The organism is Microbacterium testaceum (genome assembly GCF_001476655.1).
Classification (GTDB): Bacteria; Actinomycetota; Actinomycetes; order Actinomycetales; family Microbacteriaceae; genus Microbacterium; species Microbacterium testaceum_C.
Window position 1 is genome coordinate 1 of record NZ_LDRT01000048.1, and the last position, 49,586, is coordinate 49,586.

38 protein-coding genes are annotated in these 49,586 nt (G+C 71.3%); 15 read left to right on the forward strand and 23 right to left on the reverse strand.

The features are described from left to right. Window positions 1-3: 3 nt before the first annotated feature. From NS220_RS07950 to NS220_RS07990, 9 genes are read right to left on the reverse strand one after another with little or no spacing between them, the layout of a single operon-like run. Window positions 4-1,110, reverse strand: coding sequence for a glycerate kinase (locus tag NS220_RS07950; protein WP_058623541.1), 1,107 nt, complete (start codon window positions 1,108-1,110; stop codon window positions 4-6). Beyond that, the gene (locus NS220_RS07955; RefSeq protein WP_058623542.1) at window positions 1,107-1,991 is read right to left on the reverse strand and encodes a sugar phosphate isomerase/epimerase family protein; all 885 of its coding nucleotides are present in this window, start codon (window positions 1,989-1,991) and stop codon (window positions 1,107-1,109) included. The genes NS220_RS07950 and NS220_RS07955 overlap by 4 nt, the downstream gene beginning before the upstream one ends. Next, entirely contained in the window at window positions 1,988-3,166 is a 1,179-nt protein-coding gene (locus NS220_RS07960; protein ID WP_058623543.1) for a DUF993 family protein, read from the reverse strand. Before NS220_RS07960 ends, NS220_RS07955 begins: the two co-directional genes overlap by 4 nt. After that, window positions 3,163-4,359: a Gfo/Idh/MocA family protein gene (locus NS220_RS07965; protein ID WP_058623544.1), complete on the reverse strand. Its 1,197-nt coding sequence runs from the start codon at window positions 4,357-4,359 to the stop codon at window positions 3,163-3,165. The genes NS220_RS07960 and NS220_RS07965 overlap by 4 nt, the downstream gene beginning before the upstream one ends. Then, window positions 4,356-7,403 carry an alpha-mannosidase gene (locus NS220_RS07970; protein ID WP_058623545.1) on the reverse strand — a complete coding sequence of 1,016 codons (3,048 nt, stop codon included), beginning with the start codon at window positions 7,401-7,403 and terminating at the stop codon, window positions 4,356-4,358. Before NS220_RS07970 ends, NS220_RS07965 begins: the two co-directional genes overlap by 4 nt. Continuing rightward, a complete protein-coding gene (locus NS220_RS07975) occupies window positions 7,400-9,175 on the reverse strand; it encodes a glycoside hydrolase family 3 protein (protein WP_058623546.1) in 1,776 nt (591 codons plus the stop codon). The genes NS220_RS07970 and NS220_RS07975 overlap by 4 nt, the downstream gene beginning before the upstream one ends. 2 nt (window positions 9,176-9,177) lie before the next feature. Next, window positions 9,178-10,098: a carbohydrate ABC transporter permease gene (locus NS220_RS07980; protein ID WP_058623547.1), complete on the reverse strand. Its 921-nt coding sequence runs from the start codon at window positions 10,096-10,098 to the stop codon at window positions 9,178-9,180. After that, entirely contained in the window at window positions 10,095-11,054 is a 960-nt protein-coding gene (locus NS220_RS07985; RefSeq protein ID WP_058623548.1) for a carbohydrate ABC transporter permease, read from the reverse strand. The genes NS220_RS07980 and NS220_RS07985 overlap by 4 nt, the downstream gene beginning before the upstream one ends. Then, the gene (locus tag NS220_RS07990) at window positions 11,054-12,433 is read right to left on the reverse strand and encodes an ABC transporter substrate-binding protein (protein WP_058623549.1); all 1,380 of its coding nucleotides are present in this window, start codon (window positions 12,431-12,433) and stop codon (window positions 11,054-11,056) included. Before NS220_RS07990 ends, NS220_RS07985 begins: the two co-directional genes overlap by 1 nt. A gap of 193 nt (window positions 12,434-12,626) precedes the next feature. Between NS220_RS07990 and NS220_RS07995 the strand changes: the two genes are divergently transcribed. After that, window positions 12,627-13,664, forward strand: coding sequence for a hydroxyacid dehydrogenase (locus NS220_RS07995; RefSeq protein ID WP_058623550.1), 1,038 nt, complete (start codon window positions 12,627-12,629; stop codon window positions 13,662-13,664). Between the two features lie 46 nt (window positions 13,665-13,710). On the opposite strand, the gene NS220_RS08000 is transcribed toward NS220_RS07995, so the two are convergent. Further along, window positions 13,711-16,554, reverse strand: a complete 2,844-nt coding sequence (locus NS220_RS08000; RefSeq protein WP_058623551.1) for a glycoside hydrolase family 9 protein — start codon at window positions 16,552-16,554, stop codon at window positions 13,711-13,713. A gap of 178 nt (window positions 16,555-16,732) precedes the next feature. Here NS220_RS08000 and NS220_RS08005 point away from each other — a divergent pair, with 178 nt between their 5' ends. Continuing rightward, window positions 16,733-17,794, forward strand: a complete 1,062-nt coding sequence (locus NS220_RS08005) for a substrate-binding domain-containing protein (RefSeq protein WP_058623552.1) — start codon at window positions 16,733-16,735, stop codon at window positions 17,792-17,794. After that, entirely contained in the window at window positions 17,791-18,432 is a 642-nt protein-coding gene (locus NS220_RS08010) for a ThuA domain-containing protein (RefSeq protein WP_058623553.1), read from the forward strand. Before NS220_RS08005 ends, NS220_RS08010 begins: the two co-directional genes overlap by 4 nt. A gap of 63 nt (window positions 18,433-18,495) precedes the next feature. Here the strand turns inward: NS220_RS08010 and NS220_RS08015 are convergent, their stop codons facing one another. Both NS220_RS08015 and NS220_RS08020 read right to left on the reverse strand, forming a co-directional pair. After that, complete coding sequence (locus NS220_RS08015) at window positions 18,496-19,425, reverse strand: nucleoside hydrolase (protein ID WP_058623554.1); 930 nt, start codon at window positions 19,423-19,425, stop codon at window positions 18,496-18,498. Then, complete coding sequence (locus NS220_RS08020) at window positions 19,422-20,267, reverse strand: ribokinase (RefSeq protein WP_058623574.1); 846 nt, start codon at window positions 20,265-20,267, stop codon at window positions 19,422-19,424. The genes NS220_RS08015 and NS220_RS08020 overlap by 4 nt, the downstream gene beginning before the upstream one ends. A gap of 84 nt (window positions 20,268-20,351) precedes the next feature. Between NS220_RS08020 and NS220_RS08025 the strand changes: the two genes are divergently transcribed. Further along, window positions 20,352-20,744 (forward strand): YybH family protein, encoded by a 393-nt coding sequence (locus tag NS220_RS08025; protein WP_058623555.1) that lies wholly within the window; start codon window positions 20,352-20,354, stop codon window positions 20,742-20,744. A gap of 21 nt (window positions 20,745-20,765) precedes the next feature. Here NS220_RS08025 and NS220_RS08030 read toward each other — a convergent pair whose 3' ends face one another. Both NS220_RS08030 and NS220_RS08035 read right to left on the reverse strand, forming a co-directional pair. Continuing rightward, window positions 20,766-21,251, reverse strand: a complete 486-nt coding sequence (locus NS220_RS08030; RefSeq protein ID WP_058623556.1) for a hypothetical protein — start codon at window positions 21,249-21,251, stop codon at window positions 20,766-20,768. 4 nt (window positions 21,252-21,255) lie between these two features. Next, a complete protein-coding gene (locus tag NS220_RS08035; RefSeq protein ID WP_058623557.1) occupies window positions 21,256-22,281 on the reverse strand; it encodes an FUSC family protein in 1,026 nt (341 codons plus the stop codon). A 491-nt stretch (window positions 22,282-22,772) separates the two neighbouring features. On the opposite strand from NS220_RS08035, the gene NS220_RS08040 reads away from it, so the two are divergent. After that, window positions 22,773-23,237 carry a DUF3817 domain-containing protein gene (locus tag NS220_RS08040; protein ID WP_058623558.1) on the forward strand — a complete coding sequence of 155 codons (465 nt, stop codon included), beginning with the start codon at window positions 22,773-22,775 and terminating at the stop codon, window positions 23,235-23,237. Between the two features lie 43 nt (window positions 23,238-23,280). Here the strand turns inward: NS220_RS08040 and NS220_RS08045 are convergent, their stop codons facing one another. The 4 genes from NS220_RS08045 to NS220_RS08055 form a co-directional block, all read right to left on the reverse strand. Next, a complete protein-coding gene (locus tag NS220_RS08045) occupies window positions 23,281-24,384 on the reverse strand; it encodes a class I SAM-dependent methyltransferase (protein ID WP_058623559.1) in 1,104 nt (367 codons plus the stop codon). Window positions 24,385-24,575: 191 nt separating this feature from the next. After that, window positions 24,576-26,240, reverse strand: a complete 1,665-nt coding sequence (locus tag NS220_RS08050; RefSeq protein ID WP_058623560.1) for an alpha-keto acid decarboxylase family protein — start codon at window positions 26,238-26,240, stop codon at window positions 24,576-24,578. A gap of 15 nt (window positions 26,241-26,255) precedes the next feature. Continuing rightward, complete coding sequence (locus NS220_RS20085) at window positions 26,256-26,405, reverse strand: hypothetical protein (protein ID WP_013585971.1); 150 nt, start codon at window positions 26,403-26,405, stop codon at window positions 26,256-26,258. Window positions 26,406-26,429: 24 nt separating this feature from the next. Further along, entirely contained in the window at window positions 26,430-27,209 is a 780-nt protein-coding gene (locus NS220_RS08055) for an EI24 domain-containing protein (protein WP_058623561.1), read from the reverse strand. Window positions 27,210-27,671: 462 nt separating this feature from the next. Between NS220_RS08055 and NS220_RS08060 the strand changes: the two genes are divergently transcribed. From NS220_RS08060 to NS220_RS08090, 7 genes are all read left to right on the forward strand, one after another. Then, window positions 27,672-28,307: a hypothetical protein gene (locus NS220_RS08060; protein WP_058623562.1), complete on the forward strand. Its 636-nt coding sequence runs from the start codon at window positions 27,672-27,674 to the stop codon at window positions 28,305-28,307. Between the two features lie 66 nt (window positions 28,308-28,373). Further along, complete coding sequence (locus NS220_RS08065; protein ID WP_153004210.1) at window positions 28,374-34,346, forward strand: TIGR03773 family transporter-associated surface protein; 5,973 nt, start codon at window positions 28,374-28,376, stop codon at window positions 34,344-34,346. Between the two features lie 74 nt (window positions 34,347-34,420). Next, window positions 34,421-35,989 (forward strand): anchored repeat ABC transporter, substrate-binding protein, encoded by a 1,569-nt coding sequence (locus tag NS220_RS08070; protein WP_058623575.1) that lies wholly within the window; start codon window positions 34,421-34,423, stop codon window positions 35,987-35,989. Continuing rightward, window positions 35,986-37,020, forward strand: a complete 1,035-nt coding sequence (locus NS220_RS08075) for a choice-of-anchor M domain-containing protein (RefSeq protein WP_081323042.1) — start codon at window positions 35,986-35,988, stop codon at window positions 37,018-37,020. Before NS220_RS08070 ends, NS220_RS08075 begins: the two co-directional genes overlap by 4 nt. Continuing rightward, window positions 37,017-37,775 carry an anchored repeat-type ABC transporter ATP-binding subunit gene (locus NS220_RS08080; protein WP_058623564.1) on the forward strand — a complete coding sequence of 253 codons (759 nt, stop codon included), beginning with the start codon at window positions 37,017-37,019 and terminating at the stop codon, window positions 37,773-37,775. Before NS220_RS08075 ends, NS220_RS08080 begins: the two co-directional genes overlap by 4 nt. Beyond that, the gene (locus NS220_RS08085) at window positions 37,772-38,725 is read left to right on the forward strand and encodes an anchored repeat-type ABC transporter permease subunit (RefSeq protein ID WP_058623565.1); all 954 of its coding nucleotides are present in this window, start codon (window positions 37,772-37,774) and stop codon (window positions 38,723-38,725) included. The genes NS220_RS08080 and NS220_RS08085 overlap by 4 nt, the downstream gene beginning before the upstream one ends. Beyond that, window positions 38,722-39,507: a lytic transglycosylase domain-containing protein gene (locus NS220_RS08090; protein WP_058623566.1), complete on the forward strand. Its 786-nt coding sequence runs from the start codon at window positions 38,722-38,724 to the stop codon at window positions 39,505-39,507. Before NS220_RS08085 ends, NS220_RS08090 begins: the two co-directional genes overlap by 4 nt. A gap of 114 nt (window positions 39,508-39,621) precedes the next feature. Here the strand turns inward: NS220_RS08090 and NS220_RS08095 are convergent, their stop codons facing one another. From NS220_RS08095 to NS220_RS08105, 3 genes are read right to left on the reverse strand one after another with little or no spacing between them, the layout of a single operon-like run. After that, a complete protein-coding gene (locus NS220_RS08095; RefSeq protein ID WP_058623567.1) occupies window positions 39,622-40,968 on the reverse strand; it encodes an ABC transporter substrate-binding protein in 1,347 nt (448 codons plus the stop codon). 26 nt (window positions 40,969-40,994) lie between these two features. Next, complete coding sequence (locus tag NS220_RS08100) at window positions 40,995-41,852, reverse strand: carbohydrate ABC transporter permease (protein WP_058623568.1); 858 nt, start codon at window positions 41,850-41,852, stop codon at window positions 40,995-40,997. Beyond that, window positions 41,852-42,796: a carbohydrate ABC transporter permease gene (locus NS220_RS08105; RefSeq protein WP_058623577.1), complete on the reverse strand. Its 945-nt coding sequence runs from the start codon at window positions 42,794-42,796 to the stop codon at window positions 41,852-41,854. The genes NS220_RS08100 and NS220_RS08105 overlap by 1 nt, the downstream gene beginning before the upstream one ends. Window positions 42,797-42,957: 161 nt before the next feature. Here NS220_RS08105 and NS220_RS08110 point away from each other — a divergent pair, with 161 nt between their 5' ends. Next, window positions 42,958-43,794: an inositol monophosphatase family protein gene (locus tag NS220_RS08110; protein WP_058623569.1), complete on the forward strand. Its 837-nt coding sequence runs from the start codon at window positions 42,958-42,960 to the stop codon at window positions 43,792-43,794. Between the two features lie 47 nt (window positions 43,795-43,841). Here NS220_RS08110 and NS220_RS08115 read toward each other — a convergent pair whose 3' ends face one another. Both NS220_RS08115 and NS220_RS08120 read right to left on the reverse strand, forming a co-directional pair. Beyond that, window positions 43,842-44,498 carry a 2'-5' RNA ligase family protein gene (locus NS220_RS08115; RefSeq protein WP_058623570.1) on the reverse strand — a complete coding sequence of 219 codons (657 nt, stop codon included), beginning with the start codon at window positions 44,496-44,498 and terminating at the stop codon, window positions 43,842-43,844. A gap of 107 nt (window positions 44,499-44,605) precedes the next feature. Further along, window positions 44,606-45,673, reverse strand: a complete 1,068-nt coding sequence (locus tag NS220_RS08120) for a LacI family DNA-binding transcriptional regulator (RefSeq protein WP_058623571.1) — start codon at window positions 45,671-45,673, stop codon at window positions 44,606-44,608. Between the two features lie 73 nt (window positions 45,674-45,746). On the opposite strand from NS220_RS08120, the gene NS220_RS08125 reads away from it, so the two are divergent. Both NS220_RS08125 and NS220_RS08130 read left to right on the forward strand, forming a co-directional pair. Next, on the forward strand, window positions 45,747-46,580 hold the full coding sequence (locus tag NS220_RS08125; protein WP_058623572.1) for a hypothetical protein: 834 nt from the start codon (window positions 45,747-45,749) through the stop codon (window positions 46,578-46,580). A 170-nt stretch (window positions 46,581-46,750) separates the two neighbouring features. Further along, window positions 46,751-49,270, forward strand: coding sequence for an ATP-dependent Clp protease ATP-binding subunit (locus NS220_RS08130; RefSeq protein WP_058623573.1), 2,520 nt, complete (start codon window positions 46,751-46,753; stop codon window positions 49,268-49,270). Window positions 49,271-49,586 lie beyond the last annotated feature (316 nt).

A 49,586-nucleotide genomic window follows, 5' to 3' on the forward strand; every position in this document is an offset into this window, starting at 1 on the left:
GGGTCAGCGGCGCAGGCGCTCGACCAACACCCCTCCGGCCCGGCGGAGCCAACGCGACGGGTCGCGTCGGGCGTCGACGCTGGAGCCGGCGAGGTCGGTGAGCGACACGACCTCCGCGAAGCCGGACGTATCGGCGTCCGTCGACACCTGACCGGCGACCAGAGCCACGGGGACTCCGGCCTCGGCGGCGGCGTCCCGCACGAACTGCGCGACCTTCCCGCGCGCGGACTGCCCGTCGAAACGCCCCTCGCCGGTGACGACGAGGTCCGCCCCGGCGATCGCCGGGCCGAGTCCCACGCGTTCGGCCACGGCGCCTGCTCCCGACCGCATCACGCCGCCCCACCCCGAGAGAGCGAAGCCCGCCCCTCCGGCGGCACCGGCCCCCGGCGCGTCCGGTCGGGCGGCGGGCAGCGCACGCGAGAGGAGCGCCGCGAAGGCGTGGAGGTCGCCGTCGACGCGCCGACACTCGGCGTCGGTGAACCCCTTCTGCGGCCCGAACACCCGCGCAGCGCCGGTCTCTCCCGTGAGAGGACTGCGCACGTCGCAGAGCACGCTCACCCCGCCCGCCGGAAGCGCCCGCAGGCGGGACACGTCCACCGTGGCGACGGAGCGGAGCCCGCGTGCCCCCGGGGCGACCGGCCGACCCACCGCGTCGAGGAAGCGCGCCCCGAGCGCTGTCAGCAGTCCCGTTCCGGCATCCGTGCTCGCCGACGACCCGATGCCGACGAGGAGCCGCTCGACCCCGTGGTCGAGGGCGTCCGCGATGGCCTGCCCCACGCCGATCGTGTGGGCGTCCCACGGGCGGAGCGTCCCGGCGAGAAGCTCGATTCCGCTCACCGCGGCCAGCTCGACGACGCCGGTGCGATCGGGGAGCTCGACCCACGATGCGTGCGTGGGGCCGGCGGGTCCCTCGACGACCAGCGGGTGGCGCACGGCGCCGGCCGTGGCGCTGAGGAAGGCTGCGAGCGTGCCCTCGCCGCCGTCCGCCATCGGGCGCGCCACGGTCTCGATCGAGGGGTCCGCGCGTCGCAGTCCCTCGGCGAGCGCGCGGACCACCTCCTCCGCTGTCGCGGAACCCTTGAAGCTATCGGGGGCGAGGACCACCCTCACGCGGTGGTCCCGCGACGACCGGCTGAAACCGGAGCGCGGCGCAGGTGCGGGGCGACGACGTCCTGGAAGGCACGCGCGGTCTCGGCCAGGACGACCTTCGGGTCCCGCGCCCAGATGTCGGCGTGGAAGATCTCGACCTCGATGTCGCGGTCGTACCCCGTCGCCTCGACGGCGCGCGTGAGAACGGCGAAGTCGATCACGCCGTCGCCGGGGTAGTGGCGGCTGAGGAGCACGTCCGCGGCGAGGGGGGTCTTCCAGTCGCACACCTGGTACGTGGCGATGCGCCCCTCGCGTCCCGCCCGCTCGATCGCTGAGATCGCCCCCGGATCCCAGAACACGTGGAACGTGTCGACCGTGACACCCACCTCGTTCGCCGCGAAGGGCTCCGCGAGATCGAGGGCCTGGGAGAGGGTCGACACGACGCAGCGGTCGGTCGCGTACAGGGGGTGAAGCGGCTCGATCGCGAGGGTGACGCCGGCACCCCGGGCGTGCGGGACCAGGTCGCCGATCGCGTCGCGCACCCGCTCACGGGTCCCCGCGAGGTCGCGAGATCCCGGGGGGAGTCCACCGGCCACGATCACGAGCGTCGGCGTCGAGCCGGGCGCTCCCGCCGCGGCCAGCTCCGCCGTCTCGTCGATCGCGCGGCGGTTGTCGTCGAGCGATCCCGTTCCGGTGAAGAAGCCCGCGCGACACGACGTGGTGACGCGCAGTCCCGAGTCTTCCAACATCGCGCACGCGGTCGCGAGGCCGACCTCGGCCACGGGCTCGCGCCACAGGCCGATCGCCTCGTACCCCGCCGCGACCGTCAGGTCCAGCGCGGTGCGGAGGTCGGTGTGCTTGATGGTCGCCTGGTTGATCGACAGGCGCGGGTGCGCCCTCACGCGTCCACCCCGTTCACGCGCAGAAGGGCGTGCCAGCGCGATGCCGCCCGCTCGGGGTCCTCAAGGACGTTCGCCGTGTTCGCCAGCTCGACGATCCGCGACAGGTGGGGGAGGCTCCGGGCGGAGTGAAGGCCACCGACCATCTGGAACGCCGGTTGGTGTCCGTTGAGCCACGACAGGAACGCCACTCCCGTCTTGTAGAAGTGCGTCGGGGTCGCGAACAGGTGCCGGCTCAACGGTGTGGTGGGATCCAGCGCGGCACGGTACGACGCGTGGTCGCCGGCGTCGAGGGCTCGGATCGCCGCGGAGGCGGCGGGGGCGACGGCGGCGAACGCGCCGAGGAGGGCATCGGAATGGGTGCGGGTGCTCCCCGGCGTCGGCTCGGTGTCGTCGAGCAGGTCGACGTAGTGGAAGTCGTCGCCCGTGAACATCCGGACGCCCTCCGGCAACCGCGCGCGGACCCACCGCTCGGCCTCGGCGTCGAGCAGGCTCATCTTGACCCCGGCGACGCGGTCGACGTTCTCCGCGATGATGTCGAGCAGCGTGGTCGCCGCGTCCTCTCCGCGCGTCGAACCGAAGTACCCCGCCAGCTCCTGATCGAACGCCTCCCCGAGCCAGTGCAGCACGACCGGACGCGACGCGCGGCTCAACACCTCGCGGTACACCAGGCGGTAGTCGTCCGCCGAGGTGGCGGTGCGCGCGAGATGACGGGATGCCATGAGCACGGCATCCGCTCCCTGTTCCTCCGCGAACTCGAGCTGCCAGACGTAGGCGTCGACGATCTGCGAGAGGGACGCGCTCGGGGCCTCGAGGTGATCGGTGTTGACCCCCACGACCAGCGAGCCGCCTTCCTCGCGGGCGACCTCCGCGGACCGAGCGATCAGCTCGCGGGTCGCGGGGGTGTCGAGCCCCATGTTGCGTTGTGCGGTGTCCATCGCATCAGCGACACCGAGGCCCCACGAGAAGAGGAAGCGACGAAAGTCCAGCGTCGCGTCCCAGTCGATGCGGGCGGGCACGCCGGGGGTGTTGTCCGCCCACGCGAGAGGGACGACGTGCGCGGCCGCGTACACGACCCGGCTGCGGAGGGGAGAGGTGGGCCGCCGCCAGGACGGCGCGGGGCGCAGCTCGGTCGCGGTCAGTCGGCCATCCGGACCGAGCAGGCGAAGGCCGGTCATCGGGCGACACCACCGGGCACCGCGGTCAGCGTCTCCAGCGCGATCTTCCGCCCCTCGCGGCTCGAGCGAAGGCCCGCCTCGGCCAGCTGCACACCGCGCGCGCCGGCGAGGAGGTCGAACGCGTAGGGCGTCTCCTGGACGTACGACACGAGGAAGTCCTGCCACTGCTGACGGAAGCCGTTGAGGAACACGTCGTTGTCGGGCACGCGCTGCCAATCGGCGGCGTAGTCGTGCGCGTCCTCGAGGTCGGGGTTCCACACGGGCTTGGGCGTGGCGCCCCGCGGCTGGATCTCGGCACCGAACAGACCGACGACGGCGGAGCCGTGGGTTCCGTCCACGTGGAACTCGACCAGTTCGTCGCGGTGGACGCGGACGGTCCAGGAGGAGTTGATCTGCGCGATGACCCCGCCCTCGAGCTCGAAGATGCCGTAGGCCGCGTCCTCGGCGGTGGCCGTGTAGTGGTCCCCCGACTCGTCCCAGCGGTCGGGGATGTGCGTGGCGGCTTCCGCGTACACGCTGCGCACGGGGCCGAACAGGTTCTCCAGCACGTAGTTCCAGTGCGGGAACATGTCGACGATGATGCCGCCGCCGTCCTCGGCGCGGTAGTTCCAGCTCGGGCGCTGGGCGCGCTGCCAGTCGCCCTCGAAGACCCAGTAGCCGAACTCGCCGCGGACGGAGAGGATGCGTCCGAAGAACCCGGAGTCGACCAGGCGCTTCAGCTTCTGCAGCCCCGGCAGGTACAGCTTGTCGTGCACGACGCCGGTCTTCACCCCCGCTTCCGCGGCGAGGCGCGCGAGCTCGAGGGCTTCGTCCAGGCTCTCCGCGGTGGGCTTCTCGGTGTAGATGGTCTTGCCCGCCGCGATCGCCTTCCGCAGCGCCGCGGCGCGCGCTTTCGTCACGAGGAAGTCGGCGTAGATCTCCCAGCGCGGGTCCGCGAGAGCGGCATCCAGGTCGGTGGTGAAGTCCTCGATGTCGTGCCGGGCCGCGAGCTCGGCGAGGGTGGCGCGGTTGCGGCCGACGAGCAGCGGTTTCACGGTCACGCGGGAGCCGTCGGGGAGGTCGATGCCTCCGGCGTCGCGGATCGCGAGGATCGAGCGCACGAGGTGCTGGCGGTAGCCCATGCGTCCCGTGGCACCGTTCAGGATGACGCCGATCTCGCGGGTGCGCACGGCGGTGTCGGTCGGAAGGGTCATGTCTGCCTCTCTGTCGGCCGTCGGGGGCCGGGGTCGGTGGTGCGCGCCGGTCGGCAGCGCAGCGTGAGGATCTGGAAAGCGCGCAGGGTGAGGTCCACGGCGTCCGTGTCGGCGCGGTGGAGCGCGGCGTCGAGAGGGCGTTCGAGCAGGTCGACCTCGTCGATCGTCGCGAAGGGGATGCCGAACGTCAGTCGTCCGTCCTGCCGCCCGCCCGTCGCCTCGTGCAGGCGCACGATGAGATCGCCGGAGCGGTCCTCGGCGAGCTTGACGGTGAGGACGCGGATGCCGACGGTCGAGCAGGCGACCAGGGGACGGACCTCCTGCCCGCCGACGACCACGCGCTCCGCGCGGTCGAGCCGGTGCCCTTCCTCCGCGGCATCCGTCAGCGTCGCCTCCGGACGGATGCGGAAGCGCATCTCGTGCCGCCCCTGGTCGGCGTGCGGATCGGGGAAGGTCGGGGCGCGGAGGATCGACAGCCCCACCGTCGTCACGACGGCACCGCTGTCGGAGAGGCTCCGCTCCACGGAGTGGCCGTAGGTGGAGTCGTTGGCGATCGCGACGCCGTACGTGGATTCGGCGACGTGGATCCACCTCTGCGCCACGACTTCGAACCGCGCTTGGTCCCAGGAGGTGTTGGTGTGGGTGGGGCGTGTGACGTGTCCGAACTGGATCTCGGCGCGCGTCTGTTCCGCGTGGATCTCCAGGGGCACGACCATCCGGAGGAGGCGGTGCTTCTCACGCCAGTCGACGTGGACCTCGATGTCGATACCCGCCGCCTCGGGGGCGAGACGCAGGGTCTGGGTGAGTGTGCTCCGCCCGACGGAGCGCGTGGCCGAGACCACTCCGGCTCCGTCGTCGCCCACGAACGCCACGATGGTCTCCGCGTGGTCGAGGTCGATCGCGCGAGCGCGGTCGTGCGCGTCGACGTCCCACGCGTCCCATTTGTCCGGGAAGTCGGGGTGCAGGCGCAGGAGAGCGGCGCGAGCGCCCTCGGGCAGGGCGTTGCGCCCCGAGGGGCCGGAGAGCTCGACGAGCAGGCCGTCGGCGTCCACGACGGCGCGGACGACGCCGTTGGACAGCGCCCAGCCTCCCTCAGCGGTCGCCGTGAGACGCGTCGCGGCTCGGGGCGGGGGAGTGAGGGCGACAGCACCGGCGGCGACACCGCCGAGGGGGAGAGGCGCGGAGTTCGCCGTCAGTGTGCGTGTGCCCGGACCGGTCAGCGCGGCGAGGCTGGCACCGATCGCCTCTTCGAGCTCGATCGCGAGAGCGGCGTACGCCTCCTCGGCCTCGCGGTGCACCCACCCGATCGAGCTCCCCGGCAGGATGTCGTGGAACTGCAGGAGAAGGGTCTGTCGCCACGCGCGGCGCAGCAGCTCATCCGGGTAGGGCGCATCGCCGTAGAGGGCGGCCGTCGCGGCCCACAGCTCGGTCTCGTGCAGGAGCCGCTCGGTCCGGCGGTTGCCCTGCTTGGTCTTGACCTGGCTGGTGAGGGTGCCGCGGTGAAGCTCCAGGTACATCTCGCCCGTCCACACCGGAAGCACCGGATTCTCGTCGCGAGCGCGCTCGTAGAAGTCGCGCGGTGCGCCGAGGGCGACGCGGGGCGACCCCTCCAGATCGGCCTGGCGGTACGCCCGCTCCACCATCTCGCGCGTCGGACCGCCGCCCCCGTCGCCCCAGCCGAACGGCGCCAGAGACACCGTGCCGGTCGCGTGATCGGTGTAGGTGCGTTCGGCGTGAGCCAGTTCGGCGGGGGAGAGCTCGGCGTTGTAGGTCTCGATGGGCGGGAAGTGGGTGAAGACCCTCGTGCCGTCGATGCCCTCCCACCAGAAGGTGTGGTGCGGCATCCGGTTCGTCTGGTTCCACGAGATCTTCTGCGTCATGAACCACTCGGCACCGGCGAGGCGGATGAGCTGGGGAAGAGATGCCGAGTACCCGAACGTGTCGGGAAGCCAGACCTCCGAGGTGTCGACGCCGAACTTCTCCAGGAACCATCTCTTGCCCACCACGAGCTGTCGCGCCGTCGCCTCGGAACCGGGCAGGTTGGTGTCGGGCTCCACCCACTGCCCGCCCACGGGGACGAATCGCCCGGCGCGCACCTGCTCCTCGATGCGGGCGAAGACCGCCGGATAGTGCTCCTCCATCCACGCCAGCTGCTGGGCGGAGGAGCAGGCGAAGCGCAGGTCCGGATGCCGCTCGAGCAGATCGAGCACGTTCGAGAAGGTGCGCGCGCACTTGCGGATCGTCTCGCGGAGGGGCCAGAGCCACGCGGAGTCGATGTGCGCATGCCCCGTGGCCAGCACCGTGTGCGCGCTGGCTGCGGCGGGGGAGGAGAGGACCGGAGCGAGGATCGCGCGGGCACGGTCGACCGAGCCGCGGACGTCGTCCGGGTCGATGGCGTCGAGCATCGTCGACAGGCTCGAGCCGATGCGGGCGGCGCGCGGCGAACCGGGCGGGAGCTGCTCCGCGAGACCCGTGAGCACCTCGATGTCGAGCAGCAGATGCTCGATCCTCGTGTCGATGCGGCCGATCTCGAGCCGACGCAGCGTGTAGAGGGGAGAGGACTCCGGCAGGGGACGGTCTCCGAGGTGCGTCGGACGCCAGTGGGACTCGGGCGGGATCGTGGGATTCGCGGCGAGCTCGAGATACAGGTCGACCTCGCCCTCCACCGGGACCCAGGCGTTGCGGGGCGACACGGCTTTCACGATCGAGCCGTCCGGGCGGAAGGCGAGAGCCTCGGCCTGGAAGCCGGGCGACTGGTCGTTGAAACCGAGGTCGACGAGCAGCTCGGTGCGGTGGTTCTCCGAGGCATCCCAGCCGCGGGGGACGACGCCGGTGACGTGCAGCCAGAGCGTGCTCCACGGCGTTCCCCACGGCGCGCCGACACGGAGGGGACGGAACGCGCGCCCGCGGACCTCGGAGAACGGCACGGGTTCGCCGGGTACGGGCCACGCGGCGATGTCGACAGGGGCGGACGCCTCCACCGTGAGGGGGCGCAGCCTCTCGCGGACGAAACGGTCGAGACGGTCGGTGACGGGAAGACTCATCGGGCGGACACCGCGAGTCGGTGGCCGGCCGGGAACAGCGGATCCGCCGTGCCGTTGGGCACGTCCTCCGGGGAGTTCTCGACGGCGGCCATGGACCGGGGGATCTCGAAGGGAAGGCGACCACGCGGGGCGACGCGGCCGGAGAGTGCGGCGACCAGGGCCTCGTCACTCACCCCGCAGGTGCCGACGACGGTGTCGGCGATCTCGACGAGCGGCGTCAGGATGGCCGGTCGTTCCAGGTTCGCGTCGACGATGAGACGGGTCGCCTTCGCGAGGGAGCCGAGGCGTGCGAGCAGACCCGGACGGTAGTTCAACGACCCCTGGTGGAAGAGCGACTCGAAGAGGAGGTCGTCTCGCGGATCGTAGGGTGCGGGCAGGCGCACGACCGCGACGTCGGCGTCTTCGGGACGGGCGACGACGGTCCCCCAGGGGCGGGCGGCCTCGGCGGACATGCCCTCGACGTAGACGCGCCGGTCGGGCGACGCCGCGAGGGGCAGGAGCCCGTCGTCCGTCAGGACGGTGACCGAGGACGCTTGAGCGCGGAACCCCGCGTCCCGATGAGCGGCGCACCCGACGATCTCGGCCGCGGCGTCCTCGTCGACGAAAGGGTCGTCGAACAGGCCGAGCCGGAACTTGAGGGCGAGCAGGCGGAACGCCGACCGGTCGATGCGCTCTTCGGCCACGTGCCCGGTGCGGACGAGGTCGAGCAGCAGATCGGTGCATTCCTCGCCGCCGAACTGATCGCACCCGGCGTCGAGGACTTTGACGATGCGTTCCGCGGGAGACAGGTGCTCGACCCCCCACGCCTTGGCCGGAAGGACCTGCCCCTGAGCCACGTTGTCGTGGATCAACTCCCAGTCGGTCACGACGATCCCGTCGAAGCCGAGGGACTCGCGCAAAAGCCGGGTCACGATGCGGCGGTTGAACGCGAAACCGACCTCCTCGACCGGCTCTCCGTCGAGCTCGAGCCCCACCGGCATGCCGTAGTACGGCATGAGCCCGGCCGTGCCGGCGGCGATCGCGGCGGCGAACGGCGCGAGATGCTCGGCGAAGCGACCGCCGGGGTAGACCTGTTCGCGGCCGTAGGGGAAGTGCGCGTCCTCCCCGCCCTGCTGGGGGCCGGCGCCCGGGAAGTGCTTCGTCACGCAGGCCACGGACGTCGGGCCGAGCTCGTCTCCCTGGAACCCGCGAAGGTAGGTGAGCATCGCACGCGTGGTGCGCTCGGCATCCGCTCCGAAGGTCTGGAACTGCCGTCCCCAGCGGGCGTCGCTGGCCAGGTCGACCTGGGGGTGCAGGGCCATCCGGATGCCGACGGCGAGATACTCCGCGCGGGCGATCCGCGCGTGTTCGAGGATGTCGGCGTCGTCGAGCGCGGCGAGGCCGAGGGGCTCCGGCCACTGCGAGAACCCGCGAGCCGCGAACGACGCACCGGCGTTCTCGGTGAACGCGTGCCGCGGGTCGGTGCTGATGGTGACCGGGATGCCGTGCTCGGTCTGCGCCGCGAGAGCCTGCAGCGCGTTGGCCCAGCGCGCGGCTTCGCGAGGCGTTCCCAGACCGTGCACGTTGAAGTGGTTCATCCGCTTGTCGAGCACGACGGTGCTCGTCGGCGACTTGCTGAGCGCGCCGGTGGTCTCGACGAGCGAGCCGTTCGCGCCGGACTCGATGACCGTGTGGAACATCAAGCCGACCTTCTCCTCGAGGGAGAGGCGCGGCAGCAGATCGGCTGTGCGTTCTTCCGCGGAGAGGCGGGGGGTGCGGTAGTCGGGTGTCACGGTCAGCCTTTCAGGCCGGTGAAGCCGATCCCCTTGACGATGGAACGCTGGAAGATCAGGAAGATGAGGATGGGAGGGATGCTGGCGATCACCAGACCCGCGATGAGATACGCCGGGTCGGTCGCTTGCGCGAGGCGGGGGAGGGCGACGGCCAGCGGCTGGGTCTCGGGGTCGGTCAGCACGATGAGCGGCCAGAGGAACTCTTTCCAGGCCGTCATGATCGACAACAGGGAGACCACCGCGAGGATCGGCCGCGACATCGGCAGGACGATCCTCCAGAAGATGGTGAACCATCCCGCGCCGTCCAGCTGCGCGGCCTCGAAGAGATCGCGCGGGATGTCCTCGAAGAACTGCTTCACCAGCAGGATGGTGAAGGCGTTCGCTCCCGCGGGCAGCCACACGGCCCAGGGGGTGTCGGTGAGGCTGAGGTGCAGCAGCGGCAGGTCGAGCACCGTGAGGTACAGCGCGATCAGGGTCACCGTGCCGGGGACGAAGAGCGTGAGCAGGATCGCCCCGTAGACGATGCGCCCGTACCAGGGCCGGATCACCGCGAGCGCGAACCCCGCGGTCGCCGAGACGACGAGCTGGACGATCCACGACCCGCCCACGAGCACGACCGTGTTGCCCAGATACTGTCCGATCGACAGGAGGTTCCACGCGTCGGGGAGGTTCTCCCACTTCGCGGGGCTGGGAACGAGACTGAGGGGATGCTGCAGCAGATCCGTCGTGGACGAGATCGCCGCGCGCAGCATCCACAACAGGGGAACGGCCCCGAGGGCCACGAGACCGATCAGCAGGACGATGTGCATCGCGCGCCACCCGACGAAGATGCGGGGTCGGCGCCAGTCGAAGCTGGACAGGATGCCGCGTTCGCGCGGCTGTGCGGCGGCTCGCGCCGGACGTCTCTCGGTCGTCGCGGTCATCGGGTGCTCCAGGAACGGGTGAGCCGCAGATAGACCGCGGAGACGATGATGAGGACGACGGCGAGGAGGAGGCTGAGGGCCGTGGCCACGCCGTAGTTGCCGAAGAGGAACGCGTAGCGGTAGATCATCAGCAGGATCGTCACGGTGGCGTTGGCCGGTCCTCCGTCGGTCATGACGTACGGCTCGGTGAAGACCTGGATCGCGCCGATGATCTGCAGCAGCAGGAGCACGAGGATCACCCCGCGCATCTGCGGGAGGGTGATGTGCACGATGCGCTTCCAGACCGAGGCGCCGTCGAGCTCGGCCGCCTCGTAGAGCTCTGTGCTGACGCCGGTCAGCGCGGCCAGGTAGATGAGGATCGCGGTGCCGGCACCCGACCAGGTCGCCACGATCACGAGGCTCGGCATCGCGGTGCCGGGGGACTGCAGCCAGGGCAGGGGGTCGATGCCGACGAGTCCGAGGAGGCTGTTGACCACCCCCGACTCGCCCGGGTTGAAGAACACCTTCCAGAGCAGGACCGAGACCACGGGAGGGATCACGACGGGCAGGTAGGCGAGGACGCGTGCGAGGGTGCCGCCGCGGCGCAGCTCGGAGATGAGCACCGCGCACACGAGTGGGACGGGGAGTCCGATCGCCAGGGAGAGCACGGTGAACCACAGCGTGTTCACGGCCGCGCGGGGGAGGAGCGGATCCGAGAAGAGCACCTCGAAGTTGTTCCACCCGACCCACTCGGGGGCGGAGACCAGGTCGGTCTGCTGGAAGGCGAGCGCCGCGCTCTGGAGGATCGGCCACCAGGCGAAGTAGCCGAAGACGACGAACGTGGGCAGCAGGAAGACGAGCCCCGCGATCGCCGCTCGCCGGCGCGTCAACGAGCGCCGACGCGGTGCGCCGGGGCGAGCCGCCTGCGCGGCACGAATGGGTGTCGTGCTGCGCAGGCGGTCGGTGGTGACGGTCATCACTTGTGCTGGGCCAGGATCTGGTTGACCCGCTGCTCCGCGTCGTTCAGCAGCGAATCGATGTCGGCGTTCTCGTCCGTGAGGACCGATTGGACGACCGGATCGAGGGCCGCATAGATCTCCTGCGAGGCGACGGCCGGCTCGGGGACGTACTCGAGCTTGTCGAGCGAAGCGGTGTACGGCGCGAAGTTCTGCACGGGGACGTTGACGTAGTCGGCGATCGCATCGCGGTAGGCGGCGTAGGCCTCAGCGGTGAAGATCGGGGCGACGGGCACGCCGACCGGCAGGCCGTCGGCGGCCGAGGCCTTCGCCGTCTCGGCCGCGACCTCGAGGTCGTAATTGGGCCGCAGGGCACGCCAATCGATCCACTTGACCGCGGCCTCCTTCTCGGCCTCGGTCGCGGTGGCGTTGACCATGAGGACGGTGGCTCCGGCCAGCGTGGCGTTCGCTCCGCCCTGGGGCATGGGGCCCGCGCCGAACGCCTCGGGCTTGCCGCCCGCCGCGATGTAGTTGGGGTACACGTCGGGCGGCGCGGTCACCCACATGCCGACGTTGCCCGCCGTGAACTCCGCGACGAGGTCCTCCTGCTTTCCGAGGACGTTGTCGCCGAGCGAGTCGTCCTTCCAGCGCATGTCCTTCCACATCTGCAGCACCTCGCGGGAGGCGTCGTCGTTGAACGCCGCCGTCCAGGTGCCGTCAGCGGCCTGGTCGATCATCTTCCCGCCGTAGGTGTAGTCGTAGCCGGTGAGGTGCCACCCGCCGCTGTTGTTCGTCGAGATCTCGCCGAAGCCGGTCTTGCCGGTCGCCTCGGTGATCTTCTTCGCCGCGGTCCGGACCTGGTCCCACGTCTGCGGCGGAGAGTCGGGATCGAGACCCGCCTGCGTGAAGAGGTCGCGGTTGTACACGAGTCCGAAGGCGTAGCTCTTCTCGGGGATGCCGTAGACGGCGTCGCCCTGCTCGAGGAACTGCATCACGCGCGGATTGAGATTCGAGAAGCTGTCCAGCTTCGACGCGACGGAGGCGATGTCGGCGACCTGGCCGCGTTCGATGAGAGCCGGGGGCTCGGTCAGCGGCACGCGCAGGAGCGTGGGGGCGCTGCCGCCGGCGAGGCGGGTGGCGAACGTCTTGGCATCCCACGGGACATCGGATGCCTCGATGGTGATGTTCGGGTTCGCCGCTTCGAACTCCGACACCTGGCGTTCGAAGAGCTGCACGGCGGCCGTGTTGGTCGCCGCGGGCTTGCCCATGACGGTGATCGTGACCTTCCCGTCTCCGCTGTCGGCGTCGCCGGCTCCGTTGCCTCCGCTGCAACCGGCCATGACCGCCAGGGCGGGCACGACGACGGCGGCTGCGATGACGCGGCGTGTGCGGTGTTGCATGATTCCTCCGTTCGGGGGGCGGTCGGATGACCGCCGCGCGCGTACCCGACGAGGAACAGGTGGTGCGCCACCTCGTCGTGCACGTGGCCCAGTATGAACACAGCCGTGTTCAGTTCGCAAGAAATATTTTCAACTCATAAACACAAAGGTTTAAGACTTGTGCACTTGTGAGAGGTGTGGTTGCCTCGTGCTCATGGCTGACACCGTCGACGCCGATACCTCGGGCGGGCGCCCCCACGCGCTCCTCGTCATGGCCCCCCGCACATTCGCCGATCTGTTCGACGAGGCTCGCTGGGCGCGTCTGCGATCGCTCGTGACAGTGGACGACCCGGTGCGCGTCGACGTCTTCGACGGCCGTGCGCTCGAACGCCTCGCCCGGGTGGAGTATCTGATCACCGGGTGGGGAGCCCCGCACCTCGGGCCCGAGGTCCTCCGCGCGGCTCCGCGCCTGCGTGGCATCCTGCACACCGGTGGGTCGGTGAAGAATCTCATCTCCGAGGATGTCTGGGACCGGGGCATCGTCGTCACGAGCGCGGCGGAAGCCAACGCGATCCCCGTGGCGGAGTTCACGCTCGCGATGATCCTGCTGGAGGCCAAGCGCGTGCCCGCCTACATCGCGGGGTACGCCTCGACGCGCGACGTCGCCGGGGGCTGGCGCGACGGGATCCCCCCGTCGGCGACCTTCGGCGGCACCGTCGGCATCGTCGGCTTCTCGCGTGTCGGACGACGCGTCGCGGCGCTTCTCGCTCCCTTCGGCTTCGAGGTCGTCGTGGCCGACCCGTACGCCGCGGCGGAGGAGGTGCGGGCGGCCGGCGCCGCTCTGGTGGAACTGGACGCCCTGATGGCCCGGAGCGACATCGTGTCGATCCACGCCCCGGAGCTCCCGTCCACCCGCCACCTGCTGGACGCGCGACGGATCGCCTCCATGCGTCCGAACGCGGTGCTGATCAACACCGCCCGTGGTTCGCTCGTCGACACCGAGGCCCTGCTCGAGCGCTGCCGGAGCGGACTGCTGCGCGCGATCTTGGACGTCACGGACCCCGAGCCGCTCCCGCCCGACTCCCCGCTCTTCGGGGCGCCGGGAGTGGTGCTGACGCCGCACATCGCCGGGGCGATGCACGCCGAGACCCTGCGGCTCACCGACTCCGCCCTGGACGGGCTGCAGACCCTCGTCCGGGGTGAGGCGCCGACGAACAGGGTCGATCGATCGCTGCTCGGGCTCTCGGCCTGACGCACGACGAAGCAGGGGCGAGCCGGAGCTCGCCCCTGCTTCGTCGTCACTGGACGACGACCCCTGTCGTCGTCGCGGAGGTCACCACAGCCGACGTGGTGTCGGTGGTGCGCACGGAGTAGCTGTGCACGCCCTTCACCCATCGGCCGGTGACGGCGTAGACCGCACCATCGGTCACGACCGTGTCGGACGGATCCACCGGGGCCATGTCGTGCACCACCCCGTCCAGCACGAGCTGGACCCTGTGCGGCGCCTGCCCGTCGGCATCCGTGTACGTCGCCTGCACGGTCACGTCGTCGCCGGTGGTCAGCGGTCCGCTGGTGTGCGAGATCGCCGTGAGGGTCGGGGCTGTGCCCGTCGCCTGGTTGGTGAAGCTCACCTCGTCGACGAACAGCTCGCCGTCGGTGTCCGCCGTCTGCTGCAGCCAGAAGACGATCTTCGCCTGCGAGCGATCGAGGCCGGGGAAGGCCGCGAGGTCGAACGAGTACGTGTTCCACGTGTTCGACACCGCGATCGGCGCGTTCCCCGTCACGCGATGGTTCGAGTCGGCGTCGGAGACCTCGATGCGCAACCGCAGGTTGGGCGAGGGCGAGCGCATCGTGACGCTCAGGTAGCGGTAGCCGCTGGCGTCCGCGGCGTGATGCCACGGCTGGAACTTCGCCTGGGATGCCGCTGTCGCGGGGTTCTGGAAGAACCTCCCGACCGTCCGTCCGTCGACGGTCGTGTTGGTCACCGAGCCCACGCCCGCGTGGTTGTTGTACCAGTTCGCCCAGGTGTAGCCCTGGACGCCGAACAGGCCGTCCTTGCCGAACCCGTCGTACAGCAAGGGACTCTGCGGCGTCGGCAAAGGAGGGGCCACGGTGTAGTGCGTCGACGAGTAGACCTGCGACCCGTCGGTCTGCGTGCCGCGGACGTCCACGCGCGTGTTCGTGAACGGGGCGGCGCTGTCGACGTTGACGACGCCGGTCGCGACCCCGCCCGCCACGGTCATGGGCGACCAGTTCGGTCCGAGGGCGGGAGCGTCGAGATCGCTCTCGGCGAAGACGGTGACGTCTCCCGTGACCTCGTCGCCGATCCGGGGCGAGGTCACGTTCAGCGTGGCCGGCGCGGCGCCCGCAGACCACGGGGCATCCCCGACGGCGGTGAGGCCGAACAGCGCCGAGAAAAGTCCCGCCTCGATGCTGACGCTGTATTCGTTGTAGCGCCACTGCTGCCCGCTGTCCTGCCACACCGGGCGGTCGACGTACCACGGGCTGGCGCTGCGGACGTCGAGCGGGTCCCGGGCGTTGGGGCCGCTGACCAGCGCACCCGGCACGACGACGCCCGTGCCCGCCTGATTCTGGGCGTCCTCGTCGAGGCGGGTGTGCAGGAACTTCACGCTCTTCTCGCCCACGCCGGACACCCAGCTCGTGCCCCAGGGGTTGTTCCCGAACACCCAGTACAGGCCTCGCTGAACGGCGCGGAGGGCGCGCTCGTCGCCGAACAGCTCGTAGTAGCGCAGGGCGTCGGCCACGTAGGAGACGTGCGGTTCGTTGACCCCGAAGTTCTTGAACTGGTTGACGACGCCGTAGGGCGTGTCGTCGGTGCTGGAGAGGAAGTAGTCCAGCTGCTTCTCGAGGTACGCGTGGATCTGGCCCTGGGCCGTCGACGTCGCCGCGGGATAGAGCTCCGCCATCGAGAGGGGCGCCAGGTCCCAGTAGTTCGTGTTCGACAAGATGGTGAAGTCCGTCGCCGCGATGGTGCTCTCTGCGGCATCCCGGTACGAGGTGTCCCCCGTCAGCAGGTGCAGCTCGACCTCGGCGAACAGCAGCGAGTTGTCGATCCCTCCGCGTGTCGTCGAGTACCCGCCGAGCGGATCCGTCCGGTGCGTGTCGGCGTAGGAGTAGAAGCCCTCCGCGCCGGCGCGGGCCCGCGCGGAGAACGCTTGCCACTCGGCGACGTCGGCGGAGGGGATCGCGCCGTCGGTGAGGGCCTTGTCCACCGCGCGCGCCGTCGCGGCGAGAGTGCCCGCGGCCTTCGCCGAGCCGCCGACCCCGTAGCCCGAGATACGTCGGTCGTCCTTCGTGCCGACGATGCCGTCGGTGTGCTTGTCGGGATGCTGGAAGCCTCCGCTGCCCTTGACGTCCCAGAACGCCCCGCCGAAGGCATCCCACATCCGCAGGAGGTACTCGCTGCCGAAACGAGCCTCGTCGACGAGATCGGGCACGCCGTTGCCGTCGTTGTCGAAGGCGACCGCGGGGGTGTCGCCGTAGCGGAGGTAGCTGATGGCGATGTTGCCCCCGACCCACTGGTTTCCGCCGTAGATGCCGTAGTCGCCGGCGTCGTACCACCCACCCGTGAGGTCGTAGTGGACGGTGCCGTCCTCGGACGCGGCGTCGTCGAGGTGGCCCGGGCCGTGGAAGATCTTGGCCGAGGGCGCGATGCTGCTGTAGCCGTCCGGGTAGGCGTCGGCGGTGGCGACACCTGAGCGCTGCAGGCGGTAGAACGCCGTCATCTCATCGAGGTAGCCCGCCCAGACGTTGTCGCGGATCGCGAAAGAGGGCGAGGCGATGCCGTCGACCTCGAGTGCGTAGTCCTCGCCGAGGGTCGTGAGATCAGAGAAGTCCACGGTGTACACGTGGTCGCCCCACACGGTTCCGGCGTCCGTGAGCGTGCACGCGGGCACCGCGACCGTCGTCCCCTGGAGGATGCGACAGGATGCGCCGGGAGCGAGGTCGCCGTCCACGACGACGGACCCCACCTTGAGGCCCGTGGCGCTGTAGCCGGCCTGGCTCACCGCCACCTGGGTGACGGTCGCCGCGAGCGCGGGTGTCGCGGCGATCACCCCTCCCGCGGCGAGGGCGACGACCGTCGCACCGCCTATCCAGAGGGTCGTTCGTCGTCGAATCATGACGTCTCCTTCGAGTCGTCGCGGCGTCGTTGCCAGCGACCCGTCAGTATGATCACGAAGTGAAAGATATGGCAAGTAAAAGAAACATAAAGAAAATTGAGGGGGCCAAGTTTTCAGACTGGAACAAAATGGGCCAGCTGATTAGGATGAGACCGACGGACGGGCAGAGGAGGCCTCGATGCTTGCTGCGGAACGACGTGCGCGGATCCTGAGTCGCGCGCAACAGGACGGAGCGGTCAGCATCACCTCGCTCGTCACTGATCTGGGCGTCTCCCACGTGACGGTGCGTCGCGACCTCGACTCCCTGGTCGCGGAGCAGGTTCTCGACAAGGTCCGCGGCGGCGCGGTTCTGCGCTCGGAGTCCGCGGCCGGGACGGAGGCGGCGTTCACGGGAACGATCGGTGTCGTCGTGCCGACGTCGTACTACTACCGCTACGTCGTCGAAGGAGTCAACGACGTCCTCGCGGCGGGGGGAGACATGCGGCTCGCGATCTCCGAGTACGACCTCGACGAGGAGTACCGCCTCATCGACGAGCTCGTGGCGAGCGGTGTCGCGGGACTGCTCTGGGTTCCCACGGTCTCGGAGCGACAGGCGCCCCCCGGATTCCTCGAGAAGCTCGAGAGCCTGAGTGTCCCCGTGGTGTTCGTCGAACGCGAGCTTCCGGGTGGGGGGCTGGGAACGGTGTCGTCCGTCCGCACCGCGCACGAGCGCGGCGCGCTGTCCGCCGTGCGTCACCTCACCTCCCTCGGTCATCGCCGCATCCTCATGGTCAGTCGCGGCAGCTCGCAGAGCTCGGAGTTCGTCCGTCTCGGCTGGCGCGACGCGCTCGAGCGCCTGGGCATCGCCGAAGGAAGCGGCATCCTGGGTCCCGCCGAGCTCGGGGCCGGACCCCGCTGGGAACGCGGGGGTGCGGATGTCGTGATGGATGCCGTGGAGCGCACCGGCGCAACGGCACTGTTCTGCCACGGCGACGAGAACTCCCTCTTCGGCCTCCTCCAGAACGCCCGGTCGCGGGGCATCAGCGTGCCGCAGCAGCTGTCGATCGTCGCGTACGACGACGACGTCTCCGCTCACGCCGATCCGCCGATCGCCGCGGTGGCACCGGACCGGCGTCGGGTCGGGGCGCTCGCGGCTCGCAGGCTCATCGACCTCGTCTCCGATCCGAGCGCGGAACCGCCCCTGCAGCTGCACGTGGAGCCGCGCCTGATCCTTCGCGGGTCCACGGCGGCGCCCGCATGAGTGGCGTGGTGCTGTTCTCGGGCGGTGGGGATTACGTCGACCCGTGGCATCCCTTCGTCGAGACCAGCGCGGTGGTCGCCGACATCCTGCGGGACGAGGGGTTCTCGGTGGACACCGTGCTGACGGTCGACGAGCTCGCCGAGCGGTCGAGAGGAGCGGATCTTCTCGTCGTCAACGCCGGGGGAGGGCCGCAGGCGCATCCGCGCGACGCGGATCTCCGCGCGGCGGTCGACGGGCACACCGGGGGACTGCTCGCGCTGCACGTGGCCGCGACGCTCCTGCCCGAGGGCGACTCGTGGGAGGCGCGACTCGGCGGTCGGTGGGTGCGGGGTCACTCGATGCACCCGGAGCGCGGGCCGATTCGGCTTGTCCGCGCCGAGGGGACCTCGGCGGCGGAGCTACCCGCGGTCATCGACACCGTGGACGAGGCCTACTCGTGGCTCCGGGTCACCGGTGAGACGCGGGTGCTGTACCGCCAGGAGTACGGGGGTGAGGCGCACCCGGTGGCCTGGGTCCGCGACGGCGCGGCGGGTCGGTCCGCGTACTCGGCGCTGGGCCACGACGTGGAGGCGTACGACAGCCCCGCTGTGCGCGCCCTTGTCGGGCGCCTGGCACGGTGGGCGAGCGAGCCGCTCTGAACACCGCCCGTCGCCTCGGCGTCGTGCTCTTCTGCCCGCATTCGCGGGATCACCGGACCGCGCTCAGCCCGGCCACTCCCGCCGCTCGAGCGTGTCCAGCAGCACCTCGACAGCGGACCCCTCCATACCGCGCACCCAGCGCTGCGTCTCGGACGCGTGCGAGGAGACCGTGCGTCCGCGCTCGCCGCGTTCCACGCGCACGTCGATGCGCTCGCGGACGACGCTGACCCCGCGCAGCACCCCCGCCGCGACCATCGCAGCGAGGGGGTCGTGCAGCGCGCAGCGGCGGTCGGGGAAGACGCGGCCCTCGTAGAAGTCGAGGTAGGCGGGGAGCATCGCGGCCAACGCCCGGGGGAGCGCGCCGGGAATGGCTTCGAGGCGCACGAGGTCGGCGGCATCCAGGGTCTGGGTCATCGTGACGTCGAGGGGGACGACCGTGATGTCCCCGTCCTGGGCGAACACGACGGCGGCGGCCTCGGGGTCGTTGTGGATGTTGGCTTCGGCCCAAGCCGTCACGTTGCCCGAGTGCGCGAAAGCCCCGCCCATGAGGACGAGCCGATCGATCGCCGCGACCCCGGGCGTCTCGGCGTACGCGGCGAGGTTCGTGAGCGGTCCGAGGGCGAGCACGGTGAGGTCCGGATGCCGCTGAGCCAGGTGATCGATGAGCTCCACCGCCGCGCGGGCGTCGTGCGCGCGAGCCGCGGCGGTCAGCGCGATACCGCCGACCCCGTCCTCCCCGTGGACGTGCGGCGCCCCACCGGCGTACTCGCGCCCGCGGAAGTCGTGGGCGCCGATCGCGACGGGGATGTCGTGCGCCCCGGCCAGCTCGAAGAGCGACAGGGTGTTGGCCGCCGCGCGGGCGGCATCCGTGTTCCCGGACACCGTCGTGACGCCGACGATCTCGACGGACGGCTCGGCCAACAAGTAGGCCAGGGCGAGGGCGTCGTCGATGCCGGTGTCGCAGTCGACGAGGATCGGGCGGCGGGTCGTCATGAGGTCACCTCGTAGGTGTCGAGCGCGGTGAGCGCGGGTTGGGAGGCGTCGTCGGCGACGGCCGCGGCGCCCACGGCGCACGCGCGCGACAGGGCGTCGTCGGGGGAGTCACCGCGCAGCAGCCCGCACACGAGCGCGGCGCAGAACGCGTCGCCGGCCCCGACGGTGTTGCGGACCGTCGTCGGTACGCCCGCCGCCGTCGCCACGAGCTCGCCGTGCCGGTACAGTCGGGCTCCCTCACCGCCGAGGGTCACGCACAGGAGCGGAGCATCGTGCACCTCGGGGAGCTGCGCGTACTCGGTCTCGTTGACGATGACGAGGTCGCAGCGTTCGAGGACCCCCGCGGGCAGCGGGCGAGCCGGGGCGGCGTTCAGCGCGAGGTAGCCCGCGGCTTCCGCGGCGGCGGCGACGACGGCATCCGAGACCTCCAGCTGCATCAGCACCGCACTACCGGGCTCGATGCCCAGCGCGGAGGCGTCGATCGCCGCGTTCGCGCCCGCGCACACGACGATCGAGTTCTCGCCCGTCGCGTCGACGACGATCAGCGCGGTGCCGGTCGCGGCCTCGGCGGTCTGCACGCCCGCGGCGTCGACGCCGACCGCGGCCAGCTGATCTCGGATGCCACGACCGTCGGGGTCGTCGCCCACGGCACCGACGAGTCGGACGTCGGCACCGAGTCGCGCGGCGGCGACCGCCTGATTGGCGCCCTTGCCGCCGGGACCTCGGTGCAGCACGCCGTCGGCGACCGTCTCACCGGCGGCGGGGGCCCGCTCGACGCGGGCGGTCAGGTCGACGTTGATGGCGCCGACGACGGTCAGGGCCGGGGCGGGATGGGGGCTCACGAGAACCCAGCCTGTCACGGCCCGCCGACATCGGGCGTGACACGGACGCGCGACACGAGCGCGCGAGTGCGCGACGATGTTGGCATGACCTTCGACGACGCCCTCCGCGATCTCGCCCGCGCCCTGGATGCCATGGGCCACGGCGATCCGCAGCCCTTCGCGTCGCTGTGGACCCGCACCGATGACGCCACGTTGATGGGCGGATTCGGCACGCACGCGACGACTGCCGCCGACGTGCAGGCGACCCTGGAGGTCGTGGCCCGCCGCTTCCGCGGCGGCCCCCTCGTGCCCGAGTACGACCGCGTGCTGGTCGGTGACGACTGGGCGATGACCGCGGGACGCGAGAGCGGCGTGCTGTCGGTCGACGGTGCCGAGCCCCGCTCCTTCGTCGTCCGGGTCACCCACGTGTGGCGCCGCGAAGAGGGTGTGTGGCGCATCGTGCACCGCCACGGCGACCATACGACGACACCGGTCTGAACGCGGCGGCGCATCGGATGGTCAGTGCAGCAGCAGCTTCGCCAAGACCAGCAGAACCGCGATGACCGCGGCGCCGACCGCGGTGAGGATCACCACGATCGGTGAGGAGCCGCGCAGGCGCGCGCCGACCGTCGCCACGGCGATGAGATACGACATCGCGACGCCGACGCCCCACAGCAGCGCGGTGGGCAGGTCGACACCGGTCGCCACCAGTGCCACGACGACGAGGAGGGGCACGAACGTCACCGACACCATCGGCGCGCTCACCGCGAGGTGATGGCGGATGATCGGCCACGAACGCTCCGACGAGACGTCGCCGAGCGTGGAGGCGAACACGTGGGTCGCGAAGTAGACGAGGTTCGTCAGCGCGACGACGAGGATCACGTCGCTCAGGTCGGCAGTGCCGAGACCCATGAGAGTGGATGCCGACACCAGCGCCCCGTAACAACCGGCACTGATCCGCTCGGCGGCGTCGGTTCCGAGGCGGCGGGCGTTTTCGGCATCCATGGGGTCAGTCTGTCGGGTAACGGCGCCGCAGTCCCGCCGACACGATCGCGACCACGGTTCCGACGAAGACGCCGATGATCGTCTCGAGCACACGGTCGCGCAGCAGCAGGTCGGGGCCGACGGGCGAGGCGAGCGAGACCATGAGGAGCGCGAGCGGGGTGATGAAGATCATCGCGATGCCGTAGTTGCGGCCCACGAACAGCTCGGCACAGGCCTGCAGCGCGACGGCGATCGCGATCACGAGCCACGGCGGCAGGTCGAGGGCGAGGAGTCCCGCCGCGATGAGCACACCGAGCAGCGTGCCCACCAGGCGCTGCACGCCGCGGATCAGACGGGCGTTCACGTGCGCACCGCCGACCGCCGCGACCGCGCCGACCATGGCCCAGTACCAGTGCGTGCCGATCAGCAGCGCACCCGTGATCCCGGCCAGCAGGGCCGCGACGCCCACCGTCGCCGTCATCTCCCACGCGACGGGGCCGATCGGCGGGCGCGTGCGCGTGGGACGTCGCCATGACGCGCGGCGGCTGAGCGCGAACACGGTCGTGACGAGGAGGCTCCAGACGACGCTCGCGCCGCCGACGAGCAGCACGAGGCCGAAGGTCGCCGCCGTGGCGGGGAAGCTGGCCGTCGCCCCCGCCGCGAACACCGCGAACAGCGCCCCGGGTGGGTGCCAGCGCTGGCGGTAGGCGAAGAGGGTCACCGCCGCCGCCAGCACGGCGACCGCCGCGACGCTCGCGATCGCGGGCGTCGCGAGGAACGACAGGGCCGTGCCCACGAGCATGGCGGCGACGAGGATGGTGCCGGCGGTCGCTTGCATCCGCACGCGCGTCCGGGCGACGTCAGTCCGGCCATAGAGCGCGGCGAACGCCCCGAAGCTCGCGTAGACGCTCAGATCGAGGCGGCCGATCAGGAGCAGGACGAGCAGAGGAGCGCCGACGCTGATCACGGCCCTCAGCGCGACCCGGTGATCGCCCTGTCGCGGCCCCACCCGGATGACCCCGGTCCACACGCGCCCCCGCGATTCCGCCATCCCTCCAGCCTACGCGCGAGCAGACCACGCTCCGCGGCGTCGGGCACAACGTCTTGCGTGCCGAACTCCGGAGAATTCGTCGCACGGGCCTGGCGCGGCGCTGTTTCGCCCGCCCAGGGAGCGATTGTTCCGGAGTCCGGCACGCCCGGGTGCCCCCGCTTCGGCGTCGCGACCGAGCCCGTCGCGGCCGGCCCGACCTCCCCGACGGTCAGGCCGTACCGCCGCACCGAGCCGGTTCCGACGTCGAATCCTCGGCATCCGGCGGCCGATCTGATGGGGTGGAGGGATGGATGCCGAGCGAGACAAGCCCCCGATCGAACCCGGGCCGGAGCCCGACACGACCACGGCCGCCGAGCCCGAGAGGTCGGACCCGTCGCTGGAGGACGACGACCAGCCCATCGAGTGAGCGTCGTTCGACGTCGAGGAGACCCCGGATGCCACGGCGGGGGGTTCCGTAGGGTGGAAAGCCCCGACCCCCGACGAGGAGAGACGTGTTCCGCACGCCCCTGACGCTGTTTCGTACGCTCGCGATCGCCGAAGCGATCTCCTGGACCCTCCTGATCGCGGGGCTCATCCTGCGGGCGACGGCCGACCTCTCGATCGCCGTGAGCATCGGCGGCGGCATCCACGGCTTCGTGTTCCTCGCCTACGGCGCAACGGCCGTGCTCGTGGCGCTGAACCAGCGGTGGGGAGTCGTCCCGGCGGCGGTCGCGATCGTCAGCGCCGTCATCCCGTACGCGACGATCCCGACCGAGGTGTGGTTGCAGCGCTCGGGGCGGTTGCGCGGGGCGTGGCGCCTCGACGACACCGGCGACCCGCGCGACCGTCGACCGGTCGATCGGGCGCTGCGGTTTTTCTTGCGGCGACCGTGGGCCCTCGGGCTCGTCCTGGTCGCGGTGGTCGCGGTGGTGTTCGTGGTGCTGCTGATCGTGGGCCCGCCGGGCGGCAAGGGCTGACGCGGCGAGCCTCCGTCCCGTCGACGGGCTCCGGGATCTCCCGTCAGCGCTTCGTCGACACCGTCACCGTGAACTTGCGGTCGCGGGCCGCCTGCTGCGTCGGCCCGACGAGACGCTCGAGGGCCGGCCGGTACTGCAGGGCGGAGTTCCAGACCGTCCAGAGCTCGCCGCCCGGGCGGAGCACGCGGGCCGCCTCGGCGAACATGCGCGGCGCGATGCCCTCGGTGACCGCAGCCCCCGAGTGGAACGGGGGATTGAGCGCGATGAACGACGCGCTGCCGTCGGGCCGGCTCCGCAGCATGTCGTCACGCCTCACGGTGACCCGGTCGCCGACCCCGTTCGCTTCGGCGGTGGCCCGCGCCGACTGCACCGCGATCGCGGACTGGTCGCACGCGAGCACCCGGAGGGACGGATGCCGCGTCGCCAAGGTCGCGGCGACGATGCCCGTGCCGCAGGCGAGGTCGATCGCCTCTCCACCGCTCGGCTCGGGCAGGTGCTCCCGCAGCAGGCGGGTGCCGATGTCGAGCGACGCCCCGGCGAACGCTCCGCCGAACGCGCGGATCTCGATTCCGTCGATCCGCGCCCGCTCCGGTTCGGGGTCCGCACCGTCGTGCGGTCCGCGCGCGATGAGGACGCGCGACTTCTGCCGCGCGTGCGAGACGTCGACCCGGTCGAACCGCTCGCGGAGCACGTCGTTCATCGTCACGGTCATGTGCTTCAGGCGTCCGCCCGCGAACACGACGACGTCGGGGTGGGCGTGCAGGGCGATGAGCCCGGCGATGTCGTGGAGCTCGCGAAGCGAGCGCGGCAGGCGCAGCAGGACGACACGCGCGTCCGCGAGGAGCGCCGCATTCCGCTCGTGGGGGGTGAACGTCCCGGCGAGGCCGGACGTCTCGGCGTTCGCGGCGAGGGCTTGTTTGCCGGTGAGCTCGTCCTGGTGGACCCGGATGCCGCGGGCCCCCGCTGCGGCGGCGCCCAGGGTCAGCGCGCCATAGCCGTCGCCGATCACGACGAGCTGCCCGTCGGTGATGTCGGCGCGCGCCGCGGCGGACTCATCGAGAATCAGCCGGTCGGCCGCGTCCGCGGCGAGCAGGTCAGGTGCCTCGAGGTCGGGCCAGCGGCGGAGGGCGTCGAGAGAGAACGGCACCCGGCAACGGTACCCGGCCCGTGCGGGGGAGGGCGCCGCGTCTCCCGCGTCGGGGCGGGGAGCACGTCGGCGGATGTGCGCGGGTGCGGGTCCTGGCGTCGCTTCCCGGGCGCGACCGGGTCGAAGGGGCCGAGAGCGGGCAGAGGGGAGGCGCGGATGAGTCGCGGTCGCACCGGCCCGCCGGCCGCGCGTCAGGAGCGGCGGTTCGCGGCGGCCGCGGCGGCGGCGAGGTCGGCGAGCACCGGCGGCACGTCGTCCTGCGGCACGACCGCCTGGATGAGCGTGAGCCCCTTCGCCGCCCGCGCGTCGGCAAGGGCCGAGGTCAGCCCGCCGACGGTGTCGACGCGCACGCCGACGCTCGTACGGGCGGGATCGACGGCGCCGAGGATCGCCGTCCAATCCCACGTCGCGATGTCGTTGTACTCCTCGTGGAGCCCATGAATCACGCGCTCGACCGTGTAGCCGGCGTTATCGACGACGACGATGACCGCCGGGATGCCGTGGCGCACGATCGTGCCGAGCTCGGCGCTGGTGAGCTGCGCCGCGCCGTCGCCGATGAGCAGGACCGGGCGTCGTTCCGGACGCGCCAGGGCGGCCCCGAGGATCGCCGGCAGCGTGAAGCCGATCGCGGCCCACAGCGGTTGTCCGCCGAAGACCACGCCGTGCGGGAGGCGCTCCCCGGCCATGCCGTAGAAGGAGGTGCCCTGATCGGCGAGCACGGTGTCGCCGTCGCGGAGGAACGCCGCGACCTCCTGCCAGAGTGCCGTCTGGGAAAGGGGCGCGCTCGGTTCGGCGGGGGCGCGGGGCGCGAGAGCCGGGGGCTCGGAGGCGACGGCGAATCGCCCCGGGAGAGCCTCGAGCTCTTCCGCCACCGCGTCGAGGGCGTCGCGCATCGCCAGCGGGCGGAAGTCGTCGTCTCCGATGCGAGCGTGCTCCCCTCGGATCTCGATCGTGCGCGCCGCATCGATGTGCTGCGAGAAGAATCCACTCGTCAGGTCGGTGAACTGCACCCCGGCCATCACGAGCACGTCGGCGTCCTCGATGCCCGCGCGGACGGCGGGCGCGCTGGCCGCACCGAGATACGGACCCAGGTACCCGGATGCCGACTCGTCGACGACGCGCCGACCCCACAGCAGCGAGGCATGCGGCACCCCCGCGGCCAGGACGCGGTGCAGGTGGTCTTCGGCGTCGAGGCGGGCGACGAGGATGTCGGCGAGCACCGCCGCGGAGTCGGCGACCGCGAGCCGCGCCGCGACGGCGTCGCGGAACCGCGTGAGGACTGCGGGATCGGTGACGGTGTCGGGCGAGGGGAGGGGACGTACGGGCGGTTCCGCGGGCGCCTCGCCCACATCGGCGGGAAGGAGGACGTAGCCGGGGAGGCGTCGGTGCCGCACGTCCGTGAGCAGGCGGTCGATCTGAGCCGTGGCATCCGACGCCGTCAGGGTCTCTTGCGCGGCGGTCACCTCCGCGGTCATCCGCGCGAAGTGGCCGAAATCGCCGTCGCCGAGGGAGTGATGGCTCGCGCGGCCGGCCGCCTGGACCGCGGTGGTGGGTGCGCCGACGACGTGCAGGACGGGGACGTGCTCGGCGTAGCTGCCGGCCACCGCGCTGAGGGCGGACAGCTCGCCCACGCCGAAGGTCGTGCTGAGAGCGCCGAGTCCGTGCAGCCGCGCGTAGCCGTCGGCCGCATACCCCGCGCCCAACTCATTCGCGCAGCCCACCCACTCGATGAGCGGATGCCGCTCGACATGGTCGAGGAAAGCGAGCGTGAAGTCGCCGGGAACGCCGAACAGGTGTCGAACCCCGGATTCGGCGAGCCGATCGAGGAGGTAGTCGGCCACGGTGTAGGTCGTCATGGCCGAACTCCGCGCTTACCGGGTGCCGAAGTGGAAGGGCAGCGCCAGCGACGCCGAGACCAGGATGATGCCGAGGGCGAAGAAGAGAGCCGGGGCAGCGAGCGAGAACGAGAGGCCGGTGAGCAGCATGCCCCCGACGAACAGGATGAGCGAGACGATGAACATGAGGATCCCTTCGGTCGCTCCAGGCTACCGTGCCGGGTCGACCGGTCGCCCCTCGGGCTCGGCGCGCTCCGGGAGCGGCTCCTCGCCGAGGGCGGCGTGCGCCCAGAGCGTGCTGCCGGCGACCGCCGCCGGCATGATCGCGACCGCGCCGAGCGGCACGAGGAAACAGGCCTGGGTCGCCACGCCGAAGCCCAGGGCTCGCGCTCGGTTCTCGCGCAGCAGCGCGCGGCGGGCGCGTCGATCGAGGCCGCGGGCCGACAGCGCGCGCGACGTGAGCTCGTCGGCGAGGAGCCACCCCGTCAGGAGGAGGCCGACGACCGCGCCGATCACTCCTCCGACGAACGGGATCAGGCCGAGCGCCCATGCCGCGCCCGCGGCGACGATGCCCCGCGCGATCAGGCGGATCCCGTCGCCCGCCGCACGCCAGAAGCCGTAGTCGCTGTCGGGCACGCGTCCCGTCCGGCTTCGTTCGGTGGCGCGCCAGATCCGGTCGTAGAAGGGCTCCCCGACGAGGAGGGTCACGGCCGTGAACGACGCGATAGCGAGGAAGGCGGCGGCGCCGAACGATGCGACGCCCACGGTGACGCGCACGACCGTCGCCCACACGGGGTCCCAGCTGTCGGCGAAGGGCGTCCAGTCGTCGACGACGTCGCGCAACACGATCGCCCAGCTGGCGAGGGCGGCGGCGAAGACGAGGCTCACCACGAACCCGGGAATGAGCCCCAGGGCCATCGCCCCGGGAGTGTGCCGCCATTGGCCGAGACCTCGGGCCAGTAATCGGACCCCGACGAAGAACTCCTTCATGGCGGCAGTCTCGCAGGGCCGCGCGCGCGGGCGTCACAGATTTGACAGCCCGCGGGTGGATCGGCAATATTACTCACAAGTAATTGATAATCATTATCAATAGAAGCGCGGAGTAAACGTGGTACGGGACGAGGTGTCGACGATCTCCACGCCTCACGCGCACACCGACGACCACCTCGGTCACGGAGGAGAACGGCGCTGCGGGTGTGAGACCTCGGCTCCGCGTGGTGCGATGCCCCGTGACCGAGCGACAGGGAGTGGATGGTCTCCGCTCCGGCGTCAGCACGTCGCGTTCATTCGGGCGCACTTCATCTACTCCGATCGAATGAGTCGCCTCGGAGCCTGAGATCCCCGGTCCCCGGACGATCGGTTCGACCGTGCGTCGACGCAGGCCTCCGAGTCGTTCCCGCGCGTCGGCGCACCCCCCAACCCCCACTCGATCTCTCTGGGAGAAAACGCATCATGAGTACCATCACCGAGGCGACGACCGCCTCCCCCTCGCGGTCCGGGCAGAACACGATCGCTCGAGTCGTTCTGGCCCTCGTCGCCGCCCTCGCTCTGACCCTCGGCGTGAGCGCGCCCTCGTTCGCCGCGAGCGGCGCCCAGACGGGGGAGTGGGACATCCTGGCCTCATCGGCCGCGCAATCCCCGCGCCTGCAGAGCTACAACCACGAAACCGAGACCTGGGACACGGTGCTGAGCCCGTCGGCGTCGTTCGCCGTCGGCAGCGGCAAGCGCATCGACGGCGACGACGCCACGGCGACCTCGCCGGTCTCGGGCGGCGGCATCCGCTTCGCCAACACCGCCTCGGTCACCCGCTCCGCGGTGTTCACCATCACCGTGCCCGCGGGGACGGGTCTGTCCATCACCGACGTCTCGTCGGGCGCGGTGAAGTCGGTGCCGGTGTCGACGTCGGACCAGACGCTCACCTTCTCCACCGGTTCGGTCGCGGCCAACACGCAGTGGCACCGCCACTACACCTGGGAGTTCAGCGGCAGCGCGAGCTCCGTCGACCTCCCGGTCTCGGTGCGCGTGCGCAACGTGTCCGCGGGCACCACGGCGTACACCGCGTCGGGCACCTACCGCTTCACCTTCTGATCACCCGGCCGGTGGAGGACGCGCTCGCCGCGTCCTCCACCGGCTCCTCGCTGTGAAAGCTCCGCGATGACTTCTCGCACCCACCCTGTCCGCTCCTCTCGCCGTCCGCAGCGCCGCCGGTCCGTCACGGCACGCGTGGCGGCCACCGTCGTCGCCGCGATGTGCATCACCACGCTCCCGCCCGCGGTCGCGCGGGCCGATGGCCCGACGCACGTCTCTTTCGCCGACGTCGCGCTGACGACGGTGGTGGCACCCAGCCAGGGGACGAGCATCGTCGCCACGTCCGCATCGCGCGTGCAGGCGCTCGACGACGTCGTCTTCGACGCGGTCGTCGGGGAGGAGCAGACGACACGCGCCCTCGTCTCCGATGTGACCGGGAGCGCCACCTCGACCGCCCTGACGTACGCGGTCACGTCGGCCCCGGAAGGGGGCGGCGTCACGGTGGAGACCGGCGCCCAGGACGCGCGCGCCGAGTGGGACGCGGATGCCGCGCTGCCGCTCGAGCCCGGTGCGCCGACGGTACTCGTCTATCGTTTCGACACCCCGGGGGAGTACACCCTCGGTGTGTCCGCCTCGACCACCTTCGCCGACCCCGACGGGGAACGCACCGAGGAGGCGCACGCCACCGCGAGAGTGAAGGTGGTGCCCGCGCCGGCCGCTCCCACCCCGACCGTCACCGGCGGCGCCGCGGAGTCCGCGGTGGTCGACGAACCGGCGCCTTCCTCGGAGCCGGCACCCGCGCCCGAGGCCCGCGCGGCGGCGTCCTCTCGCACCGTCGTGGGCGAGGGAGACGTACGTCTCGTTTCGCGAGTGATCGACGGGGTCCTCACGCAGCACCTCGAGGGGGAGGACCGCATCTTCGACCCCACTCGCACCGTCTTCGCCCTCCGTGAGTCCGAGGACTGGCCGGGGGCGGATGAGGGACAGAACGCCGACTTCTGGAACGAGATCGCTCCCGGGCAGGGGCGGATCTGGCGAACCGGAACGCCCGACGCCGGGGGATCGCCGGACACCGCCGACAACGCCCTCTCGTTCGCGCTCGATGCCCGTGGCATCCCGGCATCCGCCCTCTACGCTCCGGAATGGGCACCCGAACAAGCCGTGGTGCGGACGTGGCTGGGCGCTGTCGACGGCCCCGCGGGCGGGCTGCTCGGCAGCGGCGTCACCGACGCCGGAACGAGCGGACGCGCCGGCGACGCCGCACCCCGCCTGCGCACGAACGTCGGTGAGCAGGCCGCGCCTTCGCCCGTTGCGATGGCTTTCGGTGCAGCCGGGCGCGCGTGCGTCACGCTGAACAGCCACGCGCAGCTCGCGGACGGCACATTCGTCAACCGGGACCTCGCGTTGACCTTCGCCGTGGGCGTGGACCCCGAGACCGTGGAGCCGTGCGCCCAGCCGGTGGAGATGGCGCCGCAGGCGCCGCATCCGGTCGTATCGACGCAGGAGAAAACCACGGTGCTCGACTCGGGCACGGTGCTGATGGCCCCCACCATGGCGGACGGCGCGCTCACCCTGAACGCCGTGACCATGGACCGCGGTCGGACCACCGCGTTCGACCCCGCCCGTGTCGTGCTGTCGCTGCCGCACCGCGATACTCGCTGGCCCGCGGCGGACGGATCAACGGCCAACAAGGAGCTCTGGAGCCGACACCTCCCCGAGGGGGCCACGGCGTATCGCACCTCGGGCCGACACGTCCCCGACGATCGCCGGCTGGGCGACGAACACGCGAACGACCTCGTGATCGACCTGGACGGCCGCTTCGTCTCGGCCGACGGCCTGAAGGTGACGCCGGACGAGGGCGCGAGCGTGGCCTTCGACCTCGAGGGCGTGACCGTCACGCGCGGACAGGGGCGTTTCTTCACCTACCGCCAGGACTACTCTCCGGACCTCAACCTGCCGGAAGACATCGGCTTCTGGGACGGGAGCGCAGACGGCGAGCGCATGACGCAGGGCCGAGCGGTCTCGACGACCGAGGAGTGGGGCGATCCGTTCTATACGCGCGCCGCCGAGTACGAGGGGGCGCCGGCACTGGGAACCGTCTTCACCGACGCCGGTGTGTACTGCGTCACCGTGCGCTCCTCGACGACACGGTCCGACGGTACCCCCGCCGAGGATCGCGCCACGTTCACCTTCGCGGTCGGCGTCGACGCCTCCACCGTGACCCCGTGCGCGCAATCCGACGGCAGCGACCCCGGAGGCGGGGGTGAGGACCCGGGCGGCGAGGATCCCGAGACGCTCGACCCCACGGTCGCCTGGCTGCAGAAGGGGCACACCGACCTCGCCGTCCGCGAGGACGGCCGGGGCGGGATCGAGTTCGCCACGGGTGACGGGCACAGTGATATCGGCATGCACGCTCTGAAGGACGCGGTATGGGTCGGGCGCGGGGAGTTCGCGAGATTCACCGTCCGCGAGCCTGATGCCGTCGACGACCGCACGTTCATCGGTGCCCCGGGAAGCACCTACTACGGTTTCTCGGCCGGCAGCGAGTACGTCGATCACACGCTGTGGCCGGGCTTGAGCATGCTCTACCTGCCCGCCGGTTTCACCGAGCGGCACGCGACGTGGTCGATGCAGAAAGTGTCGGGTCCCGGCGAGGCGTACGCCTGGACGAGCAGTGGCTTCCTGCTGGACTCCCGGCGCGCGACCCCGGTCCCCTTCTCTCTCGGCCGCACCCACCGCCACCTCAATTGGGCGTTCACCGAGGCCGGCATCTACTGTCTGGCCGTTCGTGCCGACCTCAGAGCCGTCGGCGACGAGAGTCGCGATCTCCCCGCCGCGTCACTGCTCACGGTCGCCGTCGGTGACGTCGACCTGTCGACGGTGCAGCCCTGCGAGCGCACGACAGTGGTTCCGACCGCCCCCGCGCCGGCTGCCGTCGCCCTCTCGACGGCGCCGACGGTACTCGACGAGACGGCGTTGTCCCCTTCGCTGGAGCTGCGGCGCGTGAACGGCGTGCCCGACGTCGTGGCATCCGTGGAGGAGAAGAACTCACCCCGGACGCGCTTCTTCGACCCGGAGCAGACGATCTACTCCGCGGCGGCCTTCGCCGACACGTACCGCTTCCAGGACCGGTGGCGCACGTGGGAGTGGGATGCCGCCGGTAGCGACGTCACCGTGACCCTCGGCGCGGTCGAGGGACCGGGCGCGTACTCGCGGCGCGGCAACAGCACCGACTCGCAGGCCGTCCAACTCGATTCCGGGTCGACACCCCCGCTGACCCGCGAGACGCTCTGGACCGGGTCGAACTTCCCCGCCACCCACGTCTTCACCGCGGCGGGCGTGTACTGCGTGCCGGTGACGTGGTCGGGGACGCTCGCCGATGGCACCGCATATCAGGTGTCCAAGACGCTGACCGTCGCCGCCGGTGTCGACACCGCAGGAATCACCCGGTGCGCGGACGGAGGGGAGGGGAGCGACCCCGGCGGTCCCGACCCCGGGACTCCCGACACCGACTGGGACGTGCCCAACCACACGCGCACCGACTCGGGCGCGACCATCGTCACGGCGGGCCACGTCGACATCGCCGCGCGCCTGGACGGCGACCGGCTCACCACCGTCATCGCCGATGCGAGCGACGCCGCGCACGACGAGGCGTTGCGCGCCCCCTCCGAGACGGTGCTGCAGGTGCGCCCCGAGGCGCAGAGCACCGTGCCCGCCGACCCGGCGTACGCGTTCCTCGGCTCGGCCGGCGCGAAGACCTGGCTCCTGCCCGAGACGGAGGCCGAAGGCATCCTGTGGCCGGGGTGGTCCACCGAGGCCATTCCCACGGCGGCGACGACCGGCGGGGTGACCTGGTCGCTCGATCGGGCCGAAGGACCGGGGGAGTTCGCGCTGTACCAGACGCCGTTCACCGGCCCGCGGGTCTTCTTCGACACCCGTGACGGCATCGACGCGGCCGACACCGTCGAGATCCCGAAGAACATCCACGCGCACGGCACCTGGGCGTTCAGCGCCGAAGGCACGTACTGCCTCGGCTTCACGCGTGCGGCGACACTCGCATCGGGCCAGGCGGTGAGCGATACGTTCACTCTCGCGTTCGCCGTCGGTGCCGTCGCGGTGAAGAACGTCGACCCGACGCGCTGCTTCCAGACGCCCGACGGTGCCCCCACCGACCCCGACACGACACCCATCGCTCGTGACGGACTCACGGATGCCACCCGCGGCGGCATCAAGGTAGTGAACGCCGACGCAGGGATCACCGCCGGCCAGCTGGTCACCGTGCAGATCGACCGTGATCGCGCAGGCCAGTGGGTCTCGCTGTGGCTCGACGACACCGCATGGCTCGGCTGGGCGCGCGTCGGATCGTCCGGCGCGGTGCAGGTGCGCCTGCCCGCTGACGCGACGACGGGCGCGCACCGCCTCGTGGTAAAGGACCGGGCGGGCGCGCTCGCCGGGTGGGACGACGTGCAGATCGTGGCATCCGACGGTCCCGACGAGCCCGCCCCCTCGGAACCCGGGGCGTGGGACGTCGCCAACGGCACCGTCAACCGCGCCGGCGCCACCGTGCTGAACGACGGGCACGTCGACATCGCCTCGCTCGTACAGGACGGCGAGCTCGTCACGCGCATCAAGGACTCGGCATCCGTCACCGAGCCGGTTTACCGCGACGTCTCGCGCACCGTACTGCAGCTGAAGCCCGGCTCGCGCGCCACCGTTCCCGAGGGAGACGCGTGGCGGTTCCTCGGCGACCCCGGTTCGCCGTTCTACCAGGTGACGCAGACGCAGCAGAGCGGATTGGTCTGGCCGGGCTGGTCGACCGAGGGCATCCCGCTGTCGGCGACGACCGGTGGGGTGTCGTGGTCGCTCGTCGACGTCTCGGGACCGGGACGGTTCGCCCTGTACGAGACCGGCACCTTCGGCCAGCCATCTGTGCTGTTCACCACGCACGACGGCATCTCCGCCGCCGATCGCGTGACGATCCCGAAGAACACGCACGCGCACGGCTCCTGGGCGTTCAGCGCCGAGGGCAACTACTGCCTCTCGATGCAGCGCACCGCGCAACTGAGCGACGGCCGCGTCTCGTCGGACACCTTCGTGCTGGCGGTGGCGGTGGGAACCGCCGACGTCATGTCGGTGAACCCCGCGCGCTGCGGCGAGAAGGTCGACACGGGCGCGATCGATGTGCCCGCGCCACCGCGCGAGGAGGCCGCGGCGACCCCTACCGCTCAGCAGCTCGCGGCCGCGGCCTGCGTCGGAGGCGCGACGATCCTCTCGTCCGGGCACGTCGACTACGCCTCGCGTCTCGTGAACGGATCGCTGCAGTCGCTCGTCGGCGACGACAGCTCGGGCAGCAAGGTCTACCGCGAGCCGTCGAGCACGGTGCTGTGGCTGAAGCCCTCGGCACGCGTGACCCTTCCCGCCGGTTTCGGTCAGGTGGGCACCGCGGGATCGACCGTCTGGCAGGTGCCGCAGACCCAGAACCCCGATCTGGTATGGCTGGGCTGGAACACCGAGATGCTCAACGACGGCAACACCGCGGGGCCGGTGCGGTGGACGATCGACGGCATCGATGGCCCCGGACGCGTGACGGTGTACCTCTCGGGTTCGTTCGGCGGCGTGCAGCAGACGATCTTCGCCGGGGGCGGCTCGTACGACATCCCGCTCGGTGTGCACGCGCACGCCAACTGGGCGTTCAGCGCCGAAGGCGTGTACCGCATCACCTCGACCCAGACCGCGACCCTCGCCGATGGCCGGGTGTCGCGCGATCGTGAGACGCTGACCGTCGTCGTCGGCGACGTCGATCCGCGCAGCGCCGTGTCGGGGGCCGCGGGCTGCGCGCCCCTCTCGGCCATCTCCCTCGCGAATGCCGACGTCGCGGCGGCCGCGGCGGAGCAGGCCGCGGCAGACGCCGCGCGGCGCACCCTCCCCGGTCAGGGATCGGATGCCGCTGAGCCGGCCGCTCCGCTCGGCTCGCTGGCATCCGGCGATCCGGTTCCCGTGCTGCTCGCCGTGCTCGGCGCGCTGCTGCTGGTCGGCGCGGCCGGGTCGGGGGTGCTGTGGCGGCGGTCGCGGCGGCGCGGCGGCGGGGCGACTCCGTGAGCGCCGGCGGGGCCGGTCGCTCCGGGTGGGCGCGTCGTCGCTCGTGCCGGCGGACTCGTCGGCAGACCAGCGGCGTGCTGCTGATCGCCGCCGCTCTCGCCGTCACCGGATGCGCCGGGCCCCCGTCGCTCGCCGCCGACCGCGATCGGTTGCGGGTGGTCACCACCACCGGCATCCTGCGCGATCTCGTCCGCAACGTCGGTGGCGACCGGGTCGATGTCGTCTCGCTCGTGCCCGACCGGGCCGATCCGCACGCGTACGAGCCGACGCTCCGGGACGCGCGCAATGTCGTCTACGCCGACGTGGCGTTCTCGAACTACGCGATGCTCGAGGAACAGGCGGTGATCAAGACCCTCGATGCGAACCTGCGCGACGACGCCGTGAGCGTCTCGCTCGCCGAGGAAGCGGTGAAGTACGCCGCCGAGATCATCCCGCTGGTCGAGGACGTCTCGCTCGACACCGTCTGGCTGGGCCTGCGCGCGCACGGGCGGGGCGAGGCGCGGGGGGCGACACGCACCTCCGCGGTCGAGCTGTCGGCCGTCGCGGCGAGCGGGCCGGGCGCGATCGTGGCCTACCTCACCGGTTCTTTCGGGAGCACCGAGCGCTACATCGACTCGTCCGACGGCTTCAACGCCGCCGACGGTTATCGCGATGACACGGTGACCCTTCCCGCCGATGCGCACACGCACCTGTCGTGGGCGTTCACCGAGCCCGGGGTCTACACGCTCACCCTCCGCGCCCGCCTGCAGGTCGACGACACCGCGAAGCCGGTCGACCTCGGCGAGGCGACCTACACCTTCGCCGTGGGCGTCGATCCGCATCAGGCCGCGACCGACGCGGGGCTCGTCGACCCGGTCGTTCTCGATCGGGGGCACGCCGACCTGACGGTGGATGTGGATGCCGCGAGCCTCGGCGTGCGATACGACCCCAGCGGCGGCGGCGATCACACGCAACGGACCCTGCCCGCCGACGGCGCGATCGTCGAGGTGCCCGCGAAAGCCCGCACCGAGATTCCGGCGGGGGAGGACTTCCGCTTCCTCGGCCGTCCGGGTCAGCCGATCTATCAGCTCGCGCAAGCGGTGCTCGGCAAGCACGTGCACGGCGAGATCGATCCGCACCTCTGGCAGGACGTGCGCAACGCCCTCGCGTACGTGCAGCTCATCCGCGACACCCTCATCGGCGCCGATCCCGCCCACGCCCGCGACTACGCCGAGAACGCGCGACGGTATCTGGCGGAACTGGATGCCGTCGACGCAGAGGTGCGTGCGCAGTACGACAGCATCCCGCCCGGCGACAGACACCTCGTCACCACGCACGACGCCTTCGGATATCTCGCCCACGCCTACGGCCTCGACGTCGCCGGCTTCGTCACACCCAACCCGGCCGTCGAGCCCTCGCTCGCCGACCGTCGCCGCCTCGCCGATACCATCCGCACGCTGCACGTGCCGGCCGTCTTCCTCGAGCCGAACCTCGCCGCGCGCTCGTCGACACTCACGGACGTGGCCGACGACCTCGGCATCCGTGTCTGTCCGATCTACGGCGACGCCTTCACCGACACCGTGACCACCTACGTGCAGCTCGTGCGTGCCAACGCCGAGAGCGTGCGCTCCTGCCTGACCCCGTCCGACGAAGGATCCCGATGAGACTCCGTGTCCGCCTTGCGGTACTGACCGTCGCGACGGCCCTGTGGGCTCTGGCCCCGGCCGTCGCGGCATCCGCCCTGCCCGTCGCCCCGACGCGCCCCGTGATCGCGGCGTCCGCCCTCTCGGCCCCTCACGCCGAGACCGGAAGCGACCCCGCACTCGACCAGACGCTCGACGAGCTCCAGATCGTGCACGGAGAGCGGGTGCTCGAGGCGGGTCATCTCGACATGGGGCCGAAGTACGACGACGGTCAGTGGCGCTTCCTCATCCACGACGACGTGGCCAAGGCCGATGCGAACGCCACGAGCGTCTGGCGCTACCCCGATGAGACGGTGCTGCACGTGCGCGACGAGGCGAAGCTCACCGTGCCCGACGATCCCGCGTACGCCTTCGTCGGTGCCCCGGCGGGGAGCGAGGTGTGGGTCGCCCCGCAGACGCAGAACCCCGATGTGGTCTGGATCGGGTGGAATACCCAGGACCCGGCCGTCATGGACACCGTCGATCGGGGCGTGACGCTGTCCCTGAAGGCCGTCGAGGGCCCCGGCGTCATGACGACGTATCTGCAGTCGGGTTCGTTCGGCGAGCCACAGGTGCTGTGGGACTCGCGCGTGCACGACCCGCAGCCGGTGTGGGTGGACGTGAACACCCACACGCACGCCAACTGGGTGTTCACCGCTCCCGGGGTCTACCTCGTGGAGCTCACCGCCGAGGCCGATCTCATCGACGGGTCGCACGTGTCGGACACCCAGCGCGTGCGCTTCGCCGTGGGCACCGCGACCGCGCCGTCCGAGGCGTTCGCCGCGACCCGGGGAGTCGCATCCGTCGCCCCCGACGCGCCCGCCGCCGCGGAGCCGGTCGTCGTCCCCGCGGCACCCGCGTCGCCGCTGGTTCCGATCCTCGTCGTGGCGATCGCCGTGGTCGCCGCCGCGATCGTCGCCGTCGCCGCGGTCATCGGGGTGCGCAGCGCCCGGGCGAAGCGCGCCGTGCTGTCGCGGCATCCGGATGCCGTCACCGCGGAGCCGCGGGCATGAGCGGCGCCGCGGCGCTCGAGGTCGAGACGGTGTCGGTCGACCTCGGTGGACGCCGGGTGCTCGACGGCGTGGAACTGACGGTCGAGCGCGGAGAGCTCGTCGCGCTGCTCGGCCCCAACGGCGCCGGAAAGACGACGCTGCTGCGCACGGTGCTGGGGCTGCAGCCCACGGCGGCGGGTCGCGTGCGCGTCGAGGGACGGCAGGCCCGCCCCGGGCGGGTCGCGATCGGCTACGTTCCGCAGCGGCACGAGTTCGCCTGGGACTTCCCCCTGTCGGTCGCCGATGTCGTGATGACCGGGCTGACCGGTCGGCTGGGCCTTCTGCGACGCCCCGGGCGGCCCGAGTGGGAGGCCGTGGCCGAGGCCCTGGAGCGGGTGCGGATGAGCGAGTTGGCCGACCGGGTCGTGGGGCAGCTCTCGGGCGGTCAGCGTCAGCGCGTGCTCGTCGCGCGCGCCCTCGTGCTGCGCCCCTCGGTGCTGCTGCTCGACGAGCCGTTCACCGGTCTCGATCTGCCCACCCAAGACCTGCTCGCGGGCCTGTTCGCCGACCTCGCGCACGAGGGGCGTGCGGTGCTCATGACCACGCACGACCTGCTCGGCGCCATCGATGTCGCCGACCGCCTCGCGCTGTTGAACCGCCGGGTCATCGCCGCCGGCGCTCCGGCAGCGCTCGCGGCCGACGCGCGCGTGTGGGGCGAGACCTTCGGGGTGGGTCCCGACTCGGCGCTCGTTCGCATGGTGCGGAGCGTCGCATGAGCCCCGTGGATTTCGTCGTCGACCTGCTCAACCCCGACCTGGCGTTCCTGCCGAAGGCGCTCGCGGTGGCCGTGATGTCGTCGATCGTGTGCGGGGTCATCGGCACGTTCGTCGTGTTGCGCGGCATGGCCTTCATCGGCGATGCCGTGGCGCACGCGGTGTTCCCGGGGCTGGCCGTGGCCTTCGTCGTGTCGGGCAACCTCGTGCTCGGAGGCACGATCGCGGGGGTGCTCACGGCGGTGCTCGTGGCGGTCTTCGCGCAGAACCGCCGGCTGAAGGAGGACTCGATCATCGGGATCTTCTTCGTCGCCGCGTTCGCTCTCGGCATCGTCGTCATCTCGCAAGCCCCCGGCTACGCGGGCTCGCTGCAGCAGTTCCTCTTCGGCTCGCTCACCGGCATCCCGGATGACGACCTCCCCGTCGTGGCGGGGGTGTCGGTGGCCGTGCTGCTGGCCGTTCTGCTGCTCAACAAGGAATTCGTGACGGTGAGCCTCGACCGCGAGTCGGCGCGGGCTCTGGGACTGCGGGTGTTCTGGCTCGACCTCGCGTTGTACGTGCTGGTGACCCTCGCCGTGGTCGTGAGCGTGCAGACGATCGGCAACATCCTCGTGCTCGCGCTCCTGGTGACCCCGGCCGCGACCGCGCGGCTGCTGACCGATCGACTGGGCGTGATGATGGTGCTCGGACCCGTCATCGGCGGCGTCGCAGCCGTCATCGGGCTGTACCTCTCGTGGTCGTGGGCACTGCCCACCGGGGGCACCATCGTGCTCGTCTTGACCGCGCTGTTCCTCGTGGCGTGGGTGTTCTCGCCGCGTCAGGGCGTGGTGGGGAAGATGCTCACCCGCCGTCGGAGTCCCGCCGCCGCGCGTGCGGACGTGCGCGCGTTCCCTCAGCCGACGCCGGACGCGCCCCGCGCCGTGCCCGACCTCGTTCCCGAAAGGCCGTCATGACCGATCCCGACCCGCTCGTTCCTCCCGCCACCTCGTCGCGACTGTGGCCCGCGGTCACCGCGGTGCTCAGCGTCCTCGGCGTGGGGGCACTCGCCGCCGGCGCGTGGGGAGCGGCGACCGCCTCAGCGAGCGGACCCGACCCTCTTCCGTCCGCGTCGCCCACGCCCGCCGTCGTCCGCCCGTCTGCGGCGGGGGCCGATGACCGATCTCTTCCGGGGATCGCCGCTCTCGCCGATGCCGAGTGGGTCGATCGTGTCTCGGCATCCGCGGGCATCCCGCCCCGCGCTCTCGCCGCCTACGCCGGTGCCGCCCTGTCCGTCGCGCGGACCGATCCCTCCTGCGGACTCGGCTGGAACACTCTGGCGGCGATCGGGCTCGTCGAGACCGCGCACGGCGGCATGAACGGCGCGACACTGCACGCGGATGGCACGGTCTCCCCGGCGATCGTCGGCATCCCCCTGAACGGGGAGGGCACGGAGGTGGTCCGCGACACCGACGGCGGAGCCCTCGACGGCGACACCGTCTGGGATCGGGCGGTGGGGCCGATGCAGTTCATTCCCGCGACCTGGGCGAGCGCCGGTCGCGACGGCAATGACGACGGCGTGGTCGACATCAACCAGATCGACGATGCCGCCCTCGCGACGGCCGTGCACCTGTGTGAGGTGGGCGGCGATCTCACGCGGGCGGAGAACTGGATCGCGGCGATACACGCGTACAACCCGTCGGTGGAGTACAACAACCGCGTGGCGGCGGCGGCGACGCAGTTCGCATCGGTGCACTGAGGGGCGGGGACCCCGCGTCACCTCGACGGCGCGGGGATCTGGCTCGACCCGGCCATCGGCTGCGCCGATGACCGGGTCGAGAAGACGATCGAGACCTCCGACGCCGGTCGGAGCTCAGCCGGCCGCTTGGTTGTACGCGGCGATCTGCTGGGCGGCCTGGCTCTCGGCATCCCTCATCGTGTCGGCGACGTCCGCACCCTCGACCACCTTCGTGAACGCCCCGATCACCGTGGGACGCAGCGCGGGCAGCGCTCCGGTCCGGCATCCCGCGCTCGCCGCGGTGGCGGGCGTGTTCGCGAGCTGATCGGCCATGGCCTTCGAGTTGGGGTCGGCGAGCATCTGCGCTCCGGTCGAGGTGGTGCCGGCAGCGGTGTTCGACGCGAGATACCCTGTCGCGCTGGCCCAGGCAGCCTGCACCTCGGCGGAGTGGAGGTAGGTGACGAACGCGTACGCGGCGTTCTGTTGGGCTGCCGAGTGGCCGTCTCCGGAGATCCACAGGGCGTTGCCGCCGATCACGACGCCCGCGTCGTCACTGTTCGAGGTGCGCGGGAACGGGGCGACCTTCGATGCGGTCTTCTGCGGGTCGGCGGTCGTGTACGCGCCGCTCGAGGTGAGCATGAGGCCGACCTTCCCCGTCGCGAAGGCCGAGACCATGGCGCTGTTGTCGGTTCCGGGGTTGAGGGCCGTGCCGTCCAGGAACAGCTTCTGCAGCGTCTGCATGAAACTCACCTGCGTCGGTGAGGTCAGTTGCAGACCTGTCGCTCGATCTGCCCCGCGTCCGTTGTCGGGCGTGCAGAAGAGCTGTCCACCCGAGGCGGACATCTCTTCCAGCATCCAGGAGTCCGCCATGTTCATCGACAGTCCGTACGCGCCCGTCACCGCGTGGATCTTCTCGGCCCACGACGCGACGTCCGCCAGGGTCGTCGGCGGGGTGTCGGGGTTCAGGCCCGCTTGCGTGGCGAGAGCGCGATCGACGTAGAGGACGGGCTGTGACACCGAGAAGGGCATCGCGGCGAGGCCGCCGGACCCGTCGTCGTAGTAGCTGCGCACGACCGGGGGGAAGCTGTCGGCCGAGAAGGACTCGTCCCCGTCGGTGAACGACGACAGGGGAACCGTCTTCTTCGAGTCCAGGAGGAACCCCGTCGAGGTGTCGTTCATCATCAGCACGTCGGGCGTGCTGCCCGACTGCACGGCGGCGGTGTACTTGGTCTGTGCGTCGGCGTACGAGCCCTGGTAGGAGGCGTCGACGGTGATCGCACCGCCTTCGCGCTCGTTGAACTGAGAGACCAGGGTGTCGAGTTCGGTGGCGGCGGGGCCGGTCATCTCATGCCAGAAGGTGAGGGTGACGGGACCGGATGCCGCGGACGGCTGCGCGCCTGCGGGAGCGGTGCACGCGGACAGGGCCAGGACGAGGGTCGCGGCGGCCGAGACGGCCAGGCACGCGCGGGTGCGGAGGGACATGGGGTGGGTTCCTTCTTTTCGGGTGACTACTTGAGGGCGCCGGCGGTGAGGCCGTCGGCGAGGAATCGCTGGGCGAGGAGGACGACGAGGAGCACGGGCACGGTGACCAGGGCGGCCCCGGCCAGGACGACGCCGACGTCGGTGGCCTCGACGTTGGAGAGCTGGGCGATGCCCACCTGGACGGTCCTGTTCTCGGGGGAGTTCGTCACCAGGAGCGGCCAGAAGAAGCCGTTCCACGCGGCTGTCGCGCTGACGAGCGTGACCGAGATCAGGGTGGGACGCACGACCGGCAGCAGCATCGATCGGATGAAGCGCAGATGCCCCGCCCCGTCGAGGAGAGCGGCATCGCGCAACTCGCCGGGGAAGCTGAGGAAGGCCTGACGGAACAGGAAGATGCTGAGCGCGGATGCCGCGAAGGGCAGGAACACGGCGGGCAGGGTGTCGATGAGGTGCCACGACGACACCGTGAGGTAGTTCGCGATCAGGGTCGTCTCGGCGGGGACCATGATGCTCGACAGCAGCACGAGGAAGAGCGCCCGAGTGTGCTTCAGCCCGCAGAACACGAGGGCGTAGGCCGAGGCGATGCCGATCGTGACCTGGAGCAGTGTCTGGCAGAGAGTGACCACCACGCTGTTCGCGAACTGCTGGCCGAGCGGGATGACCTGGGTCGCCCGGACGATGTTGTCGAACGTGAGGTGCACGGGAACGAGACCGGCGAGGCCCTGGTTGAGCCACTCCGTCGGTGTCAGGGCTCCCTCGAGGATGTAGTACAGCGGGAAGCAGACGATGACGACCGCCGCGACGAGCCAGACGGCGAGCAGGGTCGAGCGCACGCGACGGGCGAGCGTCGAGCGGCGACGGAACGTGGCGGGTGCGAGGGTCATCAGTAGTTCACCCGCTTCTCGAGGAGTCCGAACTGCACCAGCGACAGTCCGAGGACGAGGACGAACAGCACGATCCCCGTGGCCGCGGCCATGCCGAAGTTCGCGCCACCGGCCCCGAAAGCCGACGTGTAGATCGTGTAGACGAGGGTCGACGTCGAGTTCGCCGGGCCGCCCCCGGTCAGGATCTGGATCTGTCCGAACGTGGTGAGCGCTTCGACCGCGCCGGTGACGACGATGAAGAACAGGGTCGGGGTGACCAACGGGAGAGAGATCGACCAGAGCGTGCGGGCCGGTCCCGCGCCGTCGAGGTGCGCCGCCTCGATCACGTCGCGGTCGATCGCGCCGAACGCGCCAAGCAGGAGGAGCACCGTGAACCCGAGCGAGCCCCAGATCGTGACGACGATCACGCTCGGGAACGCCCACTGCGTACTCGTGAGCCACGGTACGGCGGTGCCGCCGAACCGGGTGATCACCGAGTTCACGAAGCCGTTGGCGGGGGAGAGCATCGCGGCGAAGGCGACGGATGCCGCAGACACCGACACCACGAGGGGCGAGGTGAGCAGGGCGCGGAAGATCGGCATCCCGCGCAGTTTCATCGTCAGGGGGATGGTGACGGCGAGTCCGACGACCACGCGACCCGCGACCACGGCGACGCAGAACACCGCGGTGCGGACCACGGTCTCACCGAAGTGCGGGTCGGTGAAGAGCGTGACGAAGTTCTTCGCGCCGACGAAGCCCGCGGCCTGGCCGAAGATGTCGGTGCCTTGGGTGCTGAGCCAGACGACCTTGCCGAGCGGGTAGAACACGAACACGGCGAACACCGCGAACGCGGGGACGAGGAGCGCGATGCCGAGGCGGCGGTCGACGCGTCGCCACGACGGGGTGGCGCGCGTGGAGCGGGTCATGCCGCGGGCGCGTCGGAGGGGGAGGATCGAAGCCGACATCCGGACCTTTCCGTTCATAGGGAACGTTCCCGTTTCGGGGACGCCACTACTTTGCGGCACACGTTCCAGGCGGTCAATCGTTCGCGGCGAGCGGTCTCCGAGCGTTCACGCGGTGTTCAGGGAGACCTGGCTCAATCCCAGGGACCCCGAACGGAGAACCCATGACCACGCCCCTTCCCGACGCCCCGAACGCGCTGTGCCGGCTCGCTGTCGCCGCTGCGCGCGCCGCTGCGCCGGCGCTGCTCGAGGCCTTCCGATCCGACATGAGCGTGTCGTTCAAGCGCGACGCTCACGACGTCGTGACCGTGCACGACAAGAACGCCGAACACGTGATCAGCGCCGAGCTGCAGCGGGGCGCCCCCGGCTCCGAGATCCTCGGCGAGGAGACGGGCAGCTCGGGGGACGCGCGCCTGCGCTGGATCATCGACCCGATCGACGGTACGGCGAACTTCGCCCGCGGGTTGGCGTACTGGTGCATCTCGATCGCCGCCGAACTCGACGGCGAGGTGGTCGCGGGAGTCATCCTCGACCCGGTCGCCGACAATCTGTTCGCCGCGGGGGAGGGGCCGGCGACCCTCAACGGAGGGCCCCTGCGGTCGGTCTCGGCCCGCGATGATCGCGCGACCCTGCTGACGAGCTTCCCCGGGTCGCACGACGTCGACCTGCTGGGTGAGGAGGCGTTCGCGCTCCTCGCCCAGATCACCCGCGACTACCAGCACCACCACAGCACCGGGAGCGGTGCCCTGAACCTCGCGCACGTGGCGGCGGGCTGGTCGGACGCGACCATGGGGTTCGACACGAATCCCTGGGACGTCGCGGCCGGAGCCCACATCCTCCGTCGCGCCGGCGGTGCCTTCGCGGGGTTCCGCGCGGGCGAGGCGGAGCGGCGCCCGCAGGCCTCGGCCGACTACGTCGCCTGGGGTGCGGGTGGGGATCACCGGGCCCTCCGCGAGCGTGTGCAGGCGCTGTCGGCACCGTGGGGGCGCGTGGAGCGGTGAGGGAGGGATGCCACGCGGGGGCGTGGCATCCCTCCCCGCGGCTCGGATCAGTCGAGGGGAAGCTTCCAGGTGCGCAGGTGCTCCCAGGTCAGGCTCTGCCACCAGCGGCCGGACCAGTCCGTGCTCGAGGTGCGGTAGAGCACGACCGTGTCGCCACGGAACCCCGAGGGGACGGGAACGTCGAGTCCGCGGATGAAATCGGCGACCTCGTCGCGCAGGTCGGGGCGGACGTAGAGGTCGTGCGAGGCGAGTGAGAGGTGGGCGCGGAAGGACTCCGGACGGAAGTCGTTGTTCTCGGGGTTGTGCACGGGAGGTCGGAACGGCGCGATCGCGGTGTCGATATCGCGTGCGAGCGCGACGAACGCGGTGTTGACGCTGCCGTCCCCGTTCTCGCTCACGTCGTACACGAACCCCTGGCCCTGGCCGCGGATGCCGGCATTGTGGACCGGGAACGCCGGACGGTCGGCGAGCAGTGCCGACAGGGCGTCGATGACGTCCGGCTCGGCGAACCCGAAGGGCTGGCTGCCGACCAGGGTCGCGTGCGGGGGGAAGGCGCCCGCCGAGACGAGACCGTACTGGGCGCGCAGCTGGTCGGTGACGACTGTCACCGCCCGACAGGTCTGGGGGTCCGGGCGGAGGTAGATGCCATAGCGGAAGGGGTCGCTGTCGTCTCGTGGCCGAGTGCGGTCGGAATTCTTGGTCATTCGATCTCATTTCGCAAAGGGGAAGGGAACGTTCCCTATCCTCATCCGCGTGAGCCGTGTCGCAAGAGACGAGCCGTCGTCCAGCGGGTGAACGGCGGGTGACGCGGTCAGGTGTGGGCGGCGGTTCGTCCCACGATGAGCTCGCCGTCGATCGCGCGGTGCTGGGTGCCCGCGGCGTCGCCGTCGATCTGATCCACGACGTCGTCGACCGAGAGGCGGCCGATCCGGCCCAGCGGCTGGCGCCATGACGTGATCCCGAGGAGCGACGTCGTGAAGGGCGACACGCCGTCGTACCCCGTGATCGAGAGGTCGTCGGGCGCCGAGAGTCCTCGGTCGCGGAGGCGCTCGAGGGCGGCGATGGCCCACGCGTCGCTCGGTGTCATGAAGGCGGTGACCCCGGTGTCGAGCACGGCGTCCACGATCGGGGCGATGCTGTCGGCACGGGGCCCCGCATCGTTGCCGGCGACGGGGACGACGCCGACGCCGAGCTCCCGCAGGCGCGCGACCATCGCCTCGGTACGCCGGGCCTGGGTGATGGAGTCCGTCGGCGACAGGGTCATCACCGCGACGCGGCGATGACCGAGGCTCACGATGTGGTCGGCGAGCCCGCGCCCGCCCGCGACCTCGTCGCAGTACACGCTGCTCACGGACGGGTCCTGCTCCGGGCGGCCCGCGACCACGGTCGGGATCCGCGCCGCGAACGGGATCACGTCCTCGACCGGCAGGGCGCCGCTGCACACGATCAGCCCCTCGACGCGCAGAGCGACGAGGGTCTCCAGGGCGCGACGCTCCTCGGCGATCGAGAAGGACCCCGCGCCGGTCGCGGTCACGGCGCGATAGCCGCGCTCGGCGGCCCGCTCCTGGAAGGCGGTGAGGAGGTGTCCGTAGAACGGCGTCGCCGCATCCCGGACGAAGACGCCGAGCGTGTGGGTGCGGTGGGCGGACATGCCGCGGGCGTGCGCGTTGGGGACATAGCCCAGGCTCGCGGCGGCATCCCGAACGCGAGTGACCGTTCGTTCGGCGACGCCGGACGCGCCCGAGAGCGCCCGCGAGACGACCGATTTCGACACGCCCGCTGCGGCGGCGACGTCGTGGATCGTCGGGGCGGGACCGCCGCGGCGCGCGTGCGCGGGACGGATGATCGGGTCGCCGTCGTCGGGCGTCAGGGCTGCCACGCCTTCACGCTAGCGTCCTCGGGCCGCGCGGCGCCCGCACGAGCGTGTCGGTGGTCGGTGCCAGGATGTCGGCATGCGCATCCGCACGACCTCGACGCAGCGCACGTACCGCTACGTGCGCCTGTCGATCGTGGGAGCGACGCTGGCGCTGGCGGTGTCGATCGGGATCGAGGTCGCCGGCCGGGGCGTGCTGTCGTCGCTGAGTGCGGCGTTCTACACGCCCGCGGGCAATGTGTTCGTCGGCGTCCTCTGCGCCATCGCGCTGGCGCTGCTGGTGCTCTCGGGGCGAAGCGTCGAACAGGGGCTGCTCGATCTTGCGGCCGTGTTCGCGCTCGTCGTCGCGCTGATTCCCACGCCGATCTCCGACGCCTCGTGCGGCGGTGACGCCGTGTGCGTGCCCGCCGCCGCGATCCCCGGGGTGGTCAACAACGGCATCTCGGTGGCATCCCTCTCTCTCGTCGTCCTCATCGTCGCGGCCGTCCTCGCGCGCACCCAGGGCCAGGCGGGCGCGGGCACCGTCGTGACCCTCGCCGCCGCGGCGGTGATCGTGGCCGGTTTCGTGGCGTGGGCTCTCGGCGATTTCCCCGGCTTCCTGCGAGGCGCCCACAACGTCGCGGCGGTCGGGTTCTTCTCGGTGATCGGCGTGGTGGCCGCCATCTCGGCGTGGCGTCCGCAGCGCGCTCCGCGTCGCTTCCGGGCGGTGTACGCCGTGGTGGCGGTGGGCATCCTCGGCACCCTCGGCGCGCTGGTCGCGGTGCTGATCGCCGGGCGAGCGGCGACGGCGGCCGTCGGGGGCGTTCCGGTCATCTTCCTCGGCGAATCGATCGTGGTGGCGCTGTTCGCCGCGTTCTGGCTCGTTCAGACGGTCGAGTTGTGGAACGCCGTCGACCCGGCGCTTCGCGCGTGACGACGCGGCCGGGCCGGCCACGTCGGTGACGCCGTCGGCGAGGCCGAGCGGAAACGCGGGGCGACGGGGATTGCCGGGAATATCCTCGGAACCTCCTCGTTGAAGTTGATACACAGTCGCTCAAGTCTCAAACTTGAGTGAGATTGACTCATGTACCACAGGAGACGTTCGTGCCCGAAGATGTCACCCCCGGCACCGGGGAAAGCGGTGCCCAGTCGTTCGACGAGTTCCTCGCCCGCTACCTGGCGGGAGAGCGTGCGCGCGCCGAACGGTCCATCGATCTCAGCCGGTTCCTGAGCGCCCGCACGCAGGAGGCTCTCCAGGCCGCGGGACGCTACGCTCTCGGCCGTGGCCAGCGGGAACTCGACGCCCTGCACGTGCTGCATGTTCTCGTGGGGCGGTCGCCCGCCCGGGAAGCCGTCGCGCGCATCGGTGCCGATCCCGCCGCCATCGCCCGTGCCGCCGAGAGCCGTCTTCCCGCCGCGAGCGACGCGGCCGACGTCGACGGCGCGGTGATCGCGGGCTCGGTGCAGCGCGCGCTGTTCCACGCCTTCCAGGTCGCGCGCGCCGCGGGGTCCACCTATGTCGACCCCGACCACCTCTTCTTCGCCCTCGTGCTGGCGCAAGACGCCCCGGCCGGGCAGATCCTCGCGCAGGCCGGTGTCACGGCCGAGGCCCTGACCCAGGGGGTGCGCGAGACCGTCGTCGGCGGGACCGAGACCACGGCGTCGAGCGAAGCGGCATCCGTGACCCCGAACCTCGACCGGTTCGGCACCGATCTGACCGCTCTCGCGACCGCCGGTGAGCTCGACCCGGTCATCGGTCGCGTCGACGAGATCGAGCAGACGATCGAGATCCTCAGCCGACGCACGAAGAACAACCCCGTGCTGATCGGCGAGGCGGGCGTCGGCAAGACCGCCGTCGTCGAGGGACTCGCCCGGGCGATCGTCGCCGACGAGGTGCCCGAGCAGCTGCGCGGCACGCGCGTCGTCTCGATCGACCTGGCCGCGATGCTCGCGGGTGCGCGCTACCGCGGCGACTTCGAGGAGCGTCTCACGCAGACGATGGAGGAGATCGCGGCATCCGAGAAGCTCGTCGTCTTCATCGACGAGGTGCACACCCTCGTCGGGGCCGGAGGCAGCGGCGACGGCTCGATGGACGCGGGGAACATCCTCAAGCCGCGCCTCGCGCGCGGCGACGTGCGCCTCATCGGTGCGACGACGCTGCGCGAGTACCGCACGATCGAGAAGGACCCGGCCCTCGAGCGGCGCCTGCAGCCGGTGCGGGTCGGCGAGCCCTCGATGACGGATGCCGTGGAGATCCTCCGCGGACTCCGCCCCGCCTACGAGGAGCACCACGCCGTCACCTACACCGACGAGGCGCTGCGCGCCGCGGTCGAACTCAGCGATCGGTATCTGCCCGACCGCGTGCTGCCCGACAAGGCGATCGATCTCATCGACCAGGCCGGAGCGCGGCTGCGGCTGCGGCTCGGGGTTTCGGTCGACACCTCCTCGCTGCTCGAGCGGCTCGCCACCCTCGAGGCCGAGAAGAACGCCGCCGTCTCGGCCGAGCACTACGAAGAGGCTTCGCGCCTGCGCGACGAGATGGCCGCCGTCCAGACACAGCTCGATGAGGCCACCCGGTCCCCGCGCGCCGCGGCGGTCGTCGACGAGCCCGAGATCGCCGGCGTGATCAGTCGCGCCACGGGGATTCCGGTCGCCCGCCTGACCGCCACCGAGCGCGGCCGTCTGTCGCAGTTGGAGGACGAGCTCCACGCCCGGGTCATCGGACAGGACGACGCTGTCGCCGCCGTCGCCAAGGCCGTGCGCCGCAATCGCACGGGCATGGGCGACGAGAATCGCCCCGTCGGATCGTTCCTGTTCCTCGGCCCCACCGGCGTCGGCAAGACCGAGCTCGCGAAGGCTCTCGCGGGATCGCTCTTCGACGATGACGGCGCCGTGATCCGCTTCGACATGAGCGAGTTCGGCGAGCGGCACACCGTGTCGCGGCTGATCGGCGCCCCTCCCGGATACGTCGGCTACGACGAGGCCGGCCAGCTCACCGAGCGCGTGCGCCGCAACCCCTATGCGGTCGTGCTGTTCGACGAGATCGAGAAGGCGCACCCCGACGTGTTCACCCTGCTGCTGCAGGTGCTCGACGACGGACGCCTCACCGACGGCCAGGGACGCACGGTCGACTTCCGCAACACGGTGATCGTGATGACCTCGAACCTCGGCGCCGAGATCCTGGCATCCCGCTCCGGCTCGATCGGTTTCACCACGCACGCGTTCGCGGCCGAGGACGTGCGCGAGCGGGTCATGGGCAAGCTGCGCGAGGCGATGCGGCCCGAGTTCCTCAACCGCATCGACGACATCGTGCTGTTCCAGAAGCTCGAGAAGGCGCAGCTGCGCGACATCGTGCGGCTGCTGCTGGGCGCGTCCGCGCGGCGGCTTTCCGCGCGGGGCGTCGCGCTCGACGTGACCGACGCCGCGGTGGAGCGTCTCGCCGAGGTCGGGTACGAGCCCGAGTACGGCGCGCGGCCGCTCCGCCGGCTCATCCAGCGTGAGGTCGACGACCGCATCGCCGACCTGTTCGTCTCGGGCGCGCTGAGCGACGGGGGAGCGGTGACGGTGGATGCCGACGCCTCGGGCTTCGTGGTCCGCGCTGCGGCTCGCGCGCTGGCGGCGTAACGCGCTTCGGTGGACGCCTCGGGGCTTCGGCTCCGGGGCGTTCTTCGTACGCGGCCCCGGGCACCGCCGCCGGCTCGCGAGGACGGGTGTGCTCGCGAAACCGCACGCGTTTGCCGAGGACGCACTCGTTGGGCGTCGACGTTCTGCGTCCTCGGCCAACGCGTGCGGTCTCGGTGTCTCCGGCCGCGACCCGCGCGTGACACCCGCCCCCGATGTCGGAGGTTCGGGGCAGAGTAGAGACATGAGTCGTATCGGCACGATCTTCAGCCCGTACCCCCACCCGCCCGAAGAGCTGCGCGACGCCGCGCGCGCGGCG

Coding starts and splice junctions, on each gene's coding strand:
- NS220_RS07960 (WP_058623543.1), bottom strand. CDS start 3,166: ATGACCGGCCTTCGCCTGCTCGGTCCGGATGGCCGACTGACCGCGACC.
- NS220_RS07965 (WP_058623544.1), bottom strand. CDS start 4,359: ATGACCCTTCCGACCGACACCGCCGTGCGCACCCGCGAGATCGGCGTC.
- NS220_RS07970 (WP_058623545.1), bottom strand. CDS start 7,403: ATGAGTCTTCCCGTCACCGACCGTCTCGACCGTTTCGTCCGCGAGAGG.
- NS220_RS07980 (WP_058623547.1), bottom strand. CDS start 10,098: ATGACCGCGACGACCGAGAGACGTCCGGCGCGAGCCGCCGCACAGCCG.
- NS220_RS07985 (WP_058623548.1), bottom strand. CDS start 11,054: ATGACCGTCACCACCGACCGCCTGCGCAGCACGACACCCATTCGTGCC.
- NS220_RS07990 (WP_058623549.1), bottom strand. CDS start 12,433: ATGCAACACCGCACACGCCGCGTCATCGCAGCCGCCGTCGTCGTGCCC.
- NS220_RS07995 (WP_058623550.1), top strand. CDS start 12,627: ATGGCTGACACCGTCGACGCCGATACCTCGGGCGGGCGCCCCCACGCG.
- NS220_RS08000 (WP_058623551.1), bottom strand. CDS start 16,554: ATGATTCGACGACGAACGACCCTCTGGATAGGCGGTGCGACGGTCGTC.
- NS220_RS08005 (WP_058623552.1), top strand. CDS start 16,733: ATGCTTGCTGCGGAACGACGTGCGCGGATCCTGAGTCGCGCGCAACAG.
- NS220_RS08010 (WP_058623553.1), top strand. CDS start 17,791: ATGAGTGGCGTGGTGCTGTTCTCGGGCGGTGGGGATTACGTCGACCCG.
- NS220_RS08015 (WP_058623554.1), bottom strand. CDS start 19,425: ATGACGACCCGCCGCCCGATCCTCGTCGACTGCGACACCGGCATCGAC.
- NS220_RS08025 (WP_058623555.1), top strand. CDS start 20,352: ATGACCTTCGACGACGCCCTCCGCGATCTCGCCCGCGCCCTGGATGCC.
- NS220_RS08030 (WP_058623556.1), bottom strand. CDS start 21,251: ATGGATGCCGAAAACGCCCGCCGCCTCGGAACCGACGCCGCCGAGCGG.
- NS220_RS08035 (WP_058623557.1), bottom strand. CDS start 22,281: ATGGCGGAATCGCGGGGGCGCGTGTGGACCGGGGTCATCCGGGTGGGG.
- NS220_RS08050 (WP_058623560.1), bottom strand. CDS start 26,240: ATGACGACCTACACCGTGGCCGACTACCTCCTCGATCGGCTCGCCGAA.
- NS220_RS20085 (WP_013585971.1), bottom strand. CDS start 26,405: ATGTTCATCGTCTCGCTCATCCTGTTCGTCGGGGGCATGCTGCTCACC.
- NS220_RS08055 (WP_058623561.1), bottom strand. CDS start 27,209: ATGAAGGAGTTCTTCGTCGGGGTCCGATTACTGGCCCGAGGTCTCGGC.
- NS220_RS08060 (WP_058623562.1), top strand. CDS start 27,672: ATGAGTACCATCACCGAGGCGACGACCGCCTCCCCCTCGCGGTCCGGG.
- NS220_RS08065 (WP_153004210.1), top strand. CDS start 28,374: ATGACTTCTCGCACCCACCCTGTCCGCTCCTCTCGCCGTCCGCAGCGC.
- NS220_RS08075 (WP_081323042.1), top strand. CDS start 35,986: ATGAGACTCCGTGTCCGCCTTGCGGTACTGACCGTCGCGACGGCCCTG.
- NS220_RS08080 (WP_058623564.1), top strand. CDS start 37,017: ATGAGCGGCGCCGCGGCGCTCGAGGTCGAGACGGTGTCGGTCGACCTC.
- NS220_RS08085 (WP_058623565.1), top strand. CDS start 37,772: ATGAGCCCCGTGGATTTCGTCGTCGACCTGCTCAACCCCGACCTGGCG.
- NS220_RS08090 (WP_058623566.1), top strand. CDS start 38,722: ATGACCGATCCCGACCCGCTCGTTCCTCCCGCCACCTCGTCGCGACTG.
- NS220_RS08095 (WP_058623567.1), bottom strand. CDS start 40,968: ATGTCCCTCCGCACCCGCGCGTGCCTGGCCGTCTCGGCCGCCGCGACC.
- NS220_RS08100 (WP_058623568.1), bottom strand. CDS start 41,852: ATGACCCTCGCACCCGCCACGTTCCGTCGCCGCTCGACGCTCGCCCGT.
- NS220_RS08105 (WP_058623577.1), bottom strand. CDS start 42,796: ATGTCGGCTTCGATCCTCCCCCTCCGACGCGCCCGCGGCATGACCCGC.
- NS220_RS08110 (WP_058623569.1), top strand. CDS start 42,958: ATGACCACGCCCCTTCCCGACGCCCCGAACGCGCTGTGCCGGCTCGCT.
- NS220_RS08115 (WP_058623570.1), bottom strand. CDS start 44,498: ATGACCAAGAATTCCGACCGCACTCGGCCACGAGACGACAGCGACCCC.
- NS220_RS08125 (WP_058623572.1), top strand. CDS start 45,747: ATGCGCATCCGCACGACCTCGACGCAGCGCACGTACCGCTACGTGCGC.